Genomic DNA, 57,671 nt, shown 5'->3' with positions numbered 1-57,671 from the left:
CAAAAGGACTTTGGGTATTATTTGGAACCGAAATGTGGGAACGATTCAATTTTTATGGCATGCGTGCTATTTTGACTTTGTTTCTTGTAAATTCATTGATGATGAAAGAGGAAGATGCCTCTTTAATTTATGGTGGGTTTTTAGGTCTTTGTTATCTAACTCCGATGTTAGGTGGTTTTATTTCTGATCGTTTTTTTGGTAATAGAAATTGTATTTTGCTAGGCGGATTAATGATGGCTATCGGGCAATTTTTATTGTTTATCAGCGCTAGTGTATTTGGTAATAATATTAGTTTGGCTACTATTTTAATGTGGTCGGCGTTGGGTATTATTGTTTTTGGAAACGGATTTTTCAAGCCAAATATTTCCTCAATGGTAGGAAGTTTGTATCCAAAACAAGAAAAAAGTAAACTAGATACTGCATTTACTATTTTTTACATGGGTATTAACTTAGGAGCTTTCCTAGGACAGTTAATCTGTCCAATTGTTGGAGACGTAAAAGTTGATGGTATCCGAGACATTCACGCATTTAAGTGGGGATTCTTGGCCGCCTCAGTTGCAATGTTGATAGGAACGGTTGTTTTTTATGTGCTTAAAGATAAATATGTTGTAACTCCTGAAGGAAAAGAATTAGGCGGGCTTCCTTCTAAAAACGATACTTCGGATTATGAAGAAGGTGAATCACAAAAAGCTGTTTTCTCCAAAAATGCTTTGATAGGTGCTGTTGTAGCTTTCATCGGATTAGGATTGATGTTCCATTATGTGGTAGGTCAAAACTTTATTTACTCTTTAATTTACGCTAGTGGTTTGTCATTAGCTGGTTTGATCATTTCAGATACTTCATTAACTAAAGTAGAGCGTGATAGAATTTTAGTTATTTATATCGTAGCGTTCTTCGTTATCTTTTTCTGGGCTGCATTTGAGCAGGCAGGTTCGTCATTAACATTTATTGCAGATAATCAAACTGATAGAAATTTCTTTGGTTACAACATGCCGCCTTCAATGGTTCAAATTTTCAATGGATTGTTCGTTGTTGCATTTGCAGTGCCGTTCAGTATGTTGTGGGATTATTTAAGAAGTAAAGACAGAGAGCCAATCTCACCTGTTAAACAAGCTGTAGGTTTAGGATTGATTGCTTTGAGTTATTTTATCATTGCATATAATGTAAAAGATTTAGGTAATGATGGTTTTTTGGCTATCAAATGGTTGATTCTTTTATATTTAATTCAAACATGTGCAGAGCTTTGCTTGTCACCAATTGGTCTTTCATTGGTAGGTAAGTTATCTCCAAAAAGATTTTCATCTTTATTGTACGGAGTGTTCTTTTTGTCAAACGCTTCTGGTTATGCTTTAGCTGGAACTTTAGGTTCTATTTTACCTGCAACTGGAGACAAGTTCAATAAAGCGAAAGAACTTGGTATCGATTTACAAGCGGTTTTGGATAAAACAGTTACGCTTACTGCAGAGCAAGTAGCACTTTTGGAACAAAATCAAATTAGTACATCTAATCCAGTATTTGCTGGTTTCGAAATTCATAATTTGTTTGAATTTTTTATGGTGTTTGTTATTTTGTGCGGTCTTGCAGCTGCCATTTTATTAGCACTTACTCCTAAATTGAAGAAAATGATGCACGGCGTGCGTTAATAAATTTTTATAAATAGTTGTACACTTTTCAAACCTGCAATTCGCCACTGTGAACTTGTAGGTTTGTTTTTTTAAATTGAATTATTATGTGGAAAAGTCATCCTAAAGCCTTGCCTTATTTGTTTTTGTCCGAAATGTGGGAACGTTTTGGTTATTATTTAATGATCGGAATTTTTACGTTGTACCTTAAAGATGTGGAATCGGGGTTTTCAATGACCGAAAAAGAATCGTCTGATTTATACGGGACCTTTATCGCCTTGGTGTTTTTAACACCTTTCATTGGCGGTTTAATTGCAGATCGTTATTTGGGCTACAAAAAATCAATTGTTATTGGTGGTTTAATGATGGCGGTGGGTTACATGATGATGGGAATTCCGAATCTAACAATGCTGTATGTTGCCATGACGCTTGTTATAATTGGAAATGGATTTTTCAAACCGAACATTTCAACTTTGTTAGGTAATTTCTATAACGATGAGGAATACAAAGACAAAAAAGATGAGGGTTACAACATTTTTTATATGGGAATCAATGTAGGTGCTTTCATTTGTAACTTTTTTGGAGCCGCACTAAAAATTCTTTTCGGCTGGCAAGAAGCTTTCATGGCTGCCGGTGTAGGGATGTTTATAGGTGTGCTAGTGTTCATGTTAGGGACCAAGCATTATGGTGACAAAACGGAGAAGAAAGGAATTCAAGAAGGCGATATGCCGTTCTCAAAAATTGTAATGTACATTTTGGTACCATCGGTTATTTTTGGTGTAATTGGTTGGTTTATCAAAGGAGTTACTACAGCAACTAATGCTGAAAGCTCTATATTTGGGTCAGATAGTACCGATGCCTTTATTTTTGCATGTATACCGATTGTATGGTTTTATAGCAGTTTGTATTTTAAAGCCAAGCCCGCTGAAAAGCGTCCGATTGGTGCGTTGCTATCTATTTTTGCAGTGGTTATTTTGTTTTGGGCCGTATTCAAATTAAATGGTTCAGCATTAAACAATTGGGGTGATAAATATACGGATCGTGAGTTGGTAGGCGTTACGCAAAAAGTAGGTTCGCAACTTTTCTTAATTGACACTTTAACTTATAAAAAAGACTCGGTTGCACTTTACGATGCTGCTTTCCGAATTCAAAAAGAAGACGGCAAGGTGGTAAAAGTGGTTGATTATCCGCTTTATTTTCGGAATGTAGCCAAAGAAAAATTACCTGAGGAAGAAAGTAAAATTTATACATGGTCAGCCAATTTAAGTCAATCCATAAATCCGGGTTGGGTTATTTTATTAACTCCGCTAGTAGTTGCCTTTTTTACTTTTTTAAGAAGCAGAAAAAAAGAACCTTCGACACCAACCAAAATTGCTTTCGGACTATTATTATCTGCCTTATCGGTTTTGGTAATGGTTGCTGCTGTGCATATCGGTAATAATGGTAGCGAGAAAGTATCAGTGTGGTGGTTGGTTGCTAACTATGGTGTAATCACGATTGGAGAATTATTCTTAAGTCCAATGGGATTGTCAATTGTATCTAAGTTATCACCAAAAAACATTACCGCTTTAATGATGGGTGGCTGGTTTTTGGCCACTTCAATTGGAAATAAACTATCTGGAGTTTTGGCCAGTATGTGGGATACTTACGAGGATAAGGCCAATTTCTTTTGGCTGAATTTTGGCTTGCTTATGTTTGCAACAGCGCTAATGTTTGCCTTGGTCAAAAACCTCAATAAAGTGATGAAAGACCACGGAATAAATTAAGTATGGCTCAGATGCAAAGTTTAGAACAAATTCAAAATTTTAAAGGCAAATACCCAAAACAATTGTGGTATTTGTTTTTTAGTGAAATGTGGGAACGTTTTTGTTTCTATGGAATGCGCGGTATGCTCGTGGTTTTTATGGTCAATCATTTGGCCATGAACGAAACGGTAGCCAATTTACAATATGGTGCAACACAAGCTTGGGTGTATGCTTTTACTTTTATTGGAGGTTTGTTTGCTGATAAAGTTTTAGGCTTGCGCAAGTCACTCTTTTGGGGTGGAATACTAATGATTATTGGAAGTACAATTTTAGCATTTGATCCTAAAAATTTCTTCTTTATCGGGTTGGGATTCACAATTGTGGGTACGGGTTTTTTTAAGCCCAATATCTCTTCAATGGTAGGGCAGTTGTACGCCAATAATGACCCGAGACGTGATGCTGGATTTTCATTTTTTTATATGGGTGTGAATTTGGGTGCGTTAATAGGTGGTTATATTTGTATTGCTGTCGCCGAAGGTTCCATGTGGCAATCTCTAGTTCCGGAACATTTGCGTTGGAATGTCGGTTTTGGTTTTGCAGCCGTTGTAATGATTGTTAGTTTACTTACTTTTACACAAACTCAAAAAGCATTAGGCCCAATTGGTCTTTCACCCCTTACTCACTTCACAGGAACAAGGAAAAGAAATTTAGAAATACTTACTTATTTAGCGTCTCTGGCTGTAGTTCCGTTAATTATTATAATGGTTGCTAATACACGCTACACAGATTATTTTATGCTGTTTATTGGGCCGGCTTCAGTTTTGTATTTGTTTTACGAGATGAAGAATTTTTCTCTTGTCGAAAACAAAAAGTTGATTGCGGCATTAGTATTTATAATCTTTTCTATTTTTTTCTGGGCATTTTTCGAGCAGAGTGGCGGATCGTTAAGTTTGTTTGCCGCCAATAATTTAAATAACGAAATAGCAGGAGTAACATTGAGTCCAAATGGAGTCAACAATTCTGCTAATTCTTTCTTTGTAATAGGTTTTGCAGCAGTAGTAGGTTTGGTTTGGCTATGGATGGCAAAGCGTAAAATTGAGCCCAACACGGTTATCAAGTTTGGTTTGGCATTTTTGTTTCTAGCTGGTGGTTTCTGGATTTTTTATTACACAAAATTCTTTGCTGATTTTAATGGAAAAACTTCTTTAGGAATTTTTACAATGGGATGGCTGGTGATTACTTTTGGAGAGTTGTGTTTGTCCCCAATTGGTATGTCGGCTATGACTAAGCTTTCACCTCAAAAAACGCAAGCCGTTATTATGGGGATGTGGTTTTTGGCTAGTGCGTATGGTCAGTATTTTGCAGGAATTCTTGGTGCAAATATTGCCGAAGCGTCATCCAATGAAACCAACTTGGTCAAATTAAACGTATATGCTGATGGATACTTGCAGTTGAGTTATTACGCGTTGGCTGCAGGTTTAATATTAATCGTTATTTCGCCTTTGGTAAAAAAATTAATGCAAGATGTGAAATAAGTGATCTTTAGGTATTATTTTTGATTTACAAAATAAAAAATTCAAATATGAAAAAAATATTTTTAGCGCTGATGTTGGTTATGGGTTCTTTCGCAATGCAAGCGCAAGAATTAGTTTGGGAAACAAATGTGAATAAAGCAATTGAGGTTTCTAAAACAACTAAAAAACCTTTACTAATGTTTTTTACAGGTAGTGATTGGTGTGGCTGGTGTATTCGTTTGCAAAAAGAGGTGCTAAAAACACCAGAATTTGCTACTTGGGCTAAAGATAATGTTGTTTTAGTTGAGTTGGATTATCCAAGAAGAGCACCTCAAACAGAAGAAATTAAAAAACAAAATGGCGAGTTGCAAATGGCTTTCCAAATTCAAGGTTTTCCAACGGTTGTATTTGCGAACGTTAAGGATGTTGATGGTAAAGTTAATTTTGAAGGGATTGGAAGTACAGGTTATGTTCCAGGAGGACCAACAGCTTGGTTAGCTGTGGCAGATGGTTTTCTAAAAAAATAATACAATCAATTTAGTTTAAAATATCCCTTTTCGGCAGTGGCATGAAAAGGGATATTTTTTTTTTGACAACTTTGCTCCCATTTCCATCTTGCTTTTTTATAATTGCTACCATCTGCAATTACTATTTTTGGATGCAATTGTATTAAAACGCGATCAAGATTTACCTTAGTAGATTGAGTTAAAAGCAAAATGTCAGGCTTTACTTTAGGTGACCAAACTGCTGAACTATCCAAGATAAATATCTTTTTGCCTTTGTAAAAAAGTACATTTTTAAGCGGTTGTACTGAATTGATTTTACTAAAATTAGCTTGTTCGTACGATTTCAAAGTGTTTAATGAAGAGTTGTTTTTTACGTCGCTTTTTGAATAAGCAAAGATGATATTTCCATACCGCTTGCTGATTAAAGTGTTTTTTTGAGTATTAAATACGATCATCTCAGCTTGTTTTTCAAACTGGTTTTTCAATACTAAATACGTACTTTGTGTGACAATTATACTCACCATTACTGCCAGTAATTTGTAAAAACTTGGTTTTTTAAACCATAAAACCACTGTTACAATGATGCAATAGCCGCACAACAAAAGATAGAAATGTAACGGTATGTCTTTCAAAATAAATTGCTCAACCGACGCAATTTTGCTTATTATCCAATTAATACTCCAAATACCCCATTCTAAAATTTGCGAAAGTGTGCGTGGCACCTCGGTGAAAGCAGCCCAACTCATGACTATAATTCCTATAGCCATAATAAATGATAGTAATGGAATGATTATCAAATTGGTGATAAAAAACAATCCAGGAAACTGATGGAAATAGTAAATGCTGAGCGGTAATGTACCAATTTGCGCAGCAAATGAAACCGTAAGTATGTCCCAAAAATAGCGCACTACTTTGTATTTTGGACTCCATAAAGTTGCTAGTAGCGGCTGCAGCCAAACAATGAAAAATAAGGCAACATAACTTAATTGAAAACCCACATCGAATAAAAATGAAGGTTCAAAAAGTAATATTATAAAGATTGATGCTATTAAAGTGTGATAAATAGACGTGTTTCGGCCCAGATGATTACCAATTGCAACAAATGAAAACATAGTTACAGAACGAACTACAGATGGCGCTAATCCTGCTAATATTCCAAACAACCACAAGCTCAACAGAATTATTACCAGCTTCAAAGCAGAACCTCTTTTGTTGTTTGGGATCGGGCGTAATAAAAAAGTCATGAAAAGCATTATAAACCCAATGTGTAAACCTGAAACGGATAGAATATGAACGGCACCTGCATGTTGATAATCTCTAATGATAGCCGGATCAATTTCTTGTTGTTGACCTAAAATTAATGCTATCGCCACCTGTAGTTCTCGATTGGAGAACTGGTTCACTTTTAAATTTGAAATTATATTTTCCCGAAAGCGTGCCGTGTAATACCAAATGTCTTTCTCGTTAGAAGTACTAATTGATATGTCCTCAGGATTGCTGTATAATTGCGCATAAATTTGCTTGTTTAGAAGGTATTTTCCATAATCAAATTGATTTGGATTTCTAGCAGTTTTATTAGCAATCAATATTCCGTTGATCTTTAATTTACTTCCAATAGGCACTGTAATAGGTAGGCTATCTGTTGCGATATTTAAAATGATAGAACCGTTTTGGCGTTGGTTTTGTATCTCCTTAATTTGGGCCAAATACCTGCTGGCAAATGGGGAATTCTTTAATTTTTCTCGAACAGTTAGGGTAAATAAAGTTGGTTTTGCAAATGCGGTTTTGTTATGGCTATAGTGTGTAGGATCGAATGAATCGTTGTGAATGAGTGTTGTAAAAATTCCAATCAAAATCATAATCATTAAACTAACCAGTCCGAAAAAAGTGGTTTGCTGTTTACCTTTAAAAAATTTGTTTATGCTGCATAAGAGTAACAACAAAACGGTCAAACTAATCCCAATAATAGTTGGCCAAAAGACATAAAAATGCGCTAGCAATAAGCCAAAAATAAATCCTACGGTTAGTTTTGTAAGTGGGAAATGTAGCACTTTCATAGATCTAAAGTACACATTTTAAGTAACAAACGAATCTAATTGTAAACTAAATTACTGTTTTAAAAAGATTTATTCACCATCGATTGTATCTGTTTAAAAAATACGATTGACTTGAATTAAGGTTCGTTTGTAATAGGGTTCTTTTGTAGATGATATGATTACACCTTTAGAAGTAGAGGAGTGTATAAAGGAGATTCCTTGATCTGTAACCTCAGTAACCAAACCGACATGATTGATTTGCCTGCTAGAATTGGTAGTAAAAAAAACGAGGTCGCCCTTTTGTGCCTGATCTTTTTTAAGATTTATTGCTTGCCCTACTTTTGATTGCTCGTAAGAGTTGCGTGGTAGTACAATGTCTTGCGATTTATAAACGCTATATATCAAGCCAGAGCAGTCATAGCCAGCTTTAGAAGTTCCTGCATATTTGTATTTTACTCCAATATTTTCTTTAGCAGTGGAAATCAATTCGTCAATAAGTTGGGCCGTTTTTCGTTTTTCGTTCTTTGAAAACTTGCTTTTGTTTGCTTCGTTTTTTGAAGTGTTTATTGGTGAAGTACTTTTACAAGAGGCAATCAATAGAGCCAGGACAAAAGGTAACAAAAACGATTTTAGGCGCATACAAACAAAAAATAGATTACAGAATTTATGAGCGGATATGTTGCACGATTTGTGCCGCTGTTTTAGAGCTGGCGCCTACTCCGCCAAGACGTTGTTCTAATAACGCATATTTTTCAAGTATCGTATTTCGATTTTTAGGATCTATTAAGGCTCGTAATTCTCTTGTAATTGTTTCGGTGGTACAATTATCCTGAATTAGTTCAGTAACCACTTCTTCATCCATAATTAAATTTACAAGCGAAATATATTTTAAGGTAATGATTCTTTTAGCAATTTGGTAGGATGCCCAACTGCCTTTGTAGCACACAACTTCGGGAACTTTAAACAAAGCTGTTTCAAGCGTTGCAGTGCCGGAAGTTACCAAAGCAGCAGTTGAGTTTTGCAAAAGCTCGTAGGTTTTATTAGAAATAAATTTAACGTTTTCTTGCGTAATGAAGGGTTGATAAAAAGAATAGTCTTGGCTTGGTGCTCCCGCGATGACAAATTGATACTCGGGAAATTTTGGCACCACACTCAGCATGACCTCGAGCATTTTAGTAATTTCTTGTTTGCGACTTCCAGGAAGTAAGGCTATTATGGGTTTCTCATTCAATTGGTTCTTGCTGCGAAACAATTGCTGATCCGTCTGAGATTGCTGTTGAATGGCATCGACTAGCGGATGCCCAACAAAGCTTACGGGATATTGGTGCTTGTCCTCATAAAATGTTTTTTCAAACGGCAAAATCACGTACATGTGATCAATGTCGCGTTTGATATCTGTAATTCTACTTTCCTTCCATGCCCATATTTGAGGTGAAATATAATAATGTGTTGCAATACCTAGTTTTTTTGCCCATTTAGCAATACGCAAATTAAAACCAGGATAATCGATAAAGATGATCCCGTCAGGCTGAAACGCAAGAATGTCTTTTTTACAAATTGTAATATTTTTTAATATCGTTCTCAAATTAAAAAGTACTTCAACAAAACCCATGAAAGCAAGTTCCTTGTAGTGTTTTACCAAAGTTCCGCCAACGGCTTGCATCAAATCGCCACCCCAAAAACGGATTTCAGCTTGTGGATCTTTTTGTAGTAACTCTTTCATTAAGTTAGCACCGTGCAAATCACCTGATGCCTCTCCTGCAATGATGTAATATTTCATTTTTTGTAGAATTCGATTTTTTAAATTTCAAGTACAAGTGGCCTTTCAGCAGCATGCAAAGATAGTTTTATATAAACAAGGTTAACAAAGCAATAACCATAACAGCGAGTACCATACCTCTAGCAATTAGTTCTTTGTTGAATTTTAATGCGAGTCCAAAAGCGGCTAATGTCGCAATGCAGCCAAGAGTAATTATCTTTCCGAGATTGCCTTGTGACTTTATAATTTGTATTCCTGATATAAAATCATATTCTGTCATGATAATTACAAATAGATAACTACCGAACAGCGTGGTTGCAAAGCCAATTAGAAACCCAAGGAGTAAGTCTTTTTTATTCATTCCAATTCCAAGTGTTAAGTTGTTGAATAGCATGATGTGCGGTTAAATCAAATTGTACCGGTACTACTGAGATGTATCCGTTAGCCAATGCCCATTCATCTGTATCTTGCCCGTGGTCTTGATTGACAAATTCTCCGGTAAGCCAGTAATAATCTTTACCGTGCGGTGTTTGGCGTTTGTCAAAACGCTCCTGCCACATTGCCTTGGCTTGGCGCGCTATTTTTATACCTTTTATTTCGTCCTGTTTTAATTTAGGAAAATTAACATTCAAGAGCACGCCATCAGGTAAGCCTTGCTCTAAGACTTGTGCAGCAATTTGTTTTATGAATGGTTTAGTCGGTTCAAAATCCGCGTCCCAATTGTAATCACTCAATGAAAAACCAATTGCAGGAATACCCTCAATACCAGCTTCCATGGCAGCGCTCATTGTTCCTGAATAAATAACATTGATAGAGGAATTAGAGCCATGATTGATTCCAGATACGCAAAGATCGGGTTTGCGTTTCAAAATTTCGTTTACGGCAAGTTTTACACAATCTACAGGTGTTCCAGAACAACTGTATTCGGTAACAGCGTCACCGTTTTTTGATATTTTGTTTAAATATAAAGTACTGTTAATGGTAATAGCATGACCCATTGCGCTCTGTGGCTTGTCTGGCGCCACTACCACAACATCTCCTAATTGTGTCATAACCGAAATTAGTGTTCTGATACCAGGAGCGCTTATACCATCATCGTTTGTAATTAAAATTAAGGGTGTTTTTTTATCCATGGCAAATAGTTCAGAAAAAAGGAAAAATATTTTAAAATACAACAAATGTACTCACTCCAAATGGGATAAAATGAACAAAAGATAAAAATTTGTTATTGAAATTTATTTTGAAGTTTTAAAAAAAACAATTTTATATCTTTAACAAAAATTTATGGGAGCCGCGCCATCGTTGGCATAGTTTTTACCGTAACTTAGAATAAAAAATTCATGAATACTATTCTTCACTTTATGAAAAGAAATTATAAAATTATTCTTGTTGTCGCATGTATTTCGATAACATTGTTTGCCTTTAAAATGAATAACTCCAAGGCCAATGATCCTGAGAAGGATAAGTTGCTTTTAGAGTTACTCACTTTTGTGATTGAAAAAGGGCATTACAGTCCTGCAACCATAGACGACAACTTTTCTAAAGGAGTGTACAAAGATTATATTGAGGCTTTAGATCCCTCAAAACGTTTCTTTTTGCAATCAGATATTGATGAGTTTGCAAAATACGAGTTGCAGCTAGACGATCAAATTATGAATAAAGACTTGACGTTTTTCGATCTTACTTACAATAGATTGATGAAACGTATGGAAGAAAGCACCAAAATTTATAAAGAAGTTCTAAAAAAACCATTTGATTTCTCAATAGACGAAACTTTCAATATTGATTATGAAAAAGCGCCCTACTGTGCTTCGGTTAAAGAACTAAATGATAAATGGCGCAAGCAAATTAAACTTTCAACGCTTTCTTCTTTGGTTGACAAACAAAAATTAGAGGAAGACAAGAAAAAGAATGATGCTTCGTATACAATTAAATCGTTTGCAGATTTAGAAAAAGAAACGAGAGCTACTTCAGAAAAATCGCTTGATGAATATTTCGGTTTTATCAAAGAATTGAATAGAAACGATTGGTTTTCAGTATATATTAATTCAATTACAGCACGTTTTGATCCGCACACAAATTATTTTGCTCCTGAAGAAAAGGAACGTTTTGATGTGAGCATGAGCGGTAAGTTAGAAGGAATAGGCGCTCGTTTGCAAAAGAAAAATGATTTGACCGAAATTTCAGAATTAATTTCTGGAGGACCAGCATGGAGAGGAAAGCAAATAGAAGCTGGTGATGTTGTGATGAAAGTGGCGCAAGGAAACGGTGAAGCTGTTGATGTGGTTGGGATGCGTTTAGATGATGTAGTTAAAAAAATCAAAGGGCCAAAAGGTTCAGAGGTTCGATTGACAGTGAAAAAAGTCGATGGTACGATTAAAGTAGTATCGATTATTCGTGATATTGTAGAAATTGAAGAAACTTACGCGAAGTCAAGTATCGTACAAAAGGGCGATTCTAAATACGGTATAATTTATTTACCTAAGTTTTATATTGATTTCGAAAATCCTCAAGGACGTGATGCCGGGAAAGATATTGCTTTAGAAGTAGATCGACTGAAAAAAGAAGGTGTAAACGGTATCGTGTTAGATGTTCGTGATGATGGTGGTGGATCTTTGTCAACAGTAGTTGATATCGCAGGTCTGTTCATTGAGCAAGGACCAATTGTGCAAATTAAATCAGCAGGTAGAAAAAAAGAAGTTCTGTATGATCGTGATAAAAAAATAGAGTGGGATGGTCCGCTTGTAATTATGGTTAATAGTTTTTCAGCATCAGCATCTGAAATTTTAGCAGCCGCAATTCAAGATTACAAACGCGGTGTGATTATTGGTAGTAAACAAACCTACGGGAAAGGAACGGTACAAAATGTGATCGATTTGAATCAATTTGTACGTAGTAATTCAGTTGGTGATTTAGGAGCTATAAAAACCACAACTCAAAAGTTTTATAGAATTAATGGTGGTTCTACTCAGTTAGAAGGTGTGTCTAGCGATATCGTTATGCCGGACCGTTATGCTTATTTAAAAATGGGTGAGCGTGATGTTGACAATGCAATGCCATGGGATAAAATTGATCAAGCTGATTATCAAGTTTGGAACAAAAATGCCAATTTCAACCAAGCAATTGCCAATAGTAAATCTAGAATCAGTAATAATGCTCAGTTCCAATTAATAGAGGAAAATGCAAAATGGATTGATAGCCGAAGCGAGGAAAATGTATACAGCTTAAACATCGATAAATTTAAGGTGGCACAAACTGAAATTGAGGAAAAAGCTAAAAAATACAAGCCAATTACTGATTATAAAAACGACTTGTTGTTTACTTCTCTTCCGTATGAGAAAGATGCTATGAGTAAAGATTTAACTCTTAAAGAAAAAAGAGAACGTTGGCATGAAGCTTTAGCAAAAGATATTTATGTCGAAGAAGCTTTGAATGTTTTAGATGATTTGCAAGGTAAATCAGTTGCAAAAAAGACAATGCCGGTTAAAATTAAAAAAGACAAACTAGCAAAGTCATAAATCTCATATAAGATAAATTTATTAAAGCGCGCAGGATACGATATGTACCTTGCGCGTTTTTTTATACGCTCTATTTTGAGTAGCGATTAATGTGTAATTAATAGCTGTGTTTTTAGCTATATTTGGATTAAGATACCAAATAATACTTCTATGTTTACTTTTCCTCGAAATAGCCCTTCAATATCGTTTTTTTTAATGTCTATAACGACAGTTTGCTTATTTATGTCTTGTAAGCAAGAACAAACACGTTCTGAAATAGATACCTCTCAGGAGCAAGTGCAAAGTAGAGCTAATGATTCCGCACAAAAGGATACTTCCGCAATAGATGAAACTGACAATTGGAAGACGCTTCTTCCAACAGCCACAACTGCTGCAGTCATTGAACATCAATATTACATATTAAGTTATTTAGAAGAATTTGAGCAAGCAGAATGGGTTGCCTATGAGTTAAAGAAGGAAAACGTTGTGAACAGCAATTTTAAACGCCCTTTTTTTATTGAAGATGACAAAGTAGAAACCCGCTCTGCTGATTGGAGAAATTATAAAAATACAGAGTATGACAAAGGACATTTGTGTCCGGCTGCTGATATGGAATTTGATTACGAAGCTTACACTAGTACTTTTTTGACAAGTAACATATCACCTCAAGAGAAAGATTTCAATGGAGGAATATGGAATTCTTTGGAGCAAAATGTACGCTTGTGGGCAAAAGAATACGATAAGGTTATGGTTGTTACAGCAGGTGTTTTAAACTCAAATTTAAAAACAATTGGTCGCGAAAAAGTTGCTGTACCTGACTATTTTTATAAAATTGTATTCGTTAGAAATGCGAATAAGCCAAAGATGATAGCTTTTATGATTCCAAATCGGGCGAGCGATTTACCCCTTGAAGATTATGTAGTGACTGTTGATGCTATCGAAAAAATAACAGGTATCGATTTTTTTCCTAAGCTAACAGATGCGCTAGAAAACCAACTCGAAAGCGAATCAAATATACGGTCTTGGCGATTTTTAGAGGACGAAAGATACTAGTAATTAGTTGGTGCTAACTACCACTCATTTACTTTGTTAGCGTCCATTTTTATAAAAATAAAAAGCAAAATGGTAAAACCCCATAGCCCTGATCCTCCGTAAGAGAAAAATGGTAATGGAACACCAATAGTAGGGAAGATACCAGATACCATAGCGATATTGACAAAAAAGTGGGTAAACAAAATTCCAGCTACACAATAACCATAAACTCTACTGAACTTTGTTTTTTGTCTCTCAGCTAAGTAAATGATTCTTAATAGTAAACCAGCAAATAAACCAAGTACCAGCAATGAGCCAGCAAATCCCCATTCTTCACCTACTGTAGTAAAGATGTAATCGGTATGTTGTTCGGGTACAAATCCACCTTTAGTTTGAGTTCCTTCCAGAAAACCTTTTCCTAGCCATCCTCCTGATCCAATAGCAATTTCAGATTGATTGGTATTGTAACCTGTTCCGTTCATATCTACAGATTTCCCTAGTAAAATATTAAAACGATCGCGGTGGTGTTGTTTAAAAACATTATCAAAGATGTAATCTACAGAAAATACAAAGCCAGTAATTAAAACGAGTAGAATCGTGCTCATAATTGCATTTCGATCAGCTAAGCGTGATTTAAAATGTACAAACAATAAAACAGCTAATGCGGCTAAAATGATGTATTGTGGTTCAAAAACTAAGGTCAAAACAAACAGTAAAATTGTAATGAAACCTGTCCAAACGTACCATGCAGGAAGTCCTTCTCGGTACAAAACGATTATGAAAATACTGTAAATCAAAGCACTTCCGGGATCGGGTTGCGGCAATATGAGTAACACCGGCAAAAAGATTATCGCAAGGGCTTGTATTTGCCTGTTTGTTTCTTTTAAATTAATTTGTGTGTCACTCAAAAATTTAGCTAATGCCAATGATGTTGCTGCTTTTGCAAATTCAGATGGCTGTAAGGTAAAACTACCTATGGCGTACCAACAACGTTGTCCAGCAATAGTTTTCCCGAATAAGAATAAACCCATTAATGACAATAGGGAAACTCCAAAAATAATACTGGCATATTTTTCATAAAATTTGCCGTCAATTGAGACTACTGTAAAAATTAAAGGTATGGTCAATACAATAAAAATCAACTGCTTATCAGAGGTGCCTTCCATCGATGATAATGAGGAAGAGTAGATGTTGAGCCACCCTAAAATAACTAATACAGAATAAATGATAATGCTTATCCAGTCGATATTGTTGGTGATGCTTTGGTTTTTCATTTTGCTGCTATAACTTGTTTTTTAGCTTTTGTAGTGTCTACTTTTACTTTTTGTGCAGGTTGCGATTTCAATTTTTTAATAGAATCGGCAGCGCGCAGTTGGGCTTTAACAATATCTGAAAGACCTCCTAATTTAGCATAACGAGATTGCAAGCTAGTTTCTAAAATTCGTTTTTCTAAGTCAGTTCTAGTTATTTTTTTACGAAGGTACTTTTCGATCATCAAACTAGCAATAGGACCTGCAATAGTTGCTCCATATCCTCCGTTTTCGACCATAACAGCGATTGCTATTTTTGGGTTTTCCATCGGGGCAAAGGCTACAAATATCGAATGATCTTCCATTTTTACTCGAACACCACCAATTTTTGCAAAATTTTCGGCAGTACCAGTTTTCCCGCAAATATTAATTCCTTCTACTCGTAAACCTTTTGCAGTTCCTAAATTGTACACATCAAACAAACCACTGATGATGGGTTTAAAAAATTGCTTATCAATTGTTGTGACATGTTTTGTTGTGAATTTTTTATCAATCTTGTGTCCTTCAATTCGTTTGATGATATGAGGGGTGTAGTAATAGCCTTCATTGGCTACTGTCGCCATCATATTAGCTAATTGAATAGGTGTCATTAAAACCTCTCCTTGACCTATTGAATTAGAAACGATGGTAGTGCTTCTCCAGCCGCCGTTTGGATAAATACGTTTGTATGTTTTTGAAGTTGGAATGTTTCCTCTTCTTCCAATTGGTAAATCGTAGCCCATGAATTCTCCCAATCCAAAACTTTTGATGTGTTTACTCCACACATCAACCGCATATGATGGTTTAGCATATTTGTTTATTGTTTTCATGTAGGCAGTAGCAAAGTAGGAGTTACAAGATTCAAATATACCACGATGCAATTGTAAGGCGCCACCATGGCAGTGGCATCCCATAAAACGGCCGCGGGCGTAACTAAAACCATGACGGCATGAAACGGTTGTGTTTTCGTCAATTACGCCTTCTTGTAAAGCGACTAGTCCAGTTAAAATTTTGAAAGGTGATCCAGGTGGATATTCTGCTAACAAACCACGATCATACAAAGGTTTTGCAATAGAATCTCGGTATAAAGCGGTATAGTTTTTAGAGCGTTGTCGTCCAACTAAAATTCCTGGATCATAAGATGGAGCGCTTACTAATGCTAATATTTCACCTGTTTTTGGTTCGATGGCAACAATTCCGCCACGTTTATTAATCATCAGTTCTTCACCATATTTTTGGATTTCGGCATCCAGTGTTAGGTTGATGTCTTCTCCTTGTACGGCAATCGTGTCGTATTTACCATTTTTATAAGAGCCTATTTCTCTGTTGAATTTATCTTTTTGAATGTATTTCACACCCTTAACTCCACGAAGTAAATCCTCGTAACTTTCTTCAACTCCTTGGCGGCCAATTAAATCACCACTGTTATAATAGGGATTTTTTGCAACTAATTTTTCGTTTACTTGGGTGATAAATCCAAAAATATTTGCGCCAAAGTTTACTTCATAATCTCGTAGTGAACGCTTTTGGAAGTAGAATCCTTTGTATTTTCGTAATTTTTCTTGAAATGCTGCAAACTCAGCTTTGTTCAATTGCGATAAGAATACTGATGGAAGTCTAGGGCTGTACACCTTAGCTTTTTCGATTTTTTTGATAAAATCATCCTTGGTGATATTCAAAAGTTGACAAAACTCGGTAGTATCCGTTTCTTTTACTTCTCTCGGAATAACCATGATATCATACGATGCTTGGTTGGCTACAAGCAATTTACCATGACGATCAAAAATATAGCCACGTTCCGGATATTCGTATTGTTTTTTGATGGCGTTGTTCTCGGACTCTAATTTTGAAGTTTCGTCTACAATTTGTAAATAAAATATACGGATTACCAGCAGTAAAGTAGCGATTATGATCAAAGAGGGCAACAAGGCTTTTCTCATCGTTTGTTTGGCTTAATAAGATAGATGATTATGATGCAAATTAATATCGTAAATAAAGTACTTAAAAGCGTAGTAATTAAGGTGTCAAGTAGAAAACTCAATTGAAACGCTTCTAATAAAAATAAGGTGAAATGATGGATAATAACGGATAGCAAAATAAATGTAAACCGTTGTGGTGTCAAAACATCATTTAATCGAATCGTTTGGTACTCATAACTTAATCCAAAAGCAAACTTGAACAAGTAAGGTCGTAAGTAAGCAAGCATGAGTGAGGCTGTTGCATGTGTTCCTCCAGAGTTGCTAAAAAGATCCATGATAATACCCATTGCAAAACTCGCAGCAATAAGTCCTGCTTTATTACCATTTACAGGGTATAAAATGATGAATAAAATATAAGGAAACGGACTGATGTAGCCCAAGAAATTCATATTGTTGAATACAATAATTTGGAGCGCCAACAACAGAATGAAACGGAGAATATTGACTAACAAGGTGCTATTCATCTTTTTCTCTTTTTTCTAAATTAATGATTTCTTGTCTGTCTTTTCTCTTAATGATGTATACGTGACCTAAGTTAGTCATATCATTAAAAAGCTTTACGTCCAATGTGTAAAAATTGGTTTGCTTGTCTCTATATATTTTTGAAATAGTTCCAATGTTAATGTTTTCTGGAAAAATTACAGATTGTCCACCAGTTACAATTGTATCTCCAATTTTAATCATTGCTAGCCTGGGCAAATCAGTTAACTGAACAAAACCAGTGCTTTTACCATTCCAGTTCAAAGAACCAAAATGATTTGATTTTTTAATTTTAGCATTAATTTGAGAACGTTTGTTCAATATGCTAATTACTGTAGAATAATTGGTTGATGTGTTTTCTATGATTCCTACAATACCTAAGCTATTAACTACACCCATGTCTGGTTTGACACCATCTTTAGCACCTGAGTTAAGTGTGAGATAGTTTTCATACACATTATAAGAGTTTCTGATTACTTTTGAAACAATGATGTCAGTTGGTTTTACCCCTTTAACACTGTCAATTTGTTTAACAGTCGCAGTGTCTTCAATTTTGAATAAAGCATTACGAAGTAGAGCGTTTTCTTGTGCTAGCGCTTCATTCTCGGTCTTTAAATTCAAATATTCATCAAAGCTATTTAGTTTTTCGTAAACGCCACCACTTAAGAAATTGGCAGAGCTAATAATCTTGCTGCGGTGAAAGGAGTGAGATTGAACGGTAAGCGCCAAGGAAATGCTTAAAAGCAGCAAAAACAGTATTCTGTTACTGTTTTTAAAAATAAAATTAAATATTTGCTGCATTGTATTCGGTTATAGAGGTCAAATAAGTTAATGTAAAAGAGGTAAACTCCAATACTGTTAGAATGGTATTGGAGTTGTAAATCTTTATTATTTAATTAATATACTTTTAAATTTTACGATGTTTTTTAGTGCCATTCCCGTTCCACGCACAACTGCACGTAAAGGGTCTTCAGCAATATAAACTGGTAAGTCTGTTTTCTGAGAAATTCTTTTGTCTAAACCTCTCAACATAGATCCACCACCTGCTAAGTAAATACCAGTATTGTAAATATCTGCTGCTAATTCAGGCGGAGTTTGAGAAAGCGTTTCCATGACAGCATCTTCAATTCGTTGAATTGATTTGTCCAGCGCTTTTGCAATTTCACGGTATGAAACCTCTACTTGTTTTGGTTTACCAGTTAACAAATCTCTACCTTGTACTGACATATCTTCTGGAGGAGTTTCAAGATCTTCGATTGCAGCTCCAATTTGGATTTTTATTTTTTCAGCAGTACTTTCTCCCACAAATAAATTGTGCTGTGTACGCATGTAGTATACAATATCGTTGGTAAAAACGTCACCTGCAATTTTAACCGATTTGTCACATACGATTCCACCCAAAGCAATAACCGCAATTTCAGTAGTACCACCACCAATATCTACAATCATGTTTCCTTTTGGTTGCATGATATCAATACCAATACCAATTGCTGCAGCCATCGGCTCGTGAATTAAGTAAACTTCTTTACCATTTACACGCTCACACGACTCTTTTACAGCACGCATTTCAACTTCGGTAATTCCAGATGGAATACAAACTACCATGCGTAATGCAGGAGTGAACATTCGTTTTTTTAATGCAGGTATGCTTTTAATAAACATACTAATCATTTTTTCAGATGCATCAAAATCTGCAATTACACCATCTTTCAAAGGTCTTATTGTCTTTATGTTTTCATGTGTCTTTCCTTGCATCATGTTGGCTTCTTTACCAACAGCAATGATTTTGCCAGAAATCCTATCGCGTGCAACTATCGAAGGGCTGTCTATTACGACTTTATCATTGTGTATGATTAAAGTATTAGCGGTACCAAGGTCTATCGCAATATCCTCGGTCATGAAATCAAAAAATCCCATAAGTTTTTTAAGGGTTAAAAGTTAAAAATTTGTGACGGACAAAGTTAAACAAATTAATGTTTAAAATGACGCGTTCCTGTAAATACCATTGCAAGATTATTTTCGTTACAGTAATTGATGCTTAGTTCATCTTTGATCGATCCTCCCGGCTGAATTACTGCTGTAATTCCTGCTTTTTTGGCAAGTTCTACACAATCAGGAAATGGGAAAAAAGCATCACTAGCCATTGAAGCTCCTTGTAAATCAAATCCGAAATTTTTCGCTTTTTCTACAGCTTGCATTAACGCGTCAACTCTTGAAGTTTGTCCCGTACCTGAAGCAATAAGCGTACCGTTTTTAGCAAAAACAATGGTGTTCGATTTTGTGTTTTTACAAATTTTAGATGCAAAAATTAAATCTTCTACCTCTTGCTCCGTAGGCGCTGTTAGTGTAACGGTTTTTAGGTCCTCTTTAGTATCAGTGCTGTTGTTTCTGTCCTGAATTAAAAGTCCATTTAGGCAAGTACGAACTTGTTTCTCCGGTAATGCAACTTCATTTTGAACAAGAATGATTCTGTTTTTCTTTTCTTGTAAAATGGTAAGCGCCTCTGCATCAAAAGCAGGGGCAATCACTACTTCGCAGAACAAAGCGTTGATTTCTTGCGCTGTAGCTACATCAATGGTTGTGTTAGCAATTAACACTCCTCCAAAAGCTGAAGTTGGGTCGCAAGCCAAAGCTGCTAAGTAAGCTTCGCTAATTGTTGGTCTTGTAGCTAGACCGCAAGCGTTGTTGTGTTTAAGAATAGCAAATGTAGGACCGTCGTTTTTAAATTCTTGAATTAAATTAACCGCGGCATCTACATCTAATAAGTTATTATATGAAAGTTCTTTTCCGTGAACTTTGTTGAACATAGCGTTAAAGTCTCCAAAGAAAAATCCTTTTTGGTGTGGGTTTTCTCCATATCGAAGTACTTGACCATTCGCAATACTTTCTTTGTAAATGGTTTCGTCAGTGTTGAAATAGTTAAAAATAGCTCCGTCATAGTGTGAGGACACATGAAAAGCTTTTGTAGCAAACAATTTTCTGTCCTCTAAAGTAGTTGCTCCGTTTTGTTTAATGATGGTTTCTAGAAATAATCCGTACTGTTCCATCGATGAAACGATTACAGTATCTTTAAAATTCTTTGCAGCTGCACGAATTAAAGAAATACCACCAATATCAATTTTTTCAATAATATCAGCTTCGCTTGCGCCCGATGCGACGGTTTTTTCAAATGGGTATAAGTCAACAATTACCAAATCAATTTGAGGAATATCAAACTCCTTCATTTGCTGTACATCGCTTTCGTTATCTTGACGGTTTAAGATTCCGCCGAAAACTTTTGGGTGCAAAGTTTTTACTCTTCCGCCCAAAATAGAAGGGTATGAAGTAACATCTTCAACGGGTACAACAGGAATTCCTAAATTTTTTATGAAATCTTCTGTACCACCAGTAGAATAAATTGTAACATTTTGACTGTTTAGTTGTCTTACTATCGGTTCGAGTCCTTCTTTTGAGAAGACAGAGATTAATGCCGATTGGATTGTTTTAGTTGTGTTCATTATGTAGTTAGTGTTTTTAAGGTGCAAAAATAGTTTTTAAAGTCGAAATTAAAGCATTCGAAATTGAGATATTTGCAAATTAAACGCTTCTATTTGAAGACGCTTTTAAATCTTTCGCGTGTCAATACTGAAAAGTCTTTTTTGGGCTTTTTGATTAAATCATTTTAAATACAAAACAAGATATATGTTAGTTTACCTTCGATTATTAAAAGAAAGTTTTGGTTTTGCTATGAATGCCTTAAGCAATAATAAATTGAGAACCTTACTCTCGTTGTTAGGCGTGACCATTGGTATTTTTTCTATCATTGCGGTACTTGCCGCTGTTGATTCTTTAGATCGTAAAATCACTAAAGATCTTAGTAGTTTGGATAAAAATACGATTTACTTAATCAAGTTTTCATTTGGTCCATCTGACATTCCGCAATGGAAACGCGAGCAATTTCCAAACATCAAATACGATGAGTATACTTATTTAAAAAATTCATTAAATAATGCTGAAGCTATTGCTTTTCAAATTTTTACACGTCGTGAATCGTTAAAATATGATGCGAAAACAGTGAGTGATGTAAATATTGTTCCGTCGTCGCAAGAGTTTATCGATATTCAAGGTTTAGAGTTTGATAAAGGCCGTTTTTATAATGATTCCGAAGCCAATTCAGGCGCATCTGTTATTGTGATTGGAAATGAAATCGCTAATTCGTTGTTTGAGGGTGTTGATCCTATCGGGAAAAATATCCGCTTGTACGGTAAACGTTTTACGGTTATTGGAGTTTTAAAGAAGGAAGGTGCTGGGCTTTTTGGAGACAGTAACGACACAACTGCATACATTCCGGTTAATTTTATACGCCAATTGTATGGTGATAACAATGATTCGCTAACCAATGCTATTTTAATTAAGCCAGAAAGTGGCGTAGATATGGATGCTTTTAAAGGCGAGTTAACGCAAAAATTACGTAATTATAGAGGCTTGAAAGCTGGAGAAATTGATAACTTTTTTATCAATGTATTTAGTGGTTTTACCGATTTAATTGATGGTATCATTGGCCAAATGAACGTCGTGGGTTGGATAATTAGTGGCTTTTCATTACTTGTTGGTGGTTTTGGAATTGCGAATATCATGTTTGTTTCTGTAAAGGAAAGAACCAATTTAATTGGTATTCAAAAATCGCTTGGCGCAAAAAACAGGTTTATTTTGTTTCAGTTTTTATTTGAAGCAATTATACTTTCTGTCTTTGGTGGATTAATTGGTTTGTTTTTAGTTTGGATTATTTCTTTTATAGTTACCCAAGCGTTCGATTTTGAATTTGTTCTTGGAATGGGCAATGTGATTTTAGGAACTTCTTTGGCGGCAATAATCGGACTCATATCTGGAATTTTACCTGCTATTTCGGCGTCTAAACTTGATCCAGTTGAAGCCATTCGTACCGGGATGTAAAAACATATTGAAGTTGATGACTTCCAAATTAATCACCTCATAAGTTGTTTTTTAATGAAAAATTTTTTCTCCGTTGTAGTGTTATTGTGCTCTACTTTAGGCTTAGCACAAATTAAAAAAGACACGACAAAATTGGATGATGTGGTTCTTATTCAAAAGATACCGAAGCAAATCTTAAAGTCGCCCTATCAGGTTGATTTTATCACTGCTGCTGATATTGATTTTCAAAATTTTCAAACTACGGCAGAGATGCTTTCTAATTCAGGGGCGCTATTTGTACAAAAATCACAGCAAGGCGGCGGTAGTCCTTCTATCCGCGGTTTTGAGGCAAGTAGAGTATTACTTGTTGTTGATGGTGTCCGAATGAATAATTTAATTTTTCGGGCAGGGCATTTGCAAAACGTAATTACCGTTGACGAAAGTTTTTTAGACAATACGGCTATTGTTTACGGGCCAACTTCTACCTTATTTGGTAGTGATGCTTTAGGCGGAACTGTAGCCATGAATACTAAAAATGCTAAGTTCAAATCAGAAGTTGCTAATGCTTTTTCTGGAAATATAGCCTTACGATACAGCAGTGCCAACCAAGAAAAATCAGTTGCTTTGCAGATTAATTATGCAGCCAATAATTGGGCTTCCTTAACTGCTTTATCTTTTAACGACTTCGGAGATTTAAAAATGGGAAAACGAAAAAATCATAATGGTGATTTTTTTGGCGAAAGACCTTTTTTTGTTTCAACTACCAACGGAGTTGATGTGATTCAGCCTAATGATAACAAGTTTGTACAAAGGAATTCGGGCTATAAGCAATACAATTTGATGCAAAAAATAGCCTATAAAACCGAAAATGGTTTTATGCATGATGCCAATTTTCAATGGTCTAACAGCTCTGATATTCCTCGCTATGATCGATTAACGGAACCAAGTGGGAAAGCAGGTTTACGCCATGCAGAATGGTACTACGGACCACAAGAGCGTTTGTTGGCTGTCTATTCGTTAAGCAAAAAGAAGTTCTTTTGGAATAGTGATATGCATACTAGTTTTTCTTATCAAAATGCTAAAGAGAGCAGGCACAACCGACGTTTTGGAGATTACGTTCTGCAAAATCGTTTGGAGAATGTTAATGTATACGGTTTATCGGTTGATTTAACTAAAAAATGGAAAGCAGCAACTTTGTTGTATGGACTGGAGTCCTATTATGAAACGCTAAATTCTACCGCTTTTAGTTCCGATATAAATACTAAAGAGCGAAAAAATATAAGCACCCGTTACCCGAACGGAGCTAATGCAATGTGGCGCTATGATGCTTATGCTTCATACAATCAAGAGTGGAATTTGAAAACTTTTTTGAATGCAGGTATGCGTTTGGGGTATAGTGGTTTGAGTAGTTCTATTGCCGATGATTCTTTCTTTCCATTGCCCTTTTCAAAAATTAAACAGCAAAATTTCACTTACAGTGCTAATGTCGGAGTGGTGCGAAATGTGTCGAGCAATGTCTCACTTAAATCGAATTTATCAACTGGATATCGGGTTCCTAATATTGATGATTTAGCAAAGATTTTTGAGACAGTTCGTGGCATTTTGATTGTTCCTAATGAAGATTTAAAACCTGAAAAAACAGTTACTGCTGATTTGGGTTTTGTATTTCAATCCACTTCGAAAAAATGGAAACTGGAACAAACCTATTTTTATACCAAAATGTTTGATGCCATTGTAACGAGTCCGTTTTTATATAATGGCCAATCTTCGTTGATTTATGATGGTGCGTTGAGCCAAGTATTTGCGAACCAAAACCGCGGGAAAGCATTCGTTACTGGAATTTCAACTTCGCTTCAAGCGGAACTTATTACTGCTGTACAAATGAATGCATCGTTCAATTACAACTTGGGCCGCATCGTATCTGAACAAAAGTTACTGCCGCTAGATCATATTTCGCCTTATTTTGGAAAAGTAGGAATCGCTTACACCTACAAAAAAGGTATGATTGAAGGTTACATGTTGTACAATGGTAAAAAGGCTTTAAGAGACTATTCGAGCAGCGGCGAAGACAATTTGCAATACGCACCTGCTAATGGTATGCCTGCGTGGGAATCGTACTCACTCAAATCAAGCTATAGATTGTTTGAAGGGGCGATTGTTTATACCGGTGTCGAAAATATTTTAGACACGCAATACCGCACCTTTTCGTCAGGAATTAATGCTCCCGGTCGCAATTTTTACGGAGGCTTGCAATATATTTTCTAACATAAAGCAATAAAAAAGCCTGTTCGTGATGAACAGGCTTTTTGGTTTTTAGACCTTTAATTAATGTCTAATTTCATTATTTTGGATCAAATCGATGTATAAGTTGATTTTATCTTTCAATTCTTTTCTTGGAGTAATAAAATCTAAGAAACCGTGCTCTAATAAAAATTCTGCTGTTTGAAAACCTTCTGGTAAATCTTTACCTGTAGTGTCTCTTACTACACGAGGTCCAGCAAATCCGATTAATGCGCCTGGCTCAGAAATATTAATGTCTCCTAACATGGCGTAAGAAGCGGTAGTTCCACCTGTAGTAGGGTCAGTACATAATGAAATGTATGGCAATTTAGCCTCAGCAAGCTGTGCTAATTTTACAGATGTTTTTGCTAATTGCATCAAAGAGTAAGCTGCTTCCATCATACGTGCACCACCTGATTTTGAAATCATTACAAATGGCATCTTGTTTTTGATAGCGTGGTCAATTCCTCTTGCAATTTTTTCACCTACAACAGCTCCCATAGATCCACCAATAAAGGCAAAATCCATACAGCAAATTACCAAATCTTTTCCTTTAGACTTTCCTACACCAGTGCGTACAGCATCTTTCAGTTTGGTTTTGTCCATTACATCTTTCAAACGATCTGCATATTTTTTTGTATCCACAAAATGCAAAGGGTCTTTGGATGTCATGTTTTTGTCTAACTCCACAAATTCATTGTTGTCAAACAAAATTTGAAAATATTCAGCGCTTCCTATTCTAACATGAAAACCATCTTCTGGACTTACAAATAAGTTGCGAGCCAATTCATCAGCATCAATAATTTTTCCTGTCGGAGATTTGTACCAAAGCCCTTTTGGAATATCCATTTTGTCTTCGGTAGCAGTAGTAATCCCTTTTTCTTTTCTTTTAAACCAAGCCATATTTATTGTTTTTGTTATTTCAGGTCTAAAGTTTTAATATCATAAACCTGAAACTTTAAACTTTTAATTATAATGTATTCACGTTGTTTAAGTCAGCAAAAGCTTGCTCTAACCTTGCGTTAAAAGTGATTTCACTTTCACGTACCCATTTTCTTGGGTCATAATATTTTTTGTTTGGTACATCAGCGCCTTCAGGGTTACCAATTTGAGATTTTAAATACTCTAAATTGTTTACCATATAGTCACGAATTCCTTCGGTATAAGCAAATTGTAAGTCGGTATCAATGTTCATTTTTACAACACCGTAGCTAATACCTTCTCTAATTTCTTCCAGAGTAGATCCTGATCCTCCGTGGAAAACGAAATCAACTGGATTGTGTCCAGTGTTGAATTTATTTTGCACAAAATCTTGTGAGTTTTTCAAGATTTTAGGAGTTAATTTTACGTTTCCTGGTTTGTAAACTCCGTGTACGTTTCCAAATGCTGCTGCGATTGTAAACTTCGGACTCACTTTTGATAACTCTTCGTAAGCGTAAGCTACCTCCTCTGGTTGTGTGTATAATTTTGAACTATCAACATCAGAGTTGTCAACACCGTCTTCTTCACCACCTGTTATTCCTAATTCGATTTCAAGTGTCATACCCATTTTGCTCATACGTTCCAAGTACGTTTTGCAAATTTCGATGTTTTCTTCAATTGGCTCTTCAGATAAGTCAATCATATGCGAAGAGAACAATGGTTTTCCTGTTTTAGCAAAATGTGCTTCAGAGGCATCTAACAAACCGTCAATCCAAGGCAATAATTTTTTCGCGCAGTGGTCGGTATGCAAAATTACAGTTGCTCCGTAAGCCTCTGCAAGCGTGTGTATGTGTAATGCTCCGGCAACTCCACCAGCAATAGCTGCTTTTTCGCCTGCATTTGACAATCCTTTTCCAGCATTAAATTGCGCTCCTCCGTTTGAGAATTGTATGATAACTGGTGCGTTTAGTTTTGCTGCTGTTTCCAGAACACCATTAATTGTGCTAGAACCAGTAACGTTTACAGCTGGAAGCGCAAATCCTTTTTCCTTAGCATAGTTAAAAATTTCTTGGACTTGATCTCCTGTAGCTACGCCCGGTTTTATGTTGTGTGCCATGGTACTTTTTTTAGTTATTTTTTTAGTTTTTAGTTTTGCAAAAATAAGAATTAATTAGCATTAGAACGGATAATTTATTCCAAAATTTAAAACTGAGTTGGCAAAGTTGTATTCATTGAACCATCTTTTGCTGCTTTCATTCGCTGGATTATAGGTTTTGAATCCCAAATCAAACCGTACGACAAAAAAACTCAAATCGTATCGCAAGCCAAAGCCTGTGCCTAATGCAATGTCTTTTAAATCGCTAAAGCTTGTAAAAGTGGACTTTTTATCGGTGACATTATCTAGCACGTTCCATATATTTCCTGCATCTGCAAATAAAGCACCTTTTAGACTGCCTAATACTTTAAAACGGTATTCTCCGCTTATTGCAATTTTCATGTTGGCTTCGTTAAAATCATCTCTAGCGCCACTGCTACCAGGTCCCAAAGCGTAAGGTTGCCAAGCTCGGTTATCATTTGATCCACCCGAAAAGTAACTTCGTGAAAACGGAATATAATCTGAGTTCCCAAACGGGATTGCAATTCCAAAAAATGATCGGAATGCAAAAATTTTCTCCTTTGATAAATCCCAATGTTTGATGTAATCGAATTCGGTTTTAACGTACTCTGAATATTCTAAATTAAAAATCTCATAGTTGCCAGTAGCATTTTTTCGTTGCCCTGATGCTGATGCAAATGCTGATAAAAGTGTTCCCGCCGACTCTAGTTTGGTTTTAAAAAGATAGAAATTGTTATCTGTTAAATCCTTTTTGTTTGTCTTTGAAAAAGTAAAATTAGTAGCTAAAATAAAATCATTCTCCGTTAGTCGCAAACGGCGTTCTTCAATACTTCGCACAGCCTCAAGATCAGCTTGCTCAAGTGGGCGCAAAAAAGTAGCATTACCTGTTAATACATCATTTGTGAAGCCTTTTGTCCCTCGTTCTACTAATAAATTTTGATCTATGGGATTGTTGTAATAGGTCGTGTTGGTGTTGTACTTTTTACTAATTGCATTTAAAGCATTGTAGGATGAGCCGTAAACATTAAAATAGTTTTGAGGATTTAAGTTTCGCACATATTGCGTATTGATCAAGTCAAATCGTGCGGTGTAGTTTCGTTTGGGAGTCCAATTATAAGTTAGTCCTGTTGTAAAATTTTCTTTATCCAAACCAATATTTTGTTGTTTGGCAAAACCTAGTGTGATTAATGTAGAAGGAATCATACTTTTAGGAATGATTCTTTCAGTTTTAAATGGCATAAAAATACGTGGAATGTTGAGTTTTAAATCGACACCATATTCAGACACGTTGAAGAAATTGTTTCTGGGATTGGCCAAATCTCGCGACGATCCTATGTTTCCTCGTGCTGCAATTTCAAAAGTTTCTGCTCCATTAAAGATGTTTCTAATCGTTTCAGAGATACTCAAGCCAATACCAAAATCTTGTATGTTAGAATGGGTGAGGTCCAAGGTAGTGCCAAAACTGTACTTTTTTCGTGGAGTGAGATATACTTTTGCTATTAATGATTGTGCCGTGCTGTCGCGAGGGTCAAGTTCGTATTGAATAGATGGATAGTTGAAAATTTTTAAATTATTCAAATATCTTGTAGTTAGGACTGTTTTATTATCGGCGTAAAGACCACCTTTGTTGATAAAGATGGCATTGGTAATGGCTTTGGGTTTATACTTTAACTTGTCTTCACTGAATAAATTGAAATTATTAAAAGTTGTACTGTCTTTAAATATTTGTTTGTTGCTATTCCCTTTGTAATCAGTGTATATGTTTACATCGCTTATGGTATACAATTTAAAAGGTTCCGTTTTGGTGGAGTCTCCGTCCTGATACGAATAATTATTAATCAACAAGTTGATGTTTGCTTTATTGACTTTTTTGATCGTGTCTACTGCAAAAGTGACATAATTTGGCTGAAAATAATAAGCACCATTGTTGCGGAAATTAGTGGTTATTCGATTTTTTTCATTTTCAAAATCTTCTGTTGCATATTGGTTTCCAGATTTGATAAAACTATTGTTTACTGTTAGATTGTAAAGTGAATCAAGTTTAGGAGTCGAAATGGTTTTGCTCAAAGTATCAAGATAATATCCTTTTCCAGTATTAATTTGGTAGGCAACTCGTGCTTTTTTTGAGGGTAAAGTATCTATTGAATAACTCGCGTTCACATTAAAAAAACCTTTGTTAAAGTAATAGTATTTTAATCGAATAAGCGATTTATCGGCTCGTTCTTTGTCTAAAATTACTGGTGGTTCCCCAGTTTTTTTTAAAAAATCATGAATGCCGTGATACCAAAAAGATTTTCCCAATCGGTTGACTTGTTTTTCTGATAACCATTTTGATTTACGCTCCAATTTACCTGGATTAGCAGTAAACTTGGCTTGGTAGGTAGAGTCAGGGTTTAAATTCGCTAAATTGTATAGGTTGAGTCTTAAACGGTAACCTAAAAAAGTGCTGTTTGGTTTTTGGTACAGTTGATTGGATACGTTTTCATCACGAATAAGTGCATTATTCACCATGATTTCGTTTTTAGTCAACAGTAAATTTCCGTCTGGAACTCTTTTTACGGCGTTACATGCGCAAATTAGTATTGCAATTAGAATAAATGCAGTTATTTTTGTAGAAATTTTTTTCAAGAGTTTCCAATATTTAATTCAAAAGTACATTTTTTTATGGTTAGTAAAAACCAATTAAAGCTTATAACGAGTTTGCAGCAAAAAAAATATAGAGTAGCGCACCAATTATTTTTTGCCGAAGGCGTAAAAGGCATTCAAGAACTTCTGGATTCAAACTTTGAATTGGAGCATTTGTACACTACACAAGATGATTTTGAAAAAATTCCTGCTGATAAAAGAACTCAAATAAGTGGTGCCGATTTAAAAAAAATGACCGCTTTAGCAACGCCTAACTCTTGTCTGGCTTTATTTAAAATACCAAAACCAAAACCGATTTTAGAGCATGGTCTAATTGTAGCGCTAGATGCAATCAGAGATCCAGGTAATTTGGGTACAATTATACGCTTGTGTGATTGGTTTGGAATCAAGCAATTAATTTGTTCTACTGAAACGGTGGATAGCTACAATCCAAAGGTAGTACAGGCTACAATGGGTTCATTAGGCAGGGTGAATTGTTGTTACTTAGATTTGAATGAATTTATTAAAGGAACTGATTTACCGGTTTTTGGTACTTTTATGGATGGTGATTCTATCTATAAAACCTCTTTACCTCAAAGTGGTATTATCGTTATGGGCAACGAAGCTAATGGAATTTCTTCGACTATAGAAAATAGCGTGACGCAACGTTTGGCAATTCCTAGGTTTGGTGACCTTCAAAAAACAGAAAGCCTAAATGTTGCAACTGCAACTGCAATTATTTTAAGCGAATTCAGAAGAAGTTAAGAATTCGACCAGAAAAATTTTTGTTTCAATTAATTTAGTGGAAACTAAAGTTGATTAAAACAGCTCTAGATTTTAAAGAATCTATGTTTCCTGTCCAAGGACTATTTGGGTCGTTGTCACGGATGAGTTCATCGCCAATGCCAAATACGCCACGTATGGAGGGAGAGAAAATAAAATACTCCGAAAAAATATCGATACCAAAGCCTAACTCATAATTAGTGGTCCAAGATTTTACCCTAAAACGCTGCTGGAAGTTATCATCAGCTAGTTTAGCATTACTTGACAAATTTAAAGTAGCAGATAATCCTCCTAAAGCATAAGGTCTCACATTACCTGTACGTAGCGACGAGAATTTCAGTAAAAGAGGAAAATGAATATAGGTGCTATTCACTTCACGCAACGCATCGCTTGGTGAGTCAAAAGCACTATTTGGTGGATAATATAAGTCTCTTTTGGTATAATACAACCCCGGCTCAAAGCGCAAGTTGATGTACTCCTGTAATCGAAGATCACCAATAATACCAACATTAAAACCAGTTGATTTTTTTACGAGAATATCTTGCGTCAGGCTCTTGTAATCAATTTTAAAATCGAAATTATTAAACCCCAAATAAAACCCGTAGTAGATTTTTTTTTGTTGAAAATTTTCAAGGTTGACTATAGGATCCTTCCCAAAAATACCTTGAGATTTCTGACTATAGCTCAGTGAACTGATACCAATAAAAAACAGAATAGCAAATACTTTTTTCATATTACTTTTTAGAAGCAGAATAAATGGTAGCTACACCAAAAGTTTGTGGCATGGCTTTAACATCTATAAACCCTGTTTTTCGTAAAATATTGTTTAAAGCTTCGCCATAAGGAAATGCCGCTGCCGATTCAGAGAGATAACCGTATGCCGCATTGTCTTTAGAAAACAGTTTGCCGACTAAAGGCAAGATGTTTTTACTGTAAAATTGATAACCTTGTTTGTAAGGTGTTTTGTCTGGTACTGAAGTTTCTAATATTACAAAAACACCGTTTGGTTTTAAAACACGTAAAATTTCAGCCAAACCTTTTTCTAAATTTTCAAAATTACGAACGCCAAACGCTACAGTTATGGCATCAAAGTAATTGTCTTCAAAAGGCATTTTCTCAGAGTCACCCAATACCATCTCTATAGTACTAGATAGTTTTTTTTCAGCGATTTTTTTTACGCCTACCTCAAGCATACCAGCTGATATATCAAGACCAATGATTTTTTTTGCGCTTGTTTGTGCCATCAATATTGCAAGATCGCCTGTACCAGTAGCAATGTCTAAAATGATTTCAGGATTGGATTGTGCTACCAATTGTAACACTTTTTTGCGCCATTTGATATCGATTCCAAATGAAATAACGCGGTTTAAATTATCGTAATTTCCAGAAATGGTATCGAACATTTGAGCTACTTGCTCTTTCTTGCCTAAAGCAGAGTCTTTATAAGGAGTGATCTTTTGTGACATGTTTTTAATTTGTACAAAGATATGATAAACCAGCAGATTTACAGTGTGCTTTGCTTATTTGAAATGGATTTTATTTATGAAATGTTAGTTCTTTGAACTAAAAACGAGCAATAAAAATTTTTTGAAATATCACTAAAAGTGGGTATTGTATCTCTTGTATATTATGTACAAATTTGTATTTCAAGAAAGAATCTATATTACATGATTACAAAAGAGTGGGTGGGCCAAATCAAATGGATAATTATTGCGTTTCTTATTTCGTTTGTTCTTGTTAGTGGTTTTGAGCATGCGACTTTAAAAAATAGTTTGCATGTACAAACGCAACATACGTTCTTAGGATTAAATTTGTTTTTGGAAATTTTAATTTTTTTCGTCTTTAGTGCCTTCGTGGTATTTGGTATTAAGGGCTTCTTTGAGATGTATTCTCGAAGATCTTCAAACATGATACTGACCATTTCTGGTGGTTTGTTAGTGCTTGTAATTTTTATTTTATGTTATCAAATACTCTTTCAAGAGTAGCTCCCCTCTCTTTCTCATAAAAAAACATCCTCATTGGGATGTTTTTTTTTTACTCTTTTCTTTCGTAGCTCTCAAAACTATAATCGTATTGGTGCTTTTCGTCTTTGCTGTGATGTTCACTGCTCGTAAGTTTCCATTGTTTTGGGTCTATCTCTGGGAAATAAGCATCAGCTTCAAAGGTGTGATGTACTTTAGTCAGGTCCAGTTTATCGGCTATTGGCAATGCCAAATTATAAATTTCGCCACCACCAATGATAAACACATCTTCATTAGCAGGACATACGGATAGCGCTTCTGCAAGACTTGAAACTACAATGCAACCGGCTGCTTTATAATCTTTTTGGCGAGTAATAATTACATGTGTTCTGTTAGGAAGTGGTTTTGGGAAACTTTCAAAAGTCTTTCTTCCCATAATAATGTGATGTCCCGTGGTTACGGCTTTAAAACGTTTAAAATCATTAGGTAAATGCCATAATAAATCATTGTTCTTGCCTAGTGCATTGTTTTCGGCAACAGCCGCTATCATTATAATCATGTCAGGTGTGGGCTTATTTTAATTCGTCGTTAGCTACTTTTGTCTCGAGTTCCTTTATTTTTTTTTGCTGTAAGGCAACTAGACGTTCAATTTGGTCTCGTTCCCAGTTTTTATTCATGAAACGATCGGTTATGAAGACTTTAATAAAATGCAAAATGAATAAAAATAGCCATAATGTTATGACATAGAGGTACGAATTTTGAATTAGAGGATTTTCAGATAAGAGGCTGGTTATAAACAGCAGTAAACTTCCTAAAACAAAAACTACAAAATGAAAATAGAGACGTTTTTTTTGTTTTATTCGGCGTCTTGCATATTCGTATTGTTCGTGTATTTCTTTTTCCATTGCGCTACTTTTAGATTATAAAGGTAAAATTTATTTTGCAAAGTCACTATTCTTGATTCAGGATTCTTGGTAATGAAAACGATTTCTGATTTTGATTTAAAAATTTAAAGCATTTAAAATTACATAATTGATTAAAAAGCGGGTGTGTTTTGTTTAAGTTGCTAAATCGATGGTCTTGCTGTGATTTGCTCAATTTGTTTTGCTTACTTTGCGATAATAAATTATAAATGAAATAGTTATGACCATTAAAAAACAATTTGTAAAAACAAAACCCGTTTGTAAAGTTACTTTTTCGATTGAGGCTAAGCAAGCTGATCAAGTTGCAGTTGTGGGGGATTTTAATAATTGGGACCCTGAACAAGGTACAATGAATAAGTTAAAAAACGGAACTTTCAAAACGGTTCTTGATTTGAAAAAAGATGCTGCATACGAGTTTAAATATATAATCGACGGAGAATATATTAATGAACCGGAAGCCGATTCTTTTAAATGGAATGCTTTTGCAGGAAATGAAAATGGTGTTTTAGTAGTTTAATCTAAAACACCATTTTTTATTTGGTTAAACTGCTACACTACCTTTTATGGTTGGGTGCGGGTCATAACCCTCTAAAGTAAAGTCATCGTAGCTGAAATCAAAAATATTTTTGATGGCAGGATTTAAAATCATTTTTGGTAGCGGTCTTTGCTCGCGAGATAACTGTAATTCGAGTTGTTCGAAATGATTGTTGTAAATGTGTGCATCGCCAAAAGTGTGGATGAATTCACCTGGTTCTAAATCACAAACTTGAGCAATCATCATTGTCAGCAGGGCATAAGATGCAATGTTAAACGGTACTCCTAAGAAAATATCGGCACTGCGTTGGTATAGTTGACATGATAATTTGCCATCGGCAACATAAAACTGAAAAAAGGCGTGGCAAGGTGGTAACGCGGCTTTGTTATTGGCTACATTTTCTTCGAAGGATGTTTTCGTATCTGGTAAAACCGAAGGGTTCCAAGCTGAGACTAACATTCTACGGCTATTTGGATTTGTTTTTAACTCCTGAATTAGATCAGCAATTTGATCAATTTCTTCACTATTCCAATTGCGCCATTGGTGTCCGTACACAGGACCAAGATTTCCGTTGCTATCTGCCCAAGCGTCCCAAATTTTAACACCATGATCTTGTAGGTATTTAATATTGGTGTCGCCTTTTAAGAACCACAACAATTCATGAATAATTGATTTTAGGTGCAGTTTTTTGGTAGTCACCATTGGGAATCCTTCGTTCAAATCAAATCGCATTTGGTATCCAAAAACACTTTTGGTTCCTGTTCCTGTTCGATCTCCTTTTTGACAACCGTTTTCTAATACGTGTCGCACTAGGTCTGTATATTGTTTCATTGGTGAGTGCTGTGGATGTAATTATTTTTTATAAATTTTGCCGTCTTTCATAACAAAGACTACTTTTTCTAGGATTTTGATATTCGTTAGCGGACTTTCATCAACTGCAATGATATCGGCTAGAAATGATTCTTTAATTTGACCAAGTTCGGTATCCATGCCCAACAATAATGCGTTGGTAATTGTAGCAGATTGGATCGAAGCTAGCGCTGGCATTCCGGCATCGACCATGTATCCAAATTCTTTTGCATTGTTGCCATGTGCAAAAACACCTGCATCGGTTCCGAAGGCAATTTTTACACCTTTTTTATACGCTTTTGCAAAAGTAGTTTTTAGTTGAGGTCCTACTTCTTTAGCTTTTGGAACCACTACTTCAGGATAATAACCGCTAATTTCAGCATTTTTTTCTACTTCTCTTCCAGCGCTGAGAGTTGGAACAAGGTAACTGTCGTATTTTTTCATGAGCTCCATAGTCTCTTCACTCATAAACGTGCCGTGTTCAATGGTTTTAATTCCGCCCAAAATAGCGCGTTGCATTCCTTCGTCACCGTGAGCATGAGCTGCGGTTAGCATCCCGTAATCTTTAGCGGTTGCCGTTATAGCTTTTACTTCTTCTAAAGTGAATTGTGGGTTTTTGCCATTTTTAGCCACGCTCAATACACCGCCTGTTGCAGTAATTTTAATCACATCGGCACCTTCTTTGTAACGTTCACGTACAGCTTTTACCGCTTCCTCTGGTGAGTTGATTACACCTTCGTGTGGCCCTGGATCACCTACTAGTTTGCGGTTACTACCATTTGTAGGATCAGAATGGCCTCCAGTGGTTGCTATGGCTTTTCCTGCTGTAAAAATACGAGGACCTTTTACCACTCCTTTGTTAATTGCGTTTCGAACCGAAATGTTTACACCCGTTCCGCCTAAATCGCGAACAGTAGTAAAACCTGCTAATAGAGTTACTTCGGCACAACTAACGGCTTGAAAAGCGACGTCGGCTTCGTTTTCTAGATATTTTGATAGGTAGCTTTTGGTGTTGTTTTCTCCCTCAATATGAACGTGCAGGTCAATTAATCCCGGTAAGATGTATTTGTTTTTTAAGTTAACCTCAATGTCAGTGGCTTTTGCTTTTGTTTGAAAACCATCTTGAATTTTGACTATCTTATTTTTAGATACGATAATAGTTTGGTTGCTCGATTCTTTGCCAGTTTGGGTGTTCAGGATTTTACCACAATGCAGGTAGTAATCTTGTGCAAATGCTGATGCACTCAAAAGCAGCGTAGCAATATAAAAGTGTAATTTGATTTTCATGGTTTAATGATTTGGTTCATGCTTAAAACCAAAGATATAAAAAAATGAAGAGACAAACTACCGTCATAGCGGTGTAAGCATCTTCATTTGAGGTTTTTCAAAACGTTTGTAAATTTAACGTTTGGATATTTCGTCTCTTATTTTGGCAGCTTTTTCATAATTTTCATCAGAAACAGCTTGCTCTAAAAGTTCATTCAGTTCTTGAATACTGTGTTTTGAGTACGTTTCGCCTGCAGTATTACTTTCTTCAGTATGTCCAAATGTTTCAGGGTTCGATAATACTTCGTCTAAATCTTGTGGGTCTTTAGTCCCGTCATTTGGATTCGTTTTTAAGTGGATACCCGCTTTGTCTAAAATATTTTTATAGGTAAAAATAGGCGCTTTGAATCGGAGAGCCAATGCGATGGCATCCGAAGTACGCGCATCAATAATTTCTTCAATTTTATCTCTTTCGCAAATGATACTCGAGTAAAAAACACCGTCAACCAATTTATGAATGATGACTTGTTTTACCACTATATCAAATCGCTCCGCAAAATTTTTAAACAAATCGTGTGTCAAAGGGCGCGGTGGTTTGATCTCTTTTTCTAAAGCAATGGCGATAGATTGGGCTTCGAAAGCACCGATAACAATAGGCAATTTTCGTTCTCCATCAACCTCATTTAAGATCAATGCGTACGCTCCGTTTTGGGTTTGGCTGTATGAAATTCCTTTAATCGATAATTTAACTAAACTCATATTTGTGGGTCTGGAAAAGTACGAGTACTTCTTTTTAATAAATTTCCGAGTTCATTTCTGTAAAAACAAAAATGCTACTCAAAAGCAAAGATACAAATATCTTGTTTTAAGTAGCATTAAAATGAATGTATGATTGTGGAATCTTTTTAATTCTGCGCTTTGAAAGCTTTGAATTTTTCAATCAATTGAGGTACAATTTCGAAAGCATCACCAACGATTCCGTAGTCTGCCACTTTAAAGAAAGGAGCTTCTGGATCACTATTGATTACTACTTTTACTTTTGAAGAGTTGATTCCTGCAATGTGCTGAATAGCTCCTGAAATCCCGATAGCAATGTATAAATTAGTTGCAACTGGTTTTCCGGTTTGTCCTACGTGTTCACCGTGAGGTCTCCATCCTAAGTCAGAAACTGGTTTAGAACAAGCAGTTGCTGCTCCTAGAGTTGTAGCTAATTCTTCTACCATGCCCCAGTTTTCTGGACCTTTTAATCCTCTACCAGCCGAAACTACGATATCAGCATCGGCAATTGAAACTTTTCCAGATGCTTTTTCTACTGATTCTACTTTTACACCAAAGTCGTTATCGCCTATTGTAGGATTGAAGTCTTCTTGAGTTAAAGCAACAGCTGATTCGTAGATTCCGTATGAGTTTTTAGCTAAGCCAATCACTTTAACATCTGTACTGATTTCTGTTATGTTGAAAGCTTTGTTTGAAAAAGCAGTTCTCTTTACTTGAAATGGAGCTGTAGAAATTGGTAAACCAACCACGTTTGAAGCATAACCTGCCTCCAATGCTACTGCTACTAAAGATGATAAATAAATACTATCTGTTGTAGATGATAAAACTACCAATTTTGCATTTTCTTGTGCAGCAGCTTGTTTGATCACATCAGCATAAGCTTTGGCAGTAAATCCTGCAAGTTTATCATTGGTTACTTTTAATACTTTGTCTACTCCGTATTGAGCTAATTCTGAAACGTCACCAGCATTGATGGTAACAGCAGTAACAGTTGTACCAAGAGTCTCAGCTACTTTTTTTGCGTATGAAGCAAGCTCAAAAGCTACTTTTTTAAATTTTCCTTCTGCGTATTCCGCGTATATTAATATTGACATATTATTTTTGTTTAAAGTTTAAAGTTTGAAGTTTAAAGTTTAGCAACTGTAAACTGTGACTGTAAACTAATTACTAGATTACTTTTGCTTCGTTGTGTAATAAATTGATTAACTCATCTAAATTATCTGCAGCTACTAATTTTACTGCTGATTTCGGAGCTGGTTTTTCAAATTTAACAGCTGTAGTGTTTACGTTAGCGTCAACTGGCTCAAGGATAGTTAAAGCTTTAGTACGAGCTGTCATAATTCCTCGCATGTTTGGAATACGAAGGTCTTTTTCTTCAACCAAACCTTTTTGTCCACCAATAATTAATGGTAGGCTAGTGGCTACTGTTTCTTTACCTCCGTCAATTTCGCGAACTGCTTTTACGCCTGTTCCTTCAACTGTAAGGCTAACGCAAGAGTTCAAGAAGTTGAATCCTAAAATTCCAGCGATCATTCCCGGCACCATTCCACCGTTGTAATCCAATGATTCTTTTCCGGCAATTACAAGGTCGTAACCTCCGTTTTTAATTACTTCGGCTAATTGTTTTGCTACAAAAAATCCGTCAGTAGGAGTAGCGTTTACACGAATTGCTTCGTTTGCTCCTATTGCAAGTGCTTTACGTAAAGTAGGCTCAGTATCTGGACCACCTACGTTTACCACAGTTACATTAGCTCCTTGTTGTTCTTGAAACCAAATAGCACGTGTTAAACCAAATTCGTCATTTGGGTTAATTACATATTGAACACCGTTTGTGTCAAACTCTGAATCGCCATTGACAAAGTTAATTTTTGATGTAGTATCAGGCACGTGACTGATGCAAACTAATATTTTCATAAGTATGTATTTAAGTATTCTTAATTTCTTTTACAAATTTAAAATATAAATTCGAATAATATACTATGCGTGCATAATATTTTTTCAAATTTACATCGATTTCGTAGCCCGGATAGTAGCGGCATCCTTCCTGTGCTGCCTTTAGGCACAGGAAGATACAGCGGATAGCCGGAAAAAGCTCCTAGAAATCACCCCGTAAATCTTGAATTAATTTAGTTTATTTTATGCTTTTAAGTGGGATAAAATATTTATTTTTGCTTTCGAAAATTAGACACATACAACATATAATATGAGAACGATACAATTTAGAGAGGCAATTTGCGAAGCAATGAGCGAAGAAATGCGTCACGACGAGTCGATTTACTTAATGGGCGAGGAAGTTGCTGAATATAATGGTGCTTACAAGGCGTCTAAAGGAATGCTTGCTGAGTTTGGTGAAAAAAGAGTAATTGATACTCCTATTGCTGAGTTAGGATTTTCGGGAATTGCAGTTGGATCAGCAATGAACGGCTGTAGACCAATTGTAGAATACATGACGTTTAACTTTTGTTTGGTAGGTATTGATCAAATTATCAATAACGCGGCAAAAATGCGTCAAATGAGTGGTGGGCAATTTAATGTGCCAATCGTTTTTCGTGGACCAACAGCTTCGGCAGGTCAACTAGGAGCGACACACTCTCAAGCTTTAGAAAACTGGTTTGCAAATACACCTGGATTAAAAGTAGTAGTTCCATCTACTGTTTATGACGCAAAAGGTTTGTTGAAAGCGGCTATTCGTGATAATGACCCAGTTATTTTTATGGAGTCAGAGCAAATGTATGGTGATAAAGGTGAAGTGCCAGACGGTGAATATGTAATTCCGTTGGGAGTTGCCGATATCAAACGTGAAGGTACTGATGTAACGATCGTTTCTTTTGGAAAAATTATCAAAGAAGCTCATATTGCTGCTGACGAATTAGCAAAAGAAGGAATTTCTTGTGAAATTATTGATTTAAGAACGGTACGTCCGATGGATTACGAGACGATTTTAACTTCGGTTAAAAAAACAAATCGTTTGGTGGTTCTTGAAGAGGCTTGGCCTTTTGCAAGTGTTGCTTCTGAAATTACATACATTGTTCAAGAGCGTGCATTTGATTTCTTAGATGCTCCAATTCAGCGTATCACAACGGCAGATACTCCTGCGCCTTATTCTCCAGTTTTGTTGAAAGAATGGTTGCCTAATGCTGCAGATGTTGTGAAAGCAGTTAAAAAAGTTATGTACAAAAAATAAGCTATTACTAACGGGATTTGCCTAGAAACTTTAACATGGCTTTGGGTAATGTCTTCGCTTCTAAAGGCTTAAATTAACTATATTTGAAACTTCATCAATTGTTTAAGTTGGTGAAGTTTTTTTTTGATTGAGTATGAAAAAGATTTTATTGTTGGTATTGGTTTTTATGGCTTTTTCAGCCGTGTCTTGGTCGCAAACCAAAGTGAGTGGTGTAGTAGTTGATAAGCAAAATCAACCTATTCCGTTTGCTAATGTAGTTTTCAAAGGCTCAAGTGAAGGTATCGTAACGAACGAAGATGGGAAGTTTTACTTAGAGTCGGCACAGAATTATTCTTTAATTGTAATATCGTCGGTAGGATTTTCTGAGAAAGAAATAACATTAGAAAAAGCAGTTACCTATAATTTTGTTATTCAACTTAAAGAAGCCGAAAGTTTGAATGAAGTGGTCGTTTTTACTGGTAAAACCTCAAAAAAGAACAATCCAGCGCTCGATATTTTACGCAAAATTTGGGAACGTAAACGCAAAAATGGTTTGTATCAATTTGATCAGTACCAAATGGAGAAGTACGAAAAAGTAGAATTTGACATGAATTCTATTGATAGTGCTTTTATGAAAAGTAAAATTTTCAAAGGCATGGAGTTTATCTTCAACCAAGTAGATACTTCGCGCGTTACAGGAAAAACCTATTTGCCTATTTTTATCAACGAATCATTGGCTGATGTGTACGGAGACAATACAATCAAAAAAGTCAAAGAAAAAATGAAGGCTAATAAAACTTCTGGTTTTAATGGCAATCAGCAAATTTTGTCTTTCGTTAAAGATTTGTATTCTGATTATAATATTTACAACAACTACCTCACTTTTTTTGATAAGAGTTTTACAAGTCCACTTTCACGCACGGGTATTGATGTGTACAACTATGTACTTAAAGACAGTGCGTACATTGACAAAAAATGGTGTTTTAATATTGTATTTTACCCGCGACGTAAAAATGAACTTACTTTTAAAGGTGATTTTTGGGTAAACGATTCTACTTACGCCATTAAAAAAATCAATATGGCAGTGACCAAAAGCGCCAACATCAACTGGGTAAAAGATATTTATTTAGAGCAAGAGTTTGAAGTAGTGAGCGACTCGGTTTTTCTACTCACTAAGGATTATTTGATGTCGGACTTTGCGCTAAACAAAAAAGAAAATTCCAAAGGGGTTTATGGCAAACGAACCACCTATTTCAGGAACCATCAATTCAATAAACAACTGCCCCAAACTTTTTATAAAGAGGAGGTCAATTATCGGGATGACGAAGTTTATAACAAATCCGATGAATATTGGGATGAAAACCGCTTCGAGAATTTAAGTAAAGACGAGTTGGGTGTTTATAAAATGCTCGACACTTTGCAAACCGTCAAGAAATTTAAACGACTATATAGCTTAGTCTCCATATTAGGTAGCGGCTATGTCGAGTTCAAGAACTTTGATTTTGGTCCCGTATTTTCCAGTTTCGGGTACAACGAAGTCGAAGGTGTGCGATTGCGTGCTGGTGGTAGAACATATTTTGGTCCCAACGATCCATGGCGCTTGCAGGCGTATACTGCCTATGGTTTTGATGATAACAAAGTAAAGTACGGTTTATCAGGAAAATGGATGGTCGACAAAAAAAATCGTTTAATTATATCGGGTGGTAATCGTCGCGATATTGAACAAATAGGTGCTAGTTTAACTACAACCAATGATGTTTTGGGTAGAAGTTTTGCTTCATCGGCCGTTTTTTCTTCGGGAAGTAATGGTAAGTTGACCAATATTAACTTGACGAACCTAGCTGTAGAGATGGAGCCGGTCAAGAATTTAGTTTTTCAAGCAGGTGTTTCGTACCGCACATTAGAGTCGGCTTCGCCAACTTTTAGTTTGGATTATTTTACAGATGCTGCCAACCAAATTACCAAAAGTGATGTCAAGCAATCCGAAGCCAATCTTCAAATTGAGTTTTCACCAAAACGAAAAACTATTGGTTTTGGTGTAGAACGCGATGTAGTTGATAGTCCGTACAGTCGTTTCTTTGTCAATTACAGCCATGGTTTCAAAGGTTTATTGGATAGCGATTTTCAATACGATAAATTGCAATTGTACTTCAAGCAGCCTATTGTTATTGGGCCTTTGGGACGCAGTAATTTAATCATGGAAGTAGGGAAAACTTTTGGCAAAGTGCCACTCGGCTTGCTCAGTGTAATTCCAGGAAACCAAACCTATTTCACCATCGAAAATACTTTTAGCAACCTTAATTTTTACGAGTTTGTTTCAGATGAGTACATGACTTTGCAATGGAATCACAACTTTAACGGACGTATTTTTGCTAGAATTCCGTTCATGCGAAAACTCAATTGGAGAGAAATCATCGCCGTTCGCGGAGTTTACGGTTCGGTTTCTGATCAAAACAGAGCTATCAATGCTTCGGGCTTGGTTTACAACGCTCCAGAACGAGGCTATTGGGAATATAGTGCTGGAATCGGAAATATCTTCAAGGTATTCCGCATCGATTTTGCATGGCGAGGCAATTATCTCAACACGCCAGATACCAACCGATTTACCATTAAAGGCGCTTTTGGTTTTAACTTTTAGGAGCTAATCCGGCTGTACATTATATCTTTTTTGTGGGCAAAAAAAGCCCACAAAAAAGGATGCCATTTCCATCCGGGCTAAAACGCGAGTACAATGAAAACAGCATTTGAATTTTTAACGCAAAAAGATCCTATTTTTCAATCCATAATTGATAAATACGGTTTGCCTGAACGGCCATCAAGACCTCAAGGTTTTGAGACTTTGGTACTATTGTTATTAGAGCAACAAGTTTCAATTGCATCTGCCAAAGCTACTTTTTTGCGCCTGCGCGAACACGTAGGGCAATTTCATCCTAGTATTTTAATTGCCATTTCTGAGGAGCAATACCGCGCTTTGGGCGTAAGTCGACAAAAAGCTAGTTACATCAAGGCATTGGCAACAGCCATTGAAAGCCAAGAGTTACAACTCGAAACCTTACCTCACAAAAGTGCGGAGCAAGTACGCCACGAATTGCTTAAAATAAAAGGAATTGGTAATTGGACCATTGATATTTACCTGATGTTTTGCCTGCAAGAACCAGATTTATTGCCCTTAGGAGATGTTGCTGTAGTACGAACCATTCAAGAATTATGGCAATTGGAGCGCAAGGAAGAAATGGTAGAACTGGCTATGCAATGGAGTCCGTATCGCTCTTTTGCTACCTATTTGCTTTGGCATTACTACCTAAACAAGCGCAACCGAACAATTACCTATCAGTATTAAATTTTTTATGCGTTTAATTTACAGTTAGCTAGGTTTTTTTATTGCAAAAACGCAGCGTTTGATTACTTTTGCACCATAATTTATAGATAAGAAAAATAAAATGACTGCAGACAAAGTAACGACTTTCGATGTTTTAATCGAAATACCAAGAGGAAGTAGAAATAAATACGAATATGATTTCGAAATAAAAAGAATGCGTTTTGATAGAATGTTGTTCTCTTCAATGATGTATCCTGCTGATTACGGATTTATTCCTGAAACTTTAGCATTAGATGGTGACCCATTAGATGTATTGGTTTTGGTAAACGAACCAACTTTTCCTGGTTGCGTAATGGAAGTAAAGCCAATTGGAGTTTTTCATATGGCGGATGACAAGGGACCAGACGAAAAAGTAATTTGTGTACCGGTTTCTGATCCAATCTGGAATTCATTAGAAAACCTTTCTGATATCAATCCTCACTTATTAAAAGAAATCGAGCACTTCTTTCAAGTGTACAAAGATCTTGAAAACAAAAAAGTAGATGTTGAAGGTTGGGGAGATGTAAATGAAGCCTACGCTATCATCAAAGAATGTACAGAACGCTTTAATGCTATCGAAAACAAACCAGAAGGTTTATTTAGCATTAAGTAATAAATTAGCATAATAATTGTAAAAAAAGCAATATTCCGTCTGGAGTATTGCTTTTTTGCTTAAATTCGTTTGGTTACACCATAATTATTAACTAAAACCAAACCAGAATTATGAATACAATTATGATTTACTTGCCAATTGCCATGGCATTTATTGGACTGGCGTTTATGATTACAAAAAGAGCATGGGTTTTAAAACAAGACCCCGGCGACGGAAAGATGAAGGAGATTTCAGATTACATTTACGAAGGTGCTTTGGCCTTTCTCAAAGCAGAATATCGCTTACTTAGTTTTTTTGTTCTTGGAGCCAGTATTGTTTTGGCAGGTATTTCGTTTATTGTTCCTACTACGCACATCTTAATTGTGGTAGCTTTTATTTTTGGTGCTTTTTTCTCAGCCCTTGCGGGAAATATGGGAATGAAAATAGCTACCAAAACTAATGTTAGAACCACGCAGGCCGCTCGTACGAGTTTGCCGCAAGCTTTAAAAGTTTCTTTTGGTGGTGGAACTGTAATGGGACTTGGTGTTGCAGGTCTTGCAGTTTTAGGTTTGACTACCTTTTTTATATTTTTCTTTCACTTTTTTATGAACGGTGCCTGGACTACGACCGAAGACATGACTATTGTTTTAGAAACATTAGCAGGCTTTTCACTTGGAGCGGAATCAATAGCATTATTTGCAAGAGTTGGTGGCGGTATTTACACTAAAGCCGCCGATGTAGGTGCTGATTTAGTAGGTAAAGTAGAAGCCGGTATTCCAGAAGATGATCCTCGAAATCCAGCTACAATTGCTGATAATGTAGGAGATAATGTAGGTGATGTTGCCGGTATGGGTGCTGATTTATTCGGATCTTATGTGGCCACCGTTTTGGCAGCAATGGTACTCGGGAATTATGTAATCAAAGATATGGGCGGAAGTATTCAAGATGCTTTCGGAGGTATTGGACCCATTTTATTACCAATGGCAATTGCCGGTTTTGGAATTTTATTCTCGATCATCGGAACCATGTTAGTGAAAATCACCGATGACAATGCCAAAGAAGCACAAGTACAAAAGGCTTTAAATATTGGTAATTGGGTTTCGATAGGTTTGACTTTAGTCGCTTGTTACTTTCTAGTGCAATACATGTTGCCTGAAACCATGAAAATGGATTTCTTTGGAGAAGGAACTAAAGAAATTTCATCTATGCGTGTTTTTTACGCCACAATTGTAGGTTTGGTTGTAGGTGCGGTTATTTCATCGGTTACTGAATATTATACGGGATTGGGTACAAAACCAGTAATGGCTATTGTACAAAAATCAAGTACGGGAGCGGGCACCAACGTAATTGCTGGATTAGCAACAGGAATGATTTCAACTTTTCCAACGGTTTTATTATTTGCGGCAGCGATTTGGACTTCCTATGCTTTAGCAGGATTTTATGGTGTGGCTTTGGCGGCATCAGCAATGATGGCAACCACAGCGATGCAATTAGCAATCGATGCTTTTGGACCAATATCGGATAATGCAGGTGGAATTGCCGAAATGAGCGAATTGCCTAAAGAAGTGCGCACTAGAACCGACATTTTAGATTCTGTAGGGAATACAACAGCTGCAACTGGGAAAGGATTTGCTATTGCTTCGGCAGCATTGACATCACTAGCCTTATTCGCTGCGTATGTAACATTCACGGGAATCGACGGAATCAATATTTTTAAAGCGCCTGTTTTGGCTATGTTATTTGTAGGCGGAATGATACCGGTAGTTTTCTCTGCGCTAGCTATGAATTCTGTTGGAAAAGCTGCTATGGATATGGTGTACGAGGTACGTCGTCAGTTCAGAGAAATTCCTGGAATTATGGAAGGAACTGCAAAACCGGAATATGCGAAATGTGTTGATATTTCGACTAAGGCCGCTTTACGCGAAATGATGTTGCCAGGTGTTTTGACTATTGGTTTCCCAATTGCGATTGTTTTACTTGGCAAATTAGTTTATGCGGATAACAACCAACTCATCGCCGAAATGCTAGGTGGTTACATGGCTGGAGTTACGGTTTCGGGTGTGTTGTGGGCCGTTTTCCAAAACAATGCTGGTGGTGCTTGGGATAATGCTAAAAAATCATTCGAAGCTGGAGTTATGATTAATGGCGAGATGACTTATAAAGGATCAGATGCGCACAAAGCAGCGGTTACCGGAGATACTGTTGGAGATCCTTTCAAAGATACTTCTGGACCATCAATGAATATCTTGATCAAATTGACTTGTTTAATAGGTTTGGTTATTGCTCCAATTTTAGGAAATGGTCATTCCGATAGTGCAGCGGCTTCTTGTTGTGCTAAAATGGGGACGACAGAAATGGTTTGCAGAATGGGCAAATGCGATCCCGAAAAAATGGCGAACATGACCAAAGACGAATGTGCAGCCATGTGTAAAATGAATGGTTGCTCAGAAGAATGTACTCAAAAATGCTTGTCAATGTATGATGCAGCTGGAAAGTACATCGGCGGTGGTACGAAAACAGTTTCAATGACGTCATCAAAAGATTTGCGCATAGAGCTATCTAATGAAAACGGAAAAACTAAAGCTACGGTCACAATGACCGAGAATGGCAAAACGACAAAACAAACTTTTGAAGGCACCGATGCCGAGGTGCAAGCCAAAATCGATTCTTTAAAATAAAAGAAATACTCTTAAATAAAAAATGCCTTTCCATCGAAAGGCATTTTTTGCGTTATAGAAATACTGTTTTTAAGCCTCAATTGCTAAATCCTTTAATTGTGTAACAATCCTAAAAAATGGTGTAATGCATTCTTTGAAGTACCGCTTTATCTTTGTAAAAGACTTGTAGGTCAACTAAAAAAAAACGTATACTATGGAACCAAAAATCGGAATTATAAAAAAAGAATTAGACGAAAGCATCTCTTTTCTAACTACTATATTGGCCAATCAGATGGTGCTTTATACCAAAACAAGACAATTTCATTGGAACGTTTCTGGAAACAGTTTCATGGAATTACACAAACTTTTTGAAGCGCAGTATACTGCTCTCGAGCAAGAAATTGATGCAACTGCAGAACGTATCAGTAAATTAGGCGGCAGAGCAATAGGAACGATGAAAGAGTTTATTGAGCAATCTGTTCTTAAAGAAACTAGTACTGATTTACAGCAAAAAGACATGCTTAAAGAATTACTAATTGATCACGAAACCGTATTGAAACAATTGCGAAAATTCATTAAAAGTCTTGATGAAACGGATGATTTTGGTACTGCTGATTTTGTAACGGGACTTTTGCAAAAGCACGAAGATAAATCTTGGATGTTACGCAAGTACATTAACTAGAACACTATTATTAATTCAAAAATATAACACTATGAACACTACAGAGCTAAAAGGAAATTGGAACGAGTTAAAAGGAAAATTAAAACAAAAATACGCTGATCTTACAGATGACGATTTGTTGTACGAAGAAGGTAAAGAAGATGAATTGTTTGGCCGTTTGCAACAAAAAATTGGGCAAACCAAAGAGCAAATTACCAAATGGTACAATGAAGAACTAAAATAAAATAAAAAATTGGTTTGGTTTGGTTGACAAAGCGCCGCTTCTTGAATTAGAAGCGGCGCTTTTATTTTTTAAAACAACCCATTTAATTCTGCATCAATGCGGTTGAAGATGTTCCCTAAATCTTCGGGATTGTCTACAAAGTTAATGTTGTCTACATCAATAATTAATAATTTTCCTTTATCATAGGTTTGAATCCAGCCTTCGTAGCGTTCGTTCAAGCGACTCAAATATTCTATAGAAATTGAATTTTCGTATTCACGACCTCGTTTGTGAATTTGTCCCACTAAATTTGGAATGGAGCTACGCAAATAGATCAATAAATCAGGCGCCTTTACCGTTGATTCCATCAATTCAAACAAAGAAGTGTAGTTTTGAAAATCACGATTGGTCATCAAACCCATGGCATATAAATTGGGCGCAAAAATGTGCGCATCCTCATAAATGGTTCTGTCCTGAATGATTTTTTTACCGCTTTCGCGAATTTGCATCACTTGACGAAAACGACTGTTTAAGAAATAGATTTGTAAATTAAACGACCAACGTTCCATTTGATGGTAAAAATCATCTAAGTACGGATTGTCAACTACATCTTCAAAATGTGGTTCCCACTTAAATTGTTTGGCCAGTAAGCGCGTTAAAGTTGTTTTTCCTGAGCCTATATTTCCTGCTATTGCTATGTGCATTACGGTATTATGATTTTATAATTGCTAATTCCTGATGTTGTAAAAATAGATAAAATTTGGTCCTTGTAATATATTTTTACAAACGTTTTTTCAGAAATTTCAAGGGTTGTATTTTGCTGTTTTTTTAAATCAGTAAATATTACTTTTCCATCTTTGGCATAAATATATTGGTATGAATTTATTAGCGCGAGATAATCAAAATCAGATATGATTCCTATTGATGTAACGGCTCCAAACAAATCACAACTGAACCAATTATTTTTGGTGTCCAGCCAATAAAAAGTATTAAAATCCGAGCTATAAAATTTTATACGATCTACAAATGGCACAGCGAGTGTCTTTAACGTGTTTTTTAAATAATCAAACAAGCCCAATTGCTGCGTATTGCTATCAAAAACCCAAAGCTGATTTTGTGCTGCAAGACCTATAGCAGTTGCTACAATTGGAAAGGTGTTTTCGGAGAAGTTAATTTTTTGAGTTTCATTCAACTGATTGTCTACCGTAACAACTGTATTGAAGTCTTCGTAAAAAAGCACTAATTTCAAAGGATTTTGCAAATCGACATCACTAATTTTTCCCAGCGCAATATTGCTGTAATTGTAATATTCTGAATCCTTTTTTTTAGAAAGTACATTGTTTTTTATGTAATAGAGGTAACCTAACGAATCGTATCCTAGAAATTCATCAGCATCCAATTCAATAGTGTTTATTTTGGTGATTGTTGGATTTTGATTTTGACAAAAACCAATTGTTGTCCAGCAAAATAGGATCAAAAAAACTAATTTCTTCATAAAGGTAAAAGTACGGTTAAACCAAAGTTGGTATTAATTGTCTTAGTATTTATTTAACATTATCATTGTAACAAAAATAGTATTTTTCACTCTTATCTATTAAAAACCATCAAAATGCAAAAATTAATTTACACTGTAGTAATCGCTATCGCCTCTTTCTTGGGGTTGCAAGCGCAGGAGTTTCAAGGAATGGCTGTATACGAGAGTAAAACCAGCACTTCAGAAATGAAGACTCGTTTGGAAGGCAACAAAAATATGACGCCTGATATGCAAAAAATGATTGAGGAACGCATGAAAAAAATGTTCGAGAAAACATTTATTCTCAATTTTAACAAGACGGCTTCTATTTATAAAGAAGAAGAAAAACTAGAGGCTTCGGCTCAAGGTGGTGGTTTTCGTATGATGTCAAGTTTTGCCGGTGGTGGCGGAACGTATTACAAAAACGTAAAAGACAAACAATACAGCAACGACAAAGAGTTCATGGGGAAAGAGTTTATGGTGAAAGATTCCTTAACTAGTTTGAATTGGAAAATGGAGGCAGAAACTCGTGTGATTGGTGGCTATACTTGTTACAAAGCAACCGCTATCAAAAAACCAAGTGCTACTGATTTTAGAAACATGCGTCCTCGTAAAGATGATGCTGAAAAGAAAGAAGGAGCAAAACCTGCTGAGGAGAAAAAAACCAATTTCTTGGATGCTGTTGAGGTACCAAAAGAAATCGTGATCACGGCTTGGTATACGCCCGAAATTCCAGTGAGCCAAGGACCTGAAGGTTATTGGGGTTTACCAGGGTTAATTTTAGAAGTTAATGACGGACGCACCACTATTTTGTGTTCAAAAGTAGTTTTAAACCCTAAAGATAAAGTTGAAATTAAACCCATTGCTAAAGGAAAAGTAGTCTCTCAAAAGGAGTATGACGATGCTGTGATGAAAAAAATGGAAGAGTGGAGAGAGATGAATCAAGGTCGTGGAGGAAATGGCGGCATGCAAATACGCTTCGGAAATTAATACCAACCCAAAAGTTACAACCATTTTACAATGAGAAAAATTTTAGTATTTATCGCTCTAATTGCGGTCTCCATTTCTTATGCCCAAAACATAAAATTAGAAGGTTTGGTGCAAGATAAACAAAATATACCTTTAGAAATGGCCAACGTAATGGCCGTGAATCAAACTACCAAAGCAATGGATGCTTACGCCATTACAACTGATAAAGGCAAGTTTATTTTAAACCTAAAACCGAACACGACTTATGTTTTAAAACTAAGTTATTTGGGCATGCAAAATAAGGAAGTGACTGTTGCTACACTTACTCAAAATATGGTGCAAAATATCACTATGGAAGCGGGTGGAATCGAACTTGATGGTGTAGAAATTGTGCGCGAGATGCCAGTTTCTATAAAAGGGGATACCATTGTGTACAATACGGATTCGTTTAAAACCGGAGAAGAACGCAAGTTAGAGGACGTTTTTAAAAAATTACCAGGTTTTGAAGTAACAGGTGACGGACAAGTGCAGGTAGAGGGAAAAAAAGTGACCAAACTTTTTGTAGACGGAAAACCGTTTATGGAAGGCGATACGAAACTGGGTTCAAAAAACATTCCATCCGATGCAGTCGATAAAGTGCAGGTACTTCGTAATTTTAACGAGGTGTCGCAAATGAAAGGCCTCGAAAACAATAATGATGATATTGCAATTAATATCAAACTTAAAAAAGGTAAAGATAAATTTTGGTTTGGTGACGTAAGTGGCGGTTTGGCCAATGATAAAGGGTATATCTTTAATCCGAAGGTGTTTTATTATTCGCCAAAAACTAGCATCAACTCTATTGTAAACTTTAATAATATTGGTGAAGTTTCATTGACTTCGGCTGATTTTTTCAGAATTAATGGAGGAGCACGAAACACGATTGGTCGTAACGGTACTTCATTAACTCTTAATCGAAACTTTTTCGGTTTATCAGGTGGTGATAATGTGGCCAAAGCGAGTGATAAATTTGGGACTATCAACATCAATCATTCGGTTTCTAAAAAATGGACATTGTCTGGTTTTGCTGCTTATTCAGCAACATTCAATCAGTCTATTACCAATTCTGAACGCGGAATTTTTGAACCGAATACCACCAATATTGCGACTTTAGAAAACAGAAAAAACAATACCGAATCTCGCAACAATGCTTTCATCTCTAAGTTTGGTTCAAAATACAAAGCCAACGAGAACTTTCAATTGGATTATGATGCTTTTTTTAGAAAAAACGATCAGCAAGATGTAGATAATAGTCAAACTAATTTCACCTCTACTTCAAACGGGAATACTGTAACTAATAACAACACCGTAATTGCTTTTCAAAAACAAGCGCCAGCATCGTTCAATCAGAGTTTGAATATGTTTTATACTCAAAATCCAAAGTCAACTTGGGTGTTAGAAATGCAACATCAATACGAGGATGAAGACCCTTTTTACAATCCGCAGCTTTCGGTAAACCCGTATCAAAATGCAAGTTCAACAAACCCGAACGATCCAAGTGCGGTTTTTGTAAATGAAAATGCCCTAAACATCCAGCAATCTCGATTTGTAAAAACGAATAAGTTAGATGCAAAAGTGGACTATTTTTATCAAATCTCGAACAAAAGTATATTGAATGTAACTGCTGGAAATACGAATGCTTACCAATCGTACAATTCGAGTATTTTGCAAATTCTTCAAGATAATTCAGTGAATCCAGTGGAGCAAGCAGCTTATAATAATGATGTGCGTTACCTATTTAATGATGCTTTTATAGGTTTACATTATAAGTTTATCAGAGGTAAGTTTACTTTTAATCCTGGTTTTTCTTTGCACCAATACAACACTTCAAACGAGCAATTTGCATCGCCATTCAAACTTAATTTTACCAGATTATTGCCTGATATGTTTGCGCGTTGGGACTTGAAGAAATCAGAAAATGTAACCTACAATTTCAATATGCGTAACGGCTTTAATGATGTAAATGCTTTGGTAGAAGGTTTTATTTTTACCAATTTTAACAGCTTGTCACGAGGGAATGCACAATTAGAAAATTCATTAGTGACAAGTCACCGTTTGAATTATTCAAAGTACAACTTGTATAATTTCACTACGATTTTTGCCAACATCAGTTATACAACTACCAAAGATCCAGTGGTGAATGGAGTTTCTTTCCAAAGTATTTATTCTACTTCTGACCGTTTGAATTTAGATGCTGAAAACGAAAATTTAAACGGAAATTTGTTTTATTCTAAAAGCTTCAAAAAGTATTACAAAGTTACCGCTGGAGCCAATGCAGGTTGGAATCGCAATTTTGTATTAAACAGAAGAGTTCAAGGCGGAGTTACTCAAGAATTCATTCAAGGAATCGAAAATGTAAATCACTCTTACAACTTGGCTTTTGCAACGCAGTTCAAAAAATATCCAAACGTAGATTTGGGTTACCGCGTGAATTTTTCAGAGCAAGCAGCTAATAAATTCACCACACAAACTCCAACAGTAAAGTTGAATTATTATTTCTTGAATGGATTGAATGTTAATTGGGACTACGCCTTTAACCGATTTAAAAATGAAACTAATGGTGTTTCCAACGATTTTGAAATCATGACTGCTAGTTTGAACTACATCAAGAAAGATGCAAAGTTTGAATACCGCATTCAGGCGAATAACCTTTTGAACACCCGTTCAAGATTGAACAACTCTTTTAGTGTCAATGGTTTTAATGCCAATGAAAATATGATCTTACCTCGCTTTGTAACTTTCATAGTGAAGTACAATTTGTAAGCTTCATTTAGATTAAAAAGCAAAGGGGATTTAGTTGTAGCTAAATCCCCTTTTTTTATATACTATGTTTTGATTTTTTTACAATCCAAAAGCAGCTTTTACTTGATCAACAAAATCTAATTTTTCCCAAGTAAACAATTCTACTTCAACTGTTTTTGTTAATCCACCAGGAGCAGAGAAAGTCTTAGTTACAGTTTCGGGAGTACGTCCCATGTGTCCGTAAGCAGCAGTCTCGCTGTAAATTGGGTTTCTTAATTTCAATCGTTGTTCGATGAAGTACGGACGCATATCAAAAATAGCTTCTACTTTTTTAGCGATTTCACCGTTAGTCAAATTCACTTTTGCAGTTCCGTAAGTTTCGATAAAAATCCCCATCGGTTTAGCTACACCAATTGCGTATGATACTTGTACCAAAATCTCATCAGCAACACCCGCTGCAACTAAGTTTTTAGCAATATGACGAGTAGCATAAGCAGCAGAACGGTCTACTTTACTTGGATCTTTTCCAGAGAAAGCACCACCACCGTGAGCTCCTTTTCCTCCGTAAGTATCCACAATGATTTTTCTTCCTGTAAGTCCAGTATCTCCGTGAGGTCCTCCAATTACGAATTTTCCTGTTGGGTTAATGTGGTATTGAATAGCGTCGTTAAATAAATGAGCATGCTCAGGATTTTTAGCAATGATTCTCGGGATCAATATCTCGATAATGTCTTTTTTGATTTTAGCAAGCATACTAGCTTCTTCATCAAAATCATCGTGTTGTGTAGAGATAACAATCGCATCAATACGCGTTGGTTTGTTATCGTCACTGTATTCTAAAGTTACTTGAGACTTTGCATCAGGACGCAAATATGTTATTTCGTTATTCTCACGACGTAAAACAGCTAATTCTTGTAATAATTTATGAGACAAATCAAGTGCTAATGGCATATAATTTTCAGTCTCGTTAGTTGCATAACCAAACATCATTCCTTGGTCACCAGCGCCTTGCTCTTCTTTGCTTGCTCTGTCAACACCTTGATTAATATCAGCAGATTGTTCGTGAATAGCCGAAAGAATACCGCATGAATTAGCTTCAAACATGTACTCACTTTTCGTGTAACCAATTTTTCTAATCACTTCGCGTGCAATATTTTGCACATCTAAGTATGTATTTGATTTAACTTCTCCAGCCAAAATAACTTGACCAGTTGTTACTAAAGTTTCACAAGCTACTTTTGATTCAGCATCAAATGCTAAAAAGTTATCAATTAATGCGTCTGAAATTTGATCTGCAATTTTGTCTGGATGTCCTTCGCTCACAGATTCTGACGTAAATAAATAGGCCATAAGTTTTATTATTTTATAAAATTAAGCGAGAAAAAATAATTGCTGAAAAAGATCTAAAGGAGAGTTCCTGCTTTAGCATTTTTTTACTGAAAATTATTCAGTATTCACAATGAATTGATTTCATTATGAAGAGGTTGCAATCAGTTCAAATTTTTCCTCTTGTATTTGGGTGCAAAGGTATGAAACCATTTTGAATTGCAAATTAAACTTAACTTTTTTTTGCCGATAAAAAATAGGCCCTTTTGATATGTTTTTTGAAACTAATTTGAATTAATTCCTTGACGCTCTTGTTTTTGTCAAAATTAAGTTGCATATTTGACTTTCAAATCAAAATAAAATGAAAATTTCAATCTGCTTTTCGCATAAAGTCGCACAGGAAAATTCCTGAGGGATGCTTATAGCATAATTTTAATTTAAAATTATATATGAAAGCTTCCTGAACAAGGAAGCTTTTTTTTTGAGAAATTCGAACACCATACAAACAATACATGATTCAATACATTTTAAATAATTACAAAAAACAGTCAGTCCAAATTTCGATGCATTTCGTTGCAAAAGCCGTATTTGCTGCACCCAATTCGTGAATCCCAAGGATAATAATAAGTACAAACTACTTAAAACCCTTTTGGATTTGCATCTAAAAGGGTTTTTTGCTTTATGAAGTTTATGAACAGAAAAACAATAGTAACATTTTAACAACCAATAGTATGAAAACAAAAAGAAGTTTATCAGATCCGTTTCGTTTTTTACGAAAGTTCAATTTTCGAAACAATAAAATCAAAGCAGTTGAAGCCGTAAATGTTTTAATTCACCCACGTTTTGAGTTTGCAACTAATGATGCAATTGCTCAAAAGTTAGTTCCAAATTCATTGCTTTTTTTAATGTATTCTCAAGAGAATGAAGAGTTATTTATCTAATGCAATGACTATTCAGGTTAAGAAAATAGCTAACCCAGTAGGTAAAAAGGTTGTTTTGGCAAGGTAAAAAAATGGTTTTGTTCTATGTTACCTTGTCAGGACTTCCTAACTTTTGATGTCTGTACCAAAGTCACTTACTTTGCGAAACAGAAAAATCGATTGCGTATTTAAATTTGGTGGTTACCAAAATTAATCTTTAATTTGCACTCACAAAGTTCACAACAGTATTGAAATGTTATAAAGAAAGGCAGAGGGATTAGACCCGATGAAGCCTTAGCAACCCTTCGATTTATCGAAGAAGGTGCTGCATTCTACCACGCCCATCGTGGAAAGATAACACTAAGAATTTGTCTAGATAACACCTAGCTTTCTTTCTAATATTTCCAAACACAAGTCCTAATTATAACAGATTTGAAATTGGAAAATAAACCAACAACAATTACTTTACACAATTTCACCACGGAGTCAGGTGCAATTTATAATGCTCTAAACTTAAGTTATCAAGTTTTTGGGTTGCCATTACATACAGCTCCTATCGTTTTGGTCAATCATGCGCTAACCGGAAATTCACAGGTTGTAGGCGATAACGGTTGGTGGAATGAACTAATTGGCGCCAATAAAACTATTGATACTACAAAATATACCGTACTTGCTTTTAACGTTCCCGGAAATGGATTTGATGGCGCTGTAATTGAAAATTATCTTGATTTTTCAGCAAGAGATATTGCTAGAACTTTTATAAAAGGCATTCATTTGCTTGAGGTTACAAAAATATATGCCATTATTGGAGGTTCTGTAGGTGGCGGAATTGCATGGGAAATGGTTGCATTAGAATCAACAATAACTCAAAAATTAATTCCAATTGCTACCGATTGGAAAGCTACAGACTGGCTTATTGCCAATTGTTTTTTGCAAGAACAAATTCTTAATAATTCATCTAAACCCATTCAGGATGCCCGTACGCACGCGATGTTGTGTTACCGAACTCCAGAATCATTTGCGGCAAAATTTCAACGAACTACTAATGAGGAGTTAGCCATTTTTAATGTTGAAAGTTGGTTGTTGCATCACGGCGAAAAATTGCAACAGCGTTTTCAATTGGCATCCTATAAAATGATGAATCAATTATTGAAAACCATTGATGTCACTCGCAATCGGTCATCATTTGAAGATACAATCGAAGCGGTAACGGCAGAAATTCACATCATAGCCATCAATTCGGATTTGTTTTTTACAGCCAGTGAAAATAAAGCGACTTTTGAGCAACTACAAAAAATAAATAAAAAAGTTAGTTATCAAGAAATAGTTTCCATTCACGGACACGATGCTTTTTTGATAGAATACAAACAATTACACAATTTGCTTCAAGATTTATTCTAAGCTACAAACACACAACACGATGAAAATATTAAAATTTGGAGGTAAATCGTTATCAAATGGTGACGGATTAAATAAAGTTATTGCCATAATAACAGACAAAGTAAATCAGGGCGAGAAAATTGCAGTTGTGGTTTCAGCACGTGGTAACGCAACAGATGAGTTGGAGCAAATTTTAACCATTGCCTCTCAAAACGGAGATTACAAACCACTTTTTGAAGATTTCAAAACCTACCAGCAAGACGTTTATGATGCTGTTGATTTGTCTGAGGAGTTCATTGTTTTAGAAAAATTGTTCGAAGGTGTAAGCCTTATAGGAGATTACAGTAAAAAAATCAAAGACCAGATTTTGTCTAAAGGCGAATTGCTTTCGGCAAAATTACTGACGGCGATCCTTGTGGAAAAAGGAATTCATGCTCGTTTTACCGATACGCGTGAATTGATAAAAACCGATGCTAAATTTGGTGATGCACAACCCTTAGAACAACTTTCGAAGAAAAATGTGGTTGCTTTTTTTAAGCAAAACACTGAAAATACGGTCAATGTAATTACAGGTTTTATTGGTTCTACCACTAATAATGACACTACAACTCTTGGCAGAAACGGGAGTAATTATACCGCTTCGTTGATTGCGAATTATTTAAATGCCGACGAATTACAAAATTACACACACGTTGACGGTATTTACACTGCAAATCCTGATTTAGTTGTCGATGCTAAGAAAATTGATCACTTATCGTTTAATGAAGCGAATGAGATTGCAAATTTTGGAGCGACTATTTTGCACGCCAAAACTATCATTCCGTTATTAGAAAAAAACATTCCGCTCCGAATTTTAAATACTTTCAATCATGAAAACAAAGGGACTTTAATTACTTCCAATTCTAATAAGGAAGGAATTAAAACGCTTTCGGTTCTTGAAAATGTAGCTTTGGTAAATCTGGAAGGAAGAGGGTTGCTTGGGAAAACAGGAGTCGATGCTCGAATTTTTAGAGTAATGGGAGACAACAATATCAGTGTGAGTATCATTTCGCAAGGTTCATCAGAGCGCGGAATAGGATTGGTTGTGGCTGCTGACAAAGCTACTACGGCCATGATTGAATTGGAAAAGGAATTCGAAAATGATTTCTATTCGAAAGATGTCAATAAAATAACCGTGGCTGATGATGTAGCTGTCATCTCTATTATCGGGCAGGATTTAAGCACGTTTCACAAACCTTATACGGCTTTAATCAAGAATAAAATTGTTCCAATTCTCTTCAATAATACGGTGACTGGTAAGAATGTGAGTTTGGTTGTTAAAAAATCACAATTGCACAAAGCTTTAAATGTCATTCACGGAGAGATTTTTGGCGTAGCCAAGAAAATAAATATTGCTGTTTTCGGTCACGGTTTGGTGGGCGGTACCTTGATTAATCAAATTTTAGAATCGGCTGCAGCCATCGAAAAAAGAAAAGACATTAAGTTGAATGTATTTGCCATTGCCAATTCTAAAAATGTACTTTTGAATAAAAACGGCGTGACACCTAACTGGAAAAACGAAATTCAAACCAACGGATTCTCGTATACAATTGATGATGTGATTGCCTACGCAAATGAGCACCATTTAGAGAATTTAATAGCCATTGATAATACTGCAAGTGCTGATTTTGTAACGAATTATATTTCGTTAGTAGAAAATAGTTTCGATTTGATTTCGTCAA

48 protein-coding genes and 1 riboswitch (2 of these 49 cut by a window edge) are annotated in these 57,671 nt (G+C 35.8%); of the genes, 22 read left to right on the top strand and 26 right to left on the bottom strand.

The genetic code is table 11. The annotated features are described in order from the left end of the window. The 4 genes from KBJ98_RS11720 to KBJ98_RS11705 all read left to right on the top strand — a co-directional run. On the top strand, positions 1–1,643 hold the 3' portion of the coding sequence (locus KBJ98_RS11720; RefSeq protein WP_210790903.1) for a peptide MFS transporter. It extends 31 nt beyond the left edge of the window; 1,643 of the gene's 1,674 nt are visible here — the last part of the coding sequence; its start codon lies beyond the left edge, outside the window; its stop codon occupies positions 1,641–1,643. 86 nt (positions 1,644–1,729) lie between these two features. Further along, positions 1,730–3,388: a peptide MFS transporter gene (locus KBJ98_RS11715; protein ID WP_210790901.1), complete on the top strand. Its 1,659-nt coding sequence runs from the start codon at positions 1,730–1,732 to the stop codon at positions 3,386–3,388. A 2-nt stretch (positions 3,389–3,390) separates the two neighbouring features. Next, the gene (locus KBJ98_RS11710; RefSeq protein WP_210790899.1) at positions 3,391–4,902 is read left to right on the top strand and encodes a peptide MFS transporter; all 1,512 of its coding nucleotides are present in this window, start codon (positions 3,391–3,393) and stop codon (positions 4,900–4,902) included. 47 nt (positions 4,903–4,949) lie between these two features. Further along, the gene (locus KBJ98_RS11705; protein ID WP_210790897.1) at positions 4,950–5,408 is read left to right on the top strand and encodes a thioredoxin family protein; all 459 of its coding nucleotides are present in this window, start codon (positions 4,950–4,952) and stop codon (positions 5,406–5,408) included. 5 nt (positions 5,409–5,413) lie between these two features. Here KBJ98_RS11705 and KBJ98_RS11700 read toward each other — a convergent pair whose 3' ends face one another. The 5 genes from KBJ98_RS11700 to surE form a co-directional block, all read right to left on the bottom strand. After that, the gene (locus KBJ98_RS11700) at positions 5,414–7,444 is read right to left on the bottom strand and encodes a ComEC/Rec2 family competence protein (protein WP_210790895.1); all 2,031 of its coding nucleotides are present in this window, start codon (positions 7,442–7,444) and stop codon (positions 5,414–5,416) included. Between the two features lie 93 nt (positions 7,445–7,537). Beyond that, a complete protein-coding gene (locus KBJ98_RS11695; RefSeq protein WP_210790893.1) occupies positions 7,538–8,062 on the bottom strand; it encodes a C40 family peptidase in 525 nt (174 codons plus the stop codon). A gap of 25 nt (positions 8,063–8,087) precedes the next feature. Then, positions 8,088–9,203, bottom strand: a complete 1,116-nt coding sequence (gene lpxB / locus KBJ98_RS11690; protein WP_210790892.1) for a lipid-A-disaccharide synthase — start codon at positions 9,201–9,203, stop codon at positions 8,088–8,090. Between the two features lie 67 nt (positions 9,204–9,270). Further along, positions 9,271–9,543 carry a hypothetical protein gene (locus KBJ98_RS11685; RefSeq protein ID WP_210790891.1) on the bottom strand — a complete coding sequence of 91 codons (273 nt, stop codon included), beginning with the start codon at positions 9,541–9,543 and terminating at the stop codon, positions 9,271–9,273. Next, the gene (gene surE / locus KBJ98_RS11680; RefSeq protein ID WP_210790890.1) at positions 9,536–10,315 is read right to left on the bottom strand and encodes a 5'/3'-nucleotidase SurE; all 780 of its coding nucleotides are present in this window, start codon (positions 10,313–10,315) and stop codon (positions 9,536–9,538) included. Before surE ends, KBJ98_RS11685 begins: the two co-directional genes overlap by 8 nt. A gap of 207 nt (positions 10,316–10,522) precedes the next feature. Between surE and KBJ98_RS11675 the strand changes: the two genes are divergently transcribed. Next, complete coding sequence (locus KBJ98_RS11675) at positions 10,523–12,700, top strand: carboxy terminal-processing peptidase (protein WP_210790889.1); 2,178 nt, start codon at positions 10,523–10,525, stop codon at positions 12,698–12,700. Between the two features lie 222 nt (positions 12,701–12,922). Beyond that, the gene (locus KBJ98_RS11670) at positions 12,923–13,732 is read left to right on the top strand and encodes a DNA/RNA non-specific endonuclease (protein ID WP_210790888.1); all 810 of its coding nucleotides are present in this window, start codon (positions 12,923–12,925) and stop codon (positions 13,730–13,732) included. A 17-nt stretch (positions 13,733–13,749) separates the two neighbouring features. On the opposite strand, the gene rodA is transcribed toward KBJ98_RS11670, so the two are convergent. The 6 genes from rodA to purH form a co-directional block, all read right to left on the bottom strand. Then, positions 13,750–14,985: a rod shape-determining protein RodA gene (rodA, locus tag KBJ98_RS11665; RefSeq protein WP_210790887.1), complete on the bottom strand. Its 1,236-nt coding sequence runs from the start codon at positions 14,983–14,985 to the stop codon at positions 13,750–13,752. After that, positions 14,982–16,940, bottom strand: a complete 1,959-nt coding sequence (gene mrdA / locus KBJ98_RS11660; RefSeq protein WP_210790886.1) for a penicillin-binding protein 2 — start codon at positions 16,938–16,940, stop codon at positions 14,982–14,984. The genes rodA and mrdA overlap by 4 nt, the downstream gene beginning before the upstream one ends. Beyond that, complete coding sequence (locus KBJ98_RS11655) at positions 16,937–17,443, bottom strand: rod shape-determining protein MreD (protein ID WP_210790883.1); 507 nt, start codon at positions 17,441–17,443, stop codon at positions 16,937–16,939. The genes mrdA and KBJ98_RS11655 overlap by 4 nt, the downstream gene beginning before the upstream one ends. After that, the gene (gene mreC / locus KBJ98_RS11650; protein WP_210790881.1) at positions 17,436–18,260 is read right to left on the bottom strand and encodes a rod shape-determining protein MreC; all 825 of its coding nucleotides are present in this window, start codon (positions 18,258–18,260) and stop codon (positions 17,436–17,438) included. The genes KBJ98_RS11655 and mreC overlap by 8 nt, the downstream gene beginning before the upstream one ends. Positions 18,261–18,347: 87 nt before the next feature. Beyond that, entirely contained in the window at positions 18,348–19,376 is a 1,029-nt protein-coding gene (locus tag KBJ98_RS11645) for a rod shape-determining protein (RefSeq protein ID WP_086454445.1), read from the bottom strand. 53 nt (positions 19,377–19,429) lie between these two features. Then, positions 19,430–20,956, bottom strand: a complete 1,527-nt coding sequence (gene purH, locus KBJ98_RS11640) for a bifunctional phosphoribosylaminoimidazolecarboxamide formyltransferase/IMP cyclohydrolase (protein WP_210790879.1) — start codon at positions 20,954–20,956, stop codon at positions 19,430–19,432. Positions 20,957–21,140: 184 nt separating this feature from the next. Here purH and KBJ98_RS11635 point away from each other — a divergent pair, with 184 nt between their 5' ends. Together KBJ98_RS11635 and KBJ98_RS11630 are read left to right on the top strand one after the other, a co-directional pair. Further along, entirely contained in the window at positions 21,141–22,391 is a 1,251-nt protein-coding gene (locus KBJ98_RS11635) for an ABC transporter permease (protein ID WP_210790877.1), read from the top strand. Between the two features lie 54 nt (positions 22,392–22,445). Next, positions 22,446–24,635: a TonB-dependent receptor plug domain-containing protein gene (locus KBJ98_RS11630; protein WP_210790876.1), complete on the top strand. Its 2,190-nt coding sequence runs from the start codon at positions 22,446–22,448 to the stop codon at positions 24,633–24,635. 60 nt (positions 24,636–24,695) lie between these two features. Here the strand turns inward: KBJ98_RS11630 and accD are convergent, their stop codons facing one another. From accD to tamL, 3 genes are all read right to left on the bottom strand, one after another. Further along, a complete protein-coding gene (gene accD / locus KBJ98_RS11625) occupies positions 24,696–25,553 on the bottom strand; it encodes an acetyl-CoA carboxylase, carboxyltransferase subunit beta (RefSeq protein WP_210790874.1) in 858 nt (285 codons plus the stop codon). 67 nt (positions 25,554–25,620) lie between these two features. Further along, positions 25,621–26,688, bottom strand: coding sequence for a class II fructose-bisphosphate aldolase (fbaA, locus tag KBJ98_RS11620; protein ID WP_210790871.1), 1,068 nt, complete (start codon positions 26,686–26,688; stop codon positions 25,621–25,623). Between the two features lie 60 nt (positions 26,689–26,748). Continuing rightward, the gene (gene tamL / locus KBJ98_RS11615) at positions 26,749–29,316 is read right to left on the bottom strand and encodes a translocation and assembly module lipoprotein TamL (protein ID WP_210790869.1); all 2,568 of its coding nucleotides are present in this window, start codon (positions 29,314–29,316) and stop codon (positions 26,749–26,751) included. A 36-nt stretch (positions 29,317–29,352) separates the two neighbouring features. On the opposite strand from tamL, the gene KBJ98_RS11610 reads away from it, so the two are divergent. After that, positions 29,353–30,078, top strand: a complete 726-nt coding sequence (locus KBJ98_RS11610) for a TrmH family RNA methyltransferase (protein WP_210790867.1) — start codon at positions 29,353–29,355, stop codon at positions 30,076–30,078. 34 nt (positions 30,079–30,112) lie between these two features. On the opposite strand, the gene porT is transcribed toward KBJ98_RS11610, so the two are convergent. The 4 genes from porT to KBJ98_RS11590 all read right to left on the bottom strand — a co-directional run bounded on the left by porT (position 30,113) and on the right by KBJ98_RS11590 (position 32,962). Continuing rightward, positions 30,113–30,829 carry a type IX secretion/gliding motility protein PorT/SprT gene (porT, locus tag KBJ98_RS11605; RefSeq protein WP_210790865.1) on the bottom strand — a complete coding sequence of 239 codons (717 nt, stop codon included), beginning with the start codon at positions 30,827–30,829 and terminating at the stop codon, positions 30,113–30,115. Position 30,830: 1 nt separating this feature from the next. After that, positions 30,831–31,562, bottom strand: a complete 732-nt coding sequence (gene ubiE / locus KBJ98_RS11600; RefSeq protein ID WP_210790863.1) for a bifunctional demethylmenaquinone methyltransferase/2-methoxy-6-polyprenyl-1,4-benzoquinol methylase UbiE — start codon at positions 31,560–31,562, stop codon at positions 30,831–30,833. Between the two features lie 568 nt (positions 31,563–32,130). Then, complete coding sequence (locus KBJ98_RS11595) at positions 32,131–32,616, bottom strand: dihydrofolate reductase (RefSeq protein WP_210790861.1); 486 nt, start codon at positions 32,614–32,616, stop codon at positions 32,131–32,133. Between the two features lie 13 nt (positions 32,617–32,629). After that, positions 32,630–32,962, bottom strand: a complete 333-nt coding sequence (locus tag KBJ98_RS11590; protein WP_166136023.1) for a 2TM domain-containing protein — start codon at positions 32,960–32,962, stop codon at positions 32,630–32,632. A gap of 238 nt (positions 32,963–33,200) precedes the next feature. Between KBJ98_RS11590 and KBJ98_RS11585 the strand changes: the two genes are divergently transcribed. Beyond that, the gene (locus KBJ98_RS11585) at positions 33,201–33,497 is read left to right on the top strand and encodes an isoamylase early set domain-containing protein (RefSeq protein ID WP_210790859.1); all 297 of its coding nucleotides are present in this window, start codon (positions 33,201–33,203) and stop codon (positions 33,495–33,497) included. Between the two features lie 24 nt (positions 33,498–33,521). Here KBJ98_RS11585 and KBJ98_RS11580 read toward each other — a convergent pair whose 3' ends face one another. The 5 genes from KBJ98_RS11580 to KBJ98_RS11560 form a co-directional block, all read right to left on the bottom strand. Continuing rightward, entirely contained in the window at positions 33,522–34,346 is an 825-nt protein-coding gene (locus KBJ98_RS11580; protein WP_210790858.1) for a thymidylate synthase, read from the bottom strand. Between the two features lie 21 nt (positions 34,347–34,367). Beyond that, complete coding sequence (locus KBJ98_RS11575) at positions 34,368–35,651, bottom strand: metal-dependent hydrolase family protein (protein ID WP_210790856.1); 1,284 nt, start codon at positions 35,649–35,651, stop codon at positions 34,368–34,370. A gap of 114 nt (positions 35,652–35,765) precedes the next feature. Continuing rightward, entirely contained in the window at positions 35,766–36,389 is a 624-nt protein-coding gene (locus KBJ98_RS11570) for a bifunctional nuclease family protein (RefSeq protein WP_166136035.1), read from the bottom strand. Between the two features lie 146 nt (positions 36,390–36,535). Then, a complete protein-coding gene (locus KBJ98_RS11565) occupies positions 36,536–37,501 on the bottom strand; it encodes an electron transfer flavoprotein subunit alpha/FixB family protein (protein ID WP_210790855.1) in 966 nt (321 codons plus the stop codon). A 73-nt stretch (positions 37,502–37,574) separates the two neighbouring features. Beyond that, positions 37,575–38,321, bottom strand: coding sequence for an electron transfer flavoprotein subunit beta/FixA family protein (locus KBJ98_RS11560; RefSeq protein ID WP_210790854.1), 747 nt, complete (start codon positions 38,319–38,321; stop codon positions 37,575–37,577). A 289-nt stretch (positions 38,322–38,610) separates the two neighbouring features. Between KBJ98_RS11560 and KBJ98_RS11555 the strand changes: the two genes are divergently transcribed. The 7 genes from KBJ98_RS11555 (at position 38,611) to KBJ98_RS11525 (ending at position 47,082) form a co-directional block, all read left to right on the top strand. Next, on the top strand, positions 38,611–39,591 hold the full coding sequence (locus KBJ98_RS11555; RefSeq protein WP_166136045.1) for a pyruvate dehydrogenase complex E1 component subunit beta: 981 nt from the start codon (positions 38,611–38,613) through the stop codon (positions 39,589–39,591). Between the two features lie 133 nt (positions 39,592–39,724). Then, entirely contained in the window at positions 39,725–42,208 is a 2,484-nt protein-coding gene (locus KBJ98_RS11550; protein WP_210790852.1) for a DUF5686 and carboxypeptidase-like regulatory domain-containing protein, read from the top strand. 93 nt (positions 42,209–42,301) lie between these two features. Continuing rightward, positions 42,302–42,910 (top strand): DNA-3-methyladenine glycosylase family protein, encoded by a 609-nt coding sequence (locus tag KBJ98_RS11545; protein WP_210790850.1) that lies wholly within the window; start codon positions 42,302–42,304, stop codon positions 42,908–42,910. A gap of 100 nt (positions 42,911–43,010) precedes the next feature. Next, positions 43,011–43,541, top strand: coding sequence for an inorganic diphosphatase (locus KBJ98_RS11540; RefSeq protein WP_086453321.1), 531 nt, complete (start codon positions 43,011–43,013; stop codon positions 43,539–43,541). A 110-nt stretch (positions 43,542–43,651) separates the two neighbouring features. Continuing rightward, entirely contained in the window at positions 43,652–46,198 is a 2,547-nt protein-coding gene (locus KBJ98_RS11535) for a sodium-translocating pyrophosphatase (protein WP_210790848.1), read from the top strand. A 193-nt stretch (positions 46,199–46,391) separates the two neighbouring features. Then, entirely contained in the window at positions 46,392–46,859 is a 468-nt protein-coding gene (locus tag KBJ98_RS11530; protein ID WP_210790846.1) for a Dps family protein, read from the top strand. A gap of 31 nt (positions 46,860–46,890) precedes the next feature. Next, complete coding sequence (locus KBJ98_RS11525) at positions 46,891–47,082, top strand: CsbD family protein (protein ID WP_166136060.1); 192 nt, start codon at positions 46,891–46,893, stop codon at positions 47,080–47,082. Positions 47,083–47,150: 68 nt separating this feature from the next. Here the strand turns inward: KBJ98_RS11525 and KBJ98_RS11520 are convergent, their stop codons facing one another. Beyond that, the gene (locus tag KBJ98_RS11520; protein ID WP_210790844.1) at positions 47,151–47,765 is read right to left on the bottom strand and encodes a deoxynucleoside kinase; all 615 of its coding nucleotides are present in this window, start codon (positions 47,763–47,765) and stop codon (positions 47,151–47,153) included. Continuing rightward, positions 47,765–48,556, bottom strand: coding sequence for a hypothetical protein (locus tag KBJ98_RS11515; protein ID WP_210790842.1), 792 nt, complete (start codon positions 48,554–48,556; stop codon positions 47,765–47,767). Before KBJ98_RS11515 ends, KBJ98_RS11520 begins: the two co-directional genes overlap by 1 nt. A 114-nt stretch (positions 48,557–48,670) precedes the next feature. Between KBJ98_RS11515 and KBJ98_RS11510 the strand changes: the two genes are divergently transcribed. Next, a complete protein-coding gene (locus KBJ98_RS11510) occupies positions 48,671–49,564 on the top strand; it encodes a GLPGLI family protein (RefSeq protein WP_210790841.1) in 894 nt (297 codons plus the stop codon). A gap of 30 nt (positions 49,565–49,594) precedes the next feature. Then, a complete protein-coding gene (locus KBJ98_RS11505) occupies positions 49,595–52,345 on the top strand; it encodes a TonB-dependent receptor (RefSeq protein WP_210790839.1) in 2,751 nt (916 codons plus the stop codon). Between the two features lie 78 nt (positions 52,346–52,423). On the opposite strand, the gene metK is transcribed toward KBJ98_RS11505, so the two are convergent. Then, complete coding sequence (gene metK / locus KBJ98_RS11500) at positions 52,424–53,674, bottom strand: methionine adenosyltransferase (protein ID WP_210790837.1); 1,251 nt, start codon at positions 53,672–53,674, stop codon at positions 52,424–52,426. Positions 53,675–54,381: 707 nt separating this feature from the next. Between metK and KBJ98_RS11495 the strand changes: the two genes are divergently transcribed. The 3 genes from KBJ98_RS11495 to thrA all read left to right on the top strand — a co-directional run. Then, positions 54,382–54,591 (top strand): hypothetical protein, encoded by a 210-nt coding sequence (locus KBJ98_RS11495; protein WP_210790835.1) that lies wholly within the window; start codon positions 54,382–54,384, stop codon positions 54,589–54,591. A 232-nt stretch (positions 54,592–54,823) separates the two neighbouring features. Then, positions 54,824–54,931, top strand: a riboswitch (SAM riboswitch). Positions 54,932–55,008: 77 nt separating this feature from the next. Beyond that, a complete protein-coding gene (locus KBJ98_RS11490; protein ID WP_225899119.1) occupies positions 55,009–55,971 on the top strand; it encodes an alpha/beta fold hydrolase in 963 nt (320 codons plus the stop codon). Between the two features lie 19 nt (positions 55,972–55,990). Beyond that, positions 55,991–57,671, top strand: partial view of a bifunctional aspartate kinase/homoserine dehydrogenase I gene (gene thrA, locus KBJ98_RS11485; RefSeq protein WP_210790831.1) — the 5' portion only. 734 nt of this gene lie beyond the right edge of the window; 1,681 of the gene's 2,415 nt are visible here — the first part of the coding sequence; its start codon is at positions 55,991–55,993; its stop codon lies beyond the right edge, outside the window.

Origin of the sequence: Flavobacterium erciyesense (assembly GCF_018069925.1) — a bacterium.
GTDB lineage: Bacteria > Bacteroidota > Bacteroidia > Flavobacteriales > Flavobacteriaceae > Flavobacterium > Flavobacterium erciyesense.
Note: the sequence above shows the minus strand (reverse complement) of the source record. Positions and strands in the feature narration are given on the sequence as shown.

Bases quoted from the DNA above. Each gene is read 5' to 3' on its own strand.
- KBJ98_RS11715 (WP_210790901.1), top strand. From the start codon at position 1,730: ATGTGGAAAAGTCATCCTAAAGCCTTGCCTTATTTGTTTTTGTCCGAA.
- KBJ98_RS11710 (WP_210790899.1), top strand. From the start codon at position 3,391: ATGGCTCAGATGCAAAGTTTAGAACAAATTCAAAATTTTAAAGGCAAA.
- KBJ98_RS11705 (WP_210790897.1), top strand. From the start codon at position 4,950: ATGAAAAAAATATTTTTAGCGCTGATGTTGGTTATGGGTTCTTTCGCA.
- KBJ98_RS11700 (WP_210790895.1), bottom strand. From the start codon at position 7,444: ATGAAAGTGCTACATTTCCCACTTACAAAACTAACCGTAGGATTTATT.
- KBJ98_RS11695 (WP_210790893.1), bottom strand. From the start codon at position 8,062: ATGCGCCTAAAATCGTTTTTGTTACCTTTTGTCCTGGCTCTATTGATT.
- lpxB (WP_210790892.1), bottom strand. From the start codon at position 9,203: ATGAAATATTACATCATTGCAGGAGAGGCATCAGGTGATTTGCACGGT.
- KBJ98_RS11685 (WP_210790891.1), bottom strand. From the start codon at position 9,543: ATGAATAAAAAAGACTTACTCCTTGGGTTTCTAATTGGCTTTGCAACC.
- surE (WP_210790890.1), bottom strand. From the start codon at position 10,315: ATGGATAAAAAAACACCCTTAATTTTAATTACAAACGATGATGGTATA.
- KBJ98_RS11675 (WP_210790889.1), top strand. From the start codon at position 10,523: ATGAATACTATTCTTCACTTTATGAAAAGAAATTATAAAATTATTCTT.
- KBJ98_RS11670 (WP_210790888.1), top strand. From the start codon at position 12,923: ATGTCTTGTAAGCAAGAACAAACACGTTCTGAAATAGATACCTCTCAG.
- rodA (WP_210790887.1), bottom strand. From the start codon at position 14,985: ATGAAAAACCAAAGCATCACCAACAATATCGACTGGATAAGCATTATC.
- mrdA (WP_210790886.1), bottom strand. From the start codon at position 16,940: ATGAGAAAAGCCTTGTTGCCCTCTTTGATCATAATCGCTACTTTACTG.
- KBJ98_RS11655 (WP_210790883.1), bottom strand. From the start codon at position 17,443: ATGAATAGCACCTTGTTAGTCAATATTCTCCGTTTCATTCTGTTGTTG.
- mreC (WP_210790881.1), bottom strand. From the start codon at position 18,260: ATGCAGCAAATATTTAATTTTATTTTTAAAAACAGTAACAGAATACTG.
- KBJ98_RS11645 (WP_086454445.1), bottom strand. From the start codon at position 19,376: ATGGGATTTTTTGATTTCATGACCGAGGATATTGCGATAGACCTTGGT.
- purH (WP_210790879.1), bottom strand. From the start codon at position 20,956: ATGAACACAACTAAAACAATCCAATCGGCATTAATCTCTGTCTTCTCA.
- KBJ98_RS11635 (WP_210790877.1), top strand. From the start codon at position 21,141: ATGTTAGTTTACCTTCGATTATTAAAAGAAAGTTTTGGTTTTGCTATG.
- KBJ98_RS11630 (WP_210790876.1), top strand. From the start codon at position 22,446: ATGAAAAATTTTTTCTCCGTTGTAGTGTTATTGTGCTCTACTTTAGGC.
- accD (WP_210790874.1), bottom strand. From the start codon at position 25,553: ATGGCTTGGTTTAAAAGAAAAGAAAAAGGGATTACTACTGCTACCGAA.
- fbaA (WP_210790871.1), bottom strand. From the start codon at position 26,688: ATGGCACACAACATAAAACCGGGCGTAGCTACAGGAGATCAAGTCCAA.
- KBJ98_RS11610 (WP_210790867.1), top strand. From the start codon at position 29,353: ATGGTTAGTAAAAACCAATTAAAGCTTATAACGAGTTTGCAGCAAAAA.
- porT (WP_210790865.1), bottom strand. From the start codon at position 30,829: ATGAAAAAAGTATTTGCTATTCTGTTTTTTATTGGTATCAGTTCACTG.
- ubiE (WP_210790863.1), bottom strand. From the start codon at position 31,562: ATGTCACAAAAGATCACTCCTTATAAAGACTCTGCTTTAGGCAAGAAA.
- KBJ98_RS11595 (WP_210790861.1), bottom strand. From the start codon at position 32,616: ATGATTATAATGATAGCGGCTGTTGCCGAAAACAATGCACTAGGCAAG.
- KBJ98_RS11590 (WP_166136023.1), bottom strand. From the start codon at position 32,962: ATGGAAAAAGAAATACACGAACAATACGAATATGCAAGACGCCGAATA.
- KBJ98_RS11585 (WP_210790859.1), top strand. From the start codon at position 33,201: ATGACCATTAAAAAACAATTTGTAAAAACAAAACCCGTTTGTAAAGTT.
- KBJ98_RS11580 (WP_210790858.1), bottom strand. From the start codon at position 34,346: ATGAAACAATATACAGACCTAGTGCGACACGTATTAGAAAACGGTTGT.
- KBJ98_RS11575 (WP_210790856.1), bottom strand. From the start codon at position 35,651: ATGAAAATCAAATTACACTTTTATATTGCTACGCTGCTTTTGAGTGCA.
- KBJ98_RS11570 (WP_166136035.1), bottom strand. From the start codon at position 36,389: ATGAGTTTAGTTAAATTATCGATTAAAGGAATTTCATACAGCCAAACC.
- KBJ98_RS11565 (WP_210790855.1), bottom strand. From the start codon at position 37,501: ATGTCAATATTAATATACGCGGAATACGCAGAAGGAAAATTTAAAAAA.
- KBJ98_RS11560 (WP_210790854.1), bottom strand. From the start codon at position 38,321: ATGAAAATATTAGTTTGCATCAGTCACGTGCCTGATACTACATCAAAA.
- KBJ98_RS11555 (WP_166136045.1), top strand. From the start codon at position 38,611: ATGAGAACGATACAATTTAGAGAGGCAATTTGCGAAGCAATGAGCGAA.
- KBJ98_RS11550 (WP_210790852.1), top strand. From the start codon at position 39,725: ATGAAAAAGATTTTATTGTTGGTATTGGTTTTTATGGCTTTTTCAGCC.
- KBJ98_RS11545 (WP_210790850.1), top strand. From the start codon at position 42,302: ATGAAAACAGCATTTGAATTTTTAACGCAAAAAGATCCTATTTTTCAA.
- KBJ98_RS11540 (WP_086453321.1), top strand. From the start codon at position 43,011: ATGACTGCAGACAAAGTAACGACTTTCGATGTTTTAATCGAAATACCA.
- KBJ98_RS11535 (WP_210790848.1), top strand. From the start codon at position 43,652: ATGAATACAATTATGATTTACTTGCCAATTGCCATGGCATTTATTGGA.
- KBJ98_RS11530 (WP_210790846.1), top strand. From the start codon at position 46,392: ATGGAACCAAAAATCGGAATTATAAAAAAAGAATTAGACGAAAGCATC.
- KBJ98_RS11525 (WP_166136060.1), top strand. From the start codon at position 46,891: ATGAACACTACAGAGCTAAAAGGAAATTGGAACGAGTTAAAAGGAAAA.
- KBJ98_RS11520 (WP_210790844.1), bottom strand. From the start codon at position 47,765: ATGCACATAGCAATAGCAGGAAATATAGGCTCAGGAAAAACAACTTTA.
- KBJ98_RS11515 (WP_210790842.1), bottom strand. From the start codon at position 48,556: ATGAAGAAATTAGTTTTTTTGATCCTATTTTGCTGGACAACAATTGGT.
- KBJ98_RS11510 (WP_210790841.1), top strand. From the start codon at position 48,671: ATGCAAAAATTAATTTACACTGTAGTAATCGCTATCGCCTCTTTCTTG.
- KBJ98_RS11505 (WP_210790839.1), top strand. From the start codon at position 49,595: ATGAGAAAAATTTTAGTATTTATCGCTCTAATTGCGGTCTCCATTTCT.
- metK (WP_210790837.1), bottom strand. From the start codon at position 53,674: ATGGCCTATTTATTTACGTCAGAATCTGTGAGCGAAGGACATCCAGAC.
- KBJ98_RS11495 (WP_210790835.1), top strand. From the start codon at position 54,382: ATGAAAACAAAAAGAAGTTTATCAGATCCGTTTCGTTTTTTACGAAAG.